This window comes from Streptomyces sp. NPDC048275, assembly GCF_040652275.1.
Classification (GTDB): domain Bacteria; phylum Actinomycetota; class Actinomycetes; order Streptomycetales; family Streptomycetaceae; genus Streptomyces.
In genome coordinates, this window is the sequence record NZ_JBEZLR010000054.1 from 1 (window position 1) to 57,671 (window position 57,671).

Sequence of the window (57,671 nt, forward strand, 5' to 3'; positions counted from 1 at the left end):
TGGCGACGCCGCCACCAGGCCCGATCCCAGGACAGCCACTACCAGCGACAAGCCACTCAGGCATGAAGATCGCGATCTACAACTGGAGTACTAGCAGAACGGATTCAGCACACATGAGGCCGGGAAACGCCGTGAACACGTGAGAAGTACGGAGGGGAGTTTTCCCAGGCCAGATACCCAACAGGCGACGTTTACGCAGGTCACAGCCCCGCCCAAGGAAAACTCCTAAAGCGGGTGTCGCAGGTTCGAATCCTGCCGGGGGCACAAGGGAAAGGGCACCTACCAATCTTGGTAGGTGCCCTTTGACATCCACGTCTGACATCAACGAGCGGGCAGTGGGGGCGGAGTGGGGCGGGTGAAGATGGCGTTCTCCTTCTGGCTGGCCTCCTGACCGGTCAGGAGGGATGAGCCCCGGAGCCGCCGGAGGTGTCACCGGCCACGGCCAGGCCGGGCCGTTCGGGAGCGATGGCGCACGCGGCGGAGACGGCTTCGGGGGCGATGTCGCCCAGCGCCATCTTGGCGGAGACTTCGTCGTTCACGCGGTGGCAGACACGGCCGGTCAACTGGGCCCGCAGCATGGTCGCTCCCTTGCCCAGTTCGGCGCCGAAGCGCGACGCGGGCGTTGTCATGTGCGTCGGATGACCAGCAAGGCCACGTCGTCGAGGTGGTCGACCGCGATCGCGGCGTCGAGGATGCGGTCGGCGGTCTCCTCGGCGTTCAGTCCGTCGTGGACGGCTTGGGCAGCCACTGTTCCGGCTCGTTCCAGTCCGGCGTCCAGCGTCAGGCCTGGTCCTTCGACCACGCCGTCGGTGACCATGACCAGCGCGCTGTCCTCGTCCAGGGTGAAGGGCTCCTCGCGGTATTTGATGCCGGGCACGACGCCCAGGACCGGCCCGCCCGGCAGCTCACGGACATCGTGGCTGCCGTCCCTGTGTGCGCACAGCAACGGCACATGGCCGGCGCTGGTGCCGGTGACCTGTCCATCGCGCGACTCGAGACACAACATGGTGCAGCTGGCGAATCGAGCGGTATCCATTGTGGTCAGCAGCTCGTTGGTGCGGGTCAGCACGATTCCGGGATCCGGTTCCTGGGCGGCGATCGCGCGCATGGACAAGCGGACCTGTCCCATGAAGGCGGCAGCGTCCACGTCGTGCCCCTGAACGTCGCCGATCTCCAGGGCGATCGCGCCGTCGGGCATCACGAAGGCGTCGTACCAGTCTCCGCCGATGTCCAGCCCGTCCCGGCTGGGCCGGTAGCGGGCGGCGACCTCCAGACCCGGGAGGTGCTCGGGCAGCGTGGGGAGCATGGTCTGCTGCAGCGCCGTGGCCAGCTCGACTCGCGCCTGCTGCAACCTGATGCGCCGCAGCGCCTGGCCTGCCAGGTCGGCCAGCGTGCCCATGAGGGTCCGCTCGTCCAAGGACGGCTGGTATCCGCGGTGGTAGGTCATCACCCACGCCCCGAGCGGTTGATCGCCGGTCTCGCTGAGGGGGGTGATCGAGAAGGCATAGTCGGAGCCGAGCCGGTCGAGCCGCGGAAATGGGCCGTGCGGCCAGCGGCGGATGTGGTCCTTCCGGTCGGGGATGAACTGCGGCCGGCCGGTGCGGATCGCCTCAGGCAGCGGACTCGGATGGCCCAGCCGCAGGCCGTGCAGGGCCTGGACCTCGCGCATGGCTATCCCAGCATCGGTGGCGCAGCCCAGGCGGCTGTCATCGACGAGTGCGAGCAAGGCGCCGCTGGCGCCAAAGGTCGCGGCGAGCCTGGTCAGGACGACCTGCTGCAACTCCTGCTCCGAGGCTGCGATGATCAAGGCGGAGGAGAAGTCGGCGATGTCCTTGGCGCGCTGTCGCTCGGCAGCCAGTGCGGCCTGCGCCTTCTGCTTGCGCTTCTCCTGTTTGGTGTCGTCGCGGACCACCCCGAAGATCCGTTCGGGGCCGCCATACCCCAGCTGGAGCCGACGGGTCTGAGCGGCCAGTTGGTGCCAGCCGTCGTGCTGGGTGAGGTATCGCAACCTCATCCAGGAGGACTGCTGGATGGGGGCCGAGCGCAGGAGCTGCCGGAAGGCCTCCCGGTCGTCCGGGTGCACTGCCGAGATCACTCTGGAAAGCGGCGCAGTGGAATCCGGGAAAAGCGCGGCCACGACGGGTGCGCCACCGAGCCACTCCAGCTGGTCCCGATGGGGTGCATACATCCACAGGCCGAGGTCGGCGGCCTCGGTGGCCAGCCGGAAGGGAATCAGCAGGCTGGCCAGGTCGTTTCGCGCATCCAGCGCGTGCACCCAGACCAGCTGCTCGCCACCGGCGGAATCCTTCACCTGCCGCGCCTCGATCAAGCAGGCAACGGGTACTCCGCCTTGCCCGGGGAACTCCAGCACCCGCATCGCGGTCGTGCTCGTCCCGGCGGCGTGGATCAGACTATCGGCACAGAGATGTCGGCTTGCAGGCCACAGATCACAGAAGTCATGCCCCAGGCACTGCTCCGCCGGCCTGCCCAGCGCCGTGGCCATCGCGGCGTTGAGGCCGCGCATGACACCGTCCAGCGTCAGAAGAGCCGACGGGCCAGCCCTTCGAAGAAGTTCGTCCGAGGCGTCCACCTGTGGCTCCTTGGCATATACCAAAACAGCCTTTTCAGCTATCCTCGCGCATTTTGCCGCGATGTCTCTACGGACGGGGCAGGAAGAGCATGGACGCCGATGCACGGCCGACCTGGGCTGCGGGCGTTCGACTCACACAGAGTGACCTCAGGCTCGATCCGGTAAGGAAGAGCCACAGATTCAAGACTGCGCGAACCGGCGACGACACAGGCGCGCGGCCGGGCCGTCTCTGGGCCGTCCCTGGGCCGTCCCTGGGCCGTCCGGGGCCGCACAACGGCGACCAACGCTGACAACCACTGACCGCTCGACCGCAGGTCACGGCGTTGATCGCCTAGGCAGGCCCAGGTCAGCGAACCTGCGAATCACTTCTTGAACCTGCGAATCACTTCTTCGGGTACTGAGATAGCCGCAGTTCAGAAGCCTAGTCCCGTTTCTGGGCCGTCTCCCGTCAAAGCCCGCGCGAGGCGCGGTTCTCCGCCCTGCGCCGCCGCCGGACCAGCTCGTGTCCCGGCGGCGGTGTCATCTCCGAACGCGTTGCGGTCACAGCTCCCATACTTGATCCGGGTCGTCCAGTGCCGCCCGGACCTGAGAGAGGTTTCCGATGTCCGCGAGCGGTGAGCTCTTGGCGATGTCGACGATCCCACGCACGACGGTGTGCAGCACTTCGCCGTTGCCCTCGTCGAGTGCCCTGTCCAGCCGGGCGAACATCTCCTCGTAGATGTTGCGTCGTTCCGCGAATGCCTGTGCGAAGTAGTCCTTGAGGACGGCTTCAGCGGCCCGGATCCGAGCGACCTCCGTGGCTTCGTAGGTCTCCATCCGGGCTCTCTTGGTGCTCTCAACCTCGTGGATGTGGATGCACTCACGGGCGGCTTCGACAATCTGGTTCAGCGCAGCGAAGCCGTCCATCGCCCGAATGGGGCCCTTAGCCGCGTTGACGACCTTGCCTGCATGCACCTTGGGTTGGTCAGGCATCTTGAGCCTCCTCAATCAAGGGTCTGTACCGGATGGTGAGGTTTGCGCTGCGCTCGTCCAACTTGCCTTCGGTGTCGACAATCGGAGTCGCCGCCACGTCGCGGACCGCCATGACCAGTGTCATGGCCCGCTGGAAGCGCGCGGCGTGCCTCGGCGGATCGAACGGCTCGGACTCCAGGAGCTCCAGCGCCTCGAGCGCTCGGAAGGTGAGCTCCGTGAGAAGCTCGCGCAGCTCCGCGGCGCGGGCGTCGACGCCCTTCAGGCGGGCGTCCGTCTCGTCAAGCTCAGCGATTGCCACGGCGATCTTCGCCTCGAACTCCCTCGCCCGGGTCATCGCCTTCGCGCCCTGGCCCTTGACCACCAGTCCACCGACGAGCAGCGCGGGACCGATGGTGACGAAGTTGAGCGCCGTAGCTCCCAGGGCCATCCCGCCGCCACCCGATGCAAGCGACCCACCGCCCAGGAAGGCGAGGGTCGCACTCTCGGCCGCGGCGCCCGTCAAGCCGGAGATCGCCACTCCGGTGCTCGCGACTCCGAAGCTGCTCGCTGCCGCCGTGATCCCAGCGCCCGCGCCCGCTCCCGCCGCCGCGGATCCGAGAGCCCCGCCGATCCATGCCACCGCGTCGACGTCGAGGCCGCGAAGCCCGGAGATCTTGGTCATGGTGGCGTCGACGCCCTCCACCAGCAGCCGCTCGCTCTCGCGCACCTGTCGCTCGTGGCGACGCAGGAAGTCGCCCATGCGTACGACGACATCGACGAGCGCTTGCCTCTGCTGCTCCCCCAGTGCCTTGAGGGCCGTGTTCGTCGCTGCCAGTGCGTCCTCGGCCTGGGCCAGGCGTCGCTCGTAGCCCTGGCCCGCCTCCTTGAGCCGATCCTTCGAACGCTTGAGGTCGTGGGCGCCTTTGCCGCCGAGGGCGACCCCGCTGCCGCCGGTCGCCACACCGACACCGATGAGAATGACTGGTATGAAGAATGGCACGATCCCCCCTTGGTGCCCCATGACCCTGCGCGAACCAGCAGGTTCAACCGTTCACATTGTGCCCTTGGTCAACGATCGACAGAATGGCGCCCCAGTCCGGGACGCCTTTCTGTCGATCGATCCTTCATGGGCCGATGGCATCGATGGTCACGGCGCTCGACGGCCCAGACCGCAATCACGGGAGTGACGAACGGTTCCCGCTGAACCAGGTGGTTCCAGGGCCGAGTTGGCCATGGGGGGACCTTGGCCAGGGTGGTGCTGTGCTGTGTGATGATGCACGGAAAATGACCGGCCCTGGAGGGACCGGGTGCGTGAGAAGGGGCGGGAGCGCATCGTGGGCAAGGGCGAGGCGTCCATACCGGACGAGGAGTGGGAGCGCTTCCTACGGGAAGCCGAGGCCGGAACCCAGGGAGCGCCTGAGGAGCCGTCGGCGCGGGCCCGGATGGTGGCGCGGCGGCTGCGGGAGGAGCCCGGCCGGCCAGAGGGGTGGCGGACTCATCAGCCGGCCCGGCGGCGACGGGGCAAGGGCTGGTACGCGGTCGGTCTGCTGGTTGCGCTCGGCCTGCTGGTCGTGGCACTGGATCCGGGCCGGGTGGCCGGGTGGTTCGGAGGCGGAGGCGGCGAGAGCACACCGCTCGCCACGGAGTCCGAACGCCCGGATCAACCGCCGGCGACCGAGGCGGCAGCCCAACTCCCCACAGTGGCACAGCCGTTCAAGGGGTCGCCTGCGGCGCGGTGGGGCGACGGGACGGCAGGGATCGGCCTGCCTGCGGCACGGGCGACGGGCTGGATGAGCAAGGAGCAGGTCGCGCAGGCACTCGATCGGACCCGGGACTTCCTTGCCGCGTCCAGTCTGGATCCTGGTGTGCTGCGCGGGGAGCGGCCGAAGAAGGCGATCGCGCTGATCAATCCGCATCAGCAGGATGTCCAGGACTACCTGGCGACCGCGTTCCGCGCGCCCAGTCGGGAGAACGATCCTCTGCTGCTGTTCAGCCGGTTCGAGACCTCGAAGGTGCGGCTCGTCGGGAACGTGGTCAAGACACGAGGGCGGATCACGTACCGGGAAGGCAAGCGCGGTGCCCTCGAGGTGACCACCGACCTCACGTACGTCTACCCGGTCGTACGCGCTGCCGGGGAAAGCGACGAAGTCGCGCGCACCATCGTGCGCCGCGAGGTCGTGATGAGCTGGGACGACCCGGCGAAGGTGGTCATCGAGCCGGGGACGTTCTCCCTCGTCTCCTACAAGGTGGACACCACCAACGGCGGCTGCGACACCTTCACCGGATATTTCACGCCCGAGTTCAACGCCGAGCGCGCGGCCACGGGTTCGGGAGACGGCCCCGAGGTCGACCCGTACGACCGGAGCAAGTCGATGGACTCGCGCATGCGGGAGGCCGGCGAAGCGGGGTGCGGGACCGCCACTCGGTCGTGAGTGGCAGTGACTTGTGGGTTCCACAGGAACTCGGGGCGGCGCTCAGACGCATCTCTCCGAACCCGACGTGGCCCCGCTGCGCACCGGAGTTCGGTAGCGAGCGCAGGGCCACGGTGCTGTGGCGACGTCGGCCTTCTCCGCATCGTCGGGCTCGGGCTCCGCTTCGGGGGTGGTGTTCTCGGGGGTGGCGCGTGCACGCGGTACGAGCCGGGGTGCGGCCTCGGCGACCAAGCACTCACTCCGGCCTGAAGCGCCGAGCGGAATATCCTCTCAACCTGATCAAGGCTATTCGGTGCCGGTTTCGGCCCTGTGCAGCATCTGGGCCACCAACAGGGCGCCTCCGGCCGCTGCCCCTACCGCTCCCGCGGCCAGGAAACCGCGAGAGGAACGCCAGGACAGCACCGACCACCGCGACTGCGCGGAAAACAACGATCCTGTACTCAGCCACGACCCGGTTGAAATCAGCGACAGGGCGGAACCGATCGAGCCGACCGACAGGGCACTTCCGATCGAGCCGACCGACAAGGCCGAACCGACGGACCCCACGGACAGCACCAATCCCACTGAGCCGATCGACAACACAGAGTCCTGTGACCACAACGACAGCACCGAACCAGAGGAGGCACGCCGGACCGACCGCACGGACAGCTTTGTCATGAGGCCATCATGCCCGCTGCTCGCTCCGTCTCGGGAGGTTGTGGTGTGTCCAACTGCGTGACGACGCCGACGAACACCGGCGGACGCCCACGCACACCACGGACCCATCCCAGCAGCTCGGAGCCACAAAAGCGTGCGCCGTGAGTCATCAAGTGCGGGCACCGGAAAGCCACGTGCGCCAGACATGTCGCGTGTTCGGTATCTCGGGACGGTCAAGGAGCCAGAGTACGTACTCTGCGTGCAGCTGTGCCGCAGGGCTCTCCGAGCGATGAGCCCTGCGGAGCCTGTCTCGCAGCTCATCTCCGTCCACGGATCGGGCAACACGCACGTATTCACGGTCCTTGCACCGGTAGGTCCGCCGGACAGCGAGGTCGACCAGATCGACAAGTTTCGCACTCAGATGTTGATCGTGGTCGGTGGCGGCCAGGTCACGGATCAGAGCTTGTTTCGTGCCCCAGCCCTTGGCGTGCTCTGTCCACTCCTGTGGATAGCGTGCCTCCCACTCCAGGAAGAGCAGCGCGAGGGGCAACCGCGGCCAACTGCTGATCCTCCCGTGGGCGTACCTGCTCCCGCTCCACAGCACTCCCGGCAGGCACCGGCCGCAGGCCTTGCCATAAGCCCGGTACCTGGCTCCGAACCGCAACCACTTGATGGGGAACCGGCCTTCGTTCAACCGGCCAAACGCAGCCTCGGCCTCCCTGCGGGCTCTGGCGTGACGGTCAAGGGCAGCCGCGCGCACAGCGGGGTCCGGCGCTATCAGGCCCTGAGCCCACGCCAAAACCTCAATCCACTCATGGTCGTCGTCGATATCTGACCCTGCCGCCTCTGTCACAGGACAGATCATCTCGTGAGCGGTACGCAGCCACTACTCAATATGCTCGGCACCGGTCACGAGGGTGTTGCTACAGCAGCAACAGCAGGAGCCGGCACGCAATTTCATTCGCCCGGCCTGTTCTCACACGGTGGGTGTCTGGGGGATTCACCATCCCTGGTGACCGTGATGATCCGCGCCGACCGCTGACCAGCACCAGGCACCGAACAGGCGGTGCGGCACGGGCGCTCGTCACGGTGGCTGGACGCGGCGTGCCAACCTGCGGCCCCAGGTCTGGCTCGGCGCTTCGATGTAACGGTGGGTCAGCAGGCACAGGGGCAGCAGCACGGTGAAGAACGCGACTTCGAGCGCAAGATTGTCCTGCCGCCGTCGACCGATCGTATGGTCGATCACCGCCAGCAGCACCGGATGCACCAAATAGACCGAGTAGCTGATCGTTCCCCATCCGGTCAGCATCCGCGGTACGCGCCGACGGCGCGACAACAGTCCGACGCCGAAGGTGAGCACAGCCAGCAGGAATGCGACGATCCAGCCGCGCCGTGTGAAGTGGTCACCGTCGCCGTACCAGTACGCACTCCCCACAGCACAAGCGACCACCATGACGGCAGTGCCGGCCGCACAGCGCCAGGTGCTCTGACCGTTTTCGGCACGGTGGACGGCCGTGCCGAGGAACATCACGGCGAGGATCACCAGGCACTCCCACAGCGGGACCGTGCCGTTGAACGGGACCAGGACGAGCGCCAGCACCCCGCCCAACACGCCCCCGAACCCGCGAAGCGCGGGTGACCTGGCGCTCGCACAGCAGATGGCGACCCCCATGGCGATCGAGGCAAACGCGATCAGCGGGCCGGTGCCGACCAGGCCGGACAGGGCAGAGGCCGGCAGTACTACCCCTGCCGTCACGCTCACAGCGGCAAGCACGGTCAAGATGACGGCGACCGCCGCAGACCGCTGGTGAAGGCGGACCGTGAAAAGAGCGACGACCAGCAAGTAGAAGGACATCTCGTAGGAGAGCGTCCACAGGACGAGCAGGAGATTGGGTGTCCCCAGTAACTCCTGGAGCATGGTGGCGTGGGCGACAGCCACGGTGACAGCGCTCTGCCGACCGAAGTCACGCATCTCCGCAATGCCCAAGAGGTTGAAGGCAAGAAGCACAGTGACGACAGCCGCCCACAGCGGGTACACACGGAAGATCCGTCCGATCCAGAACGTCCGAACGCAGCCCCGGCGCTCCAGCGACGAGGGGATGATGTAGCCGCTCACCAGGAAGAACACCATGATGCCGTAGCGGCTGGTGTTGAACTGCGGCATCAACTCCCGCCGGAAGTCCGCCATGAAGGTGTACGACGAGTGGTCGAACACCACAACGAGTGCGGCGATGCCGCGCAACGCGTCCAGCCAGCCCAGCCGCGACGGACCGGCCGTCGTGATGACGGCCAGTAATCGCGAAGTAATGGACAGTGAACAATCGGGAGAAGCAGGGACGAGGGGTGGGGATCCCATGCGTAGACAGAGTCCTCTTCGGTGAGGTGTTCGATGCGGCCGACGGAGGCGCGGCCAGGGCGGCGGAAGACAAGACGCGCCTGATGGGGTGGCTTACGCCGCGATCACCCTTGTGTCGGTGAATCCGTCGGCTGGTCGTCCGGCAGGGCGGCTTTCCCCCACGACACGGCCGACACGGCCGACACGGCCGACCGGTGTCCGGCGCTCAGCCGGCGTCTGGCCCGGCTGCTCGGCTCCTGTGCACTGATCCATTCCTTCCGGGGCCTTGACTTGAAGGGACGCAGGCGGCTTCCCACGGGCGACGTGAACCTGCTGGGTGCGCTTGCCGGCCGCCCCCTGCTGGTCGCCAACGACCAGCAGGGGGTTTCCCGCAGAGCGGTCCCCCGCGCTGCTCGCATCACCGAGTTCAGCGGCTGGAGCATTGTTCGGCAGTACCGTTCCGGCGGCCGAACAATGAAACGAGGTGCGAGCCTTTCGGGTGTCATGGAGGCGCAGGGACTGGCTGTCCGCTCTGATGCAGGGGCGGCTGGAGGGGGTGAAGGTGTGGCGGGGCGTCGTGAGGTGCCGGTGGATCCGGCGGCAGGTCCGGTGCAGCGGTTCGCGTTCGAGTTACGCAAGCTGAGGGCGGAGGCGGACGGGATCACCTACCGGTCGCTGGCCCAGCGGGCGGGCTACTCGGTGACCACGCTGTCGCAGGCGGCGGCCGGCGAGCAGTTGCCGACGCTGCCGGTGACCCTGGCCTATGTGGGGGCGTGCGGTGGAGACCTGGCCGAATGGGAGGCCCGGTGGAAGGAGGCGGTGGAGGAGTCCGCCGGTGACGGCTCCCGGGACGACGACGGATCACTCACGCCGTACCGGGGTCTGGCCCGGTTCGAGACCGGGGACAGCGGCCTGTTCTTCGGCCGGGAACAGCTCACCGCCGACCTGGTCGACCTGCTGCGCCGTCGGCGGTTCGCCGCGGTCTTCGGCCCCTCCGGCAGCGGCAAGTCCTCCCTGCTGCGGGCCGGCCTGATACCCGTCCTCCGGCGCGCTCAGGAGCCGGGCCTGCGGCCGGCCGCGATCCGCATCCTGACACCCGGCGATCGCCCCGCCCGCAGCCACGCGCCCCTCCTCACACCCGCGACTCCCCACGACGGCAGCGCCGCAGCGGACACCTTCGTGATCGTCGACCAGTTCGAGGAGGTCTTCACCCTCTGCCACGATGCGGCCGAGCGCGCCCGCTTCATCGATCTGCTGCTGACAGCCCGGCAGCCCGAGAGCCGCCTGCGGGTGCTGTTGGCGGTGCGCGGCGACTTCTACGGCCGCTGCGCCGAGCACCGCGACCTGGCCGACGCACTGCGCGACGCCAACCTCCTGGCCGGAGCGATGAGCCAGGCGGAACTGCGCGACGCCGTCGTCAAGCCGGCCACGGCCGCCGGTCTGACCATGGAACGCGCCCTCACCGCCCGGCTGGTCGAGGAGGTCGCCGAAGCGCCGGGCGGGCTGCCGCTGCTGTCCCACGCGTTGCTGGAGACCTGGCGCCGCCGCCGCGGCAAGACACTGACCATGGCGGGGTACGAGGCGGCCGGATGCCTGGACGGCGCGATCGCCAAGACCGCCGAGCAGGTCTACGGCCGGTTCACCGAGGGCCAGGCCGCTGCCGCCCGCCGGGTGTTGCTGCGCATGGTCGCCCCCGGTGACGGCACCCCCGACACCCGCCGTCCCGTCGAGCGCGCGGAGCTGCCCGGCACCGGCCGGGACGACACCGCCCAGGTGGTGGAGGCGCTCGCGGGGGCGCGGCTGCTCACCCTGGACGGCGACACGGTTGAGCTGGCCCACGAGGCCCTGATCACGGCCTGGCCCCGGCTGCGCGGGTGGATCGAGGAAGACCGCGAACGCCTGCGTGTGCACCGGAACCTGACCGACGCGGCCCACGCCTGGCAGGAACTGGGCCGTGAACAGGGCGCCTTGTACCGGGGAAGCCGGCTCGCCGCCGCCCAGGAACACTTCGGCGGCGCACCGCAAACGGACCTGACCGACCTGGAGCACGCCTTCCTCGACGCCGGCCGCGACCACGAGCAGAAGGGCCGTCGCCGGTACCGGCTGGTGCTCACCGCGGTCACCGGCGCCCTCTGCCTCGCCCTCGTCGCGGCCGGCCTCGCTGTGGGGCAGTGGCAGAGCGCGGTCACCGCCCAGCACCTGGCCCAGTCCCGGCAACTGGCCGCCCAGTCCGGTGCGCTGCTGGACTCCGACCCTGACCTCGCCTCACTGCTCGCTGTCCATGCCTATCGGACCAGCCCGACCCGCGAAGCCACCGCCGCCCTGTATGCCGCCGCGGCGCTACCGCTGCGCAAGCGCCTGACCGGCGGCACCGAACCCGTGGATTCCATCGCCCTCAGCCCGGACGGCCACACCCTCGCCGCCCAAAGCAGGGACGGCAAAGTGCGGATCTGGAATCTGCCCGCAGGCGACATCCGGCATACGTTCACCGGCCAGGACCCCGGCGACGTCACGGCGTTCAGCCCCGACGGACGCACCCTCGCTGTCGCCACCGGCGGGGTGATACGCATGTGGGATCCGGTCACCGGCAGGAAACGCGGAACCCTCACCATCCCCGGCGGCGCGGTACGCGGGATCGCCTTCAGCCCTGACGGTCGTACCGTGGCCGCCGCCTCCGCGACGGCTGTACGGGTGTGGGACGTGGCCACCGGCCGCAAGCGGCACGGCTTCACCGGCCACCCCGACCCGCAGGCGGTCGCCTTCGGCCCTGACGGACGGACCGTCGCCGCGGTGAGCCTCGGCGGACTGGTGCGGGTGTGGGACGTTGCCACCGGCCGCACCCGGACCGCTCACGACGGCCGAATTGACGGCAAGGTGGTGGCTCTCAGCCCTGACGGCCGGACCTACGCGACTGTCCGCACCGACGGTTCGGTGCAACTGCGGGAGGCGGCCACCGGCATCGTCCGGCTCAGCATCAGGGACGGTTTCATCGGGTCGAACGAGGTGGCCTTCGCCCCCGACGGGCGGACCCTCGCCATCCCGGGCCCAGGGAACACGGTGCGGCTGTGGGACACCGCCTCCGGCACGGCGCGGGCCACCGTGACCGCCGGTCACCACGGAGGGGGCATGAAAGTGGCCCTGAACTCTGACGGCCGCACCCTGGTGACCAGCAGCAACTCGGGCCCCACCATCCGGGTCAACCGCCTGCCCGCCGATCCCCCGCAGACCACTCTGCCCGGCCCTGCCGGCACGTACATCGGCGACCTGGCCTTCAGTCCGGACGGACACACGGTGGCCGCGGTCCGCGGAGGGCCGCCCGGCCGTGGCTCGGTAGAGCTCTGGGATGCCGGGACCGGCGATGGCGAAGCCGCCCTGGCGCTCGACACCGACCCGGCACTCGAAGGAGAGCAACTGCCCTTCACGGTTCTCCGCCTCGGAGCCGTGGGGTTCGACCCGACCGGGCGCGCCCTGGCTGCCAGGGCCATCGGGAACTCGGCCACCATGAACAGGGTGATCGAGGTCCGGGAGGTCGCCACGGGCCGCCTTCGCCGAAGCCGTGCCCTGGGCGCCGTCGGCACGGAGGCCGTCTTCAGTCCCGACGGAACACGGCTCGCCCTCGTCGGCAGCAAGGGATCGGTGCGGATGTGGAACCTTTCGACCGGCGCCCTGCACACCGCCCACACCGGCCACGACCGACCCGTCAGGGCGGTGGCGTTCACCCCTGACGGCCGCACACTCGCCGTCGGCGGCGATCAGGTCAGACTGCTCGACGCCACGACCGGCCGCACACAGCGCACCGTCAAGCCGAGGACCGGGAATCTGCTGTCCCTAGCGTTCAGCCCGGACGGGCACACCCTGGCCACCGCAAGCAGCAGTAACGGATTCGTGGAGACGTGGGACGCGCGCACCGGTCAGCTCCAAGACAGCTTCAGTGTCAGCGGTGAGGTGGCGTCGCTGGCTTTCAGCCCCGATGCGCGCACCCTGGCCGCGAGCAGCGTGAGAGGAGTCCAGCTGTGGGACCTCGCCACCAGCCAGACCAGACTCACCCTGCCGACCCGCTCGCCCGGAGCAGTGGCGTTCAGCCCGGACGGACGGACCCTGGCCCTCGGCACGGGCAGCTCCGCCGAGTTGTGGAACGTCGACCTGCCCGACCCGGCCCGCGCGATCCGCAACATCTGCGAGGCCGTCGACACCGCTCTCACCCCTCTGGAACAGTCCCGCTACCTGCACGACCAGTCCACTGAAACCGGCTGCCGGCCGACCGCGCGATAGGACCTCACTGCGACCTCACTGCATCACCACGCAATTCGAGCACCGGGCCCAGGAACCAACCCTGATGGAGACGCCGGCCAGCGCCGGCCGGGTCGAGAGCGAGCCCTGCACGCCTGGCTACGGACCGCCCGTGCCTGCTCCGCCTCAGGTGGTGGCGGTCAGGGGGCAGTGGTTTCCCAGACGAACCCGTCGAGGTCGCTGAACGGGCCGGCGGCGCTGGAGAGCACGAGCCGGTGCGATCCGGTGCCGTCGGCGGGGACACCCGCGTCCTTGGCGAGAGCACTGCGCTTGTACAGAGCCAGTTTGACGGGACCCGACCCGGTGGCGAACTCAACGTACTTGCCGCCGAAGCTCTTACCCACAGTGAGGCCCTGCTCGACGTAGAACTGCTTGCTGGCCTTCACGTCCTCGACGCCCAGCAGGAGCACGAGCTCGTCGAAGTCCCGGGTGACCGGGCCCGTGTCCTTCCTCGCCGACGTCGCGATCTTCCAGATCGTGCCCTCCGGGTCCTGAACGACGCCGCCGTAGCCCCACAGCGACTTCGAGGTGGGCTTGAGGGCGGTGGCGCCGGCGTCGAGGGCGGCGTCGACCAGGGCGTCGACGTTGCCCGGCTGGGACACCACGAGCGACAGCGTGAAACCGCGGAAGCCGGTCGTGGAAACTTCGGAGGCACGCAGGCGCACTTGCGACGAGCCCAGTCCGAAGGCGGTGGAGCAGAAGCGGGCGGCGGCCGTGGTGTCGGCCACCTCAAGGGTGACGGAGTCGATGGAGTTCATGGCTTCGACGGTAGGGGCGGCCGGGTCACCGATGCTTCTCGAAAACTGACCGGTCTGGCCGCGGCCCGGGGCCACGGGCCCGAGCGGCCCTCCGACCGCCGCCCCGCCCCGCCCACCCGAGCCGTGGTCGGCGGCGTAGTGGTGCCGAGCCCGGCCGCGAGCTGGGCACAGGTATGGCCGTTCCACAGATTGGCCAGCACCAGCAGGGCCTGTTGGTCCACCGGGAGCCGGCGTCACCGCGTGCCAGGCGCCGGACCCTCAGCAGACCGGAGCTTTCCAGACGTCCTCTAGAACCCTCTAGAACGTGATCACCGACACCGAGTTCGAGGCGCCGTTGGTCACGTAGGCCCGGCGCCCATCCGGCGAGAGCGCCACCCACAGCGGTTCCTTGCCGACCGGGATGGGGCGGCCCACCGTGCGGTTCTCCGCGGTGTCGATCACCGACACCGAAGCCGAGAAATTGTTGGCCACGTAGACCCAGCGCCCATCCGGCGACACCGCCACCCCCTCGGGCCCCTTGTCGATGGGGATGGGGCTGCCCACCGTACGGTTCGTCGCGGTGTCGATCACCGACACCGAATCCGAGGTGATGTTGGCCACGTAGGCCCGCCGCCCGTCCGGCGACACCGCCACAACATCCGGCTTCTTGCCGACCGAGATGGGGCTGCCCACCGTACGGCTCGTCGCGGTGTCGATCACCGACACCGAATCCGAGCCGATGTTGGTCACGTAGGCCCGCCGCCCATCCGGCAACACGGCCACCCCCGCCGGATTCTTGCCGACCGAGATGGGGCTGCCCACCGTACGATTCGTCGCGGTGTCGATCACCGACACCGAATCCGAGCCGCTGTTGGTCACGTAGGCCCGGCGCCCATCCGGTGACACCTCCACCCCCAACGGACCGGAGCCGACGGGGATGGGGCTGCCCACCGTACGATTCGCGGCGGTGTCGATCACCGACACCGAATCCGAGGCGCTGTTGGCCACGTAGGCCCGCCGCCCATCCGGCGACACCGCCACCCCCAACGGCTGCTTGCCGACCGAGATGGGGCTGCCCACCGTACGATTCGCGGCGGTGTCGATCACCGACACCGAGCCCGAGTCGAAGTTGGCCACGTAGGCCCGCCGCCCATCCGGCAACACCGCCACCCCCCACGGACGAGAGCCGACGGGGATCGAGGACACGGATGTCGGCGCGGTGGGAAGAGCAGTGGTGGGTTCAGGACTCGGGGGGCGGAACTGCGCCAGGTAGATGCCGCCGGCCGCGGCCAGCGCCACCAGCACCACCCCCACAACGAGCCAGGCTCGCCGGCGTCTGAGCCTGGACAAGCCGGGCCGCAGCCGAGCCGCGCCACCTTCGTGCGGCAGCGGCCCCGGGGAGGGGCCGAGTTCCTCCGGCTCGGGGGTCGGCTGCGGCGGCGGCTCCAGCTGGACGGCAGTCGGCTCCTCCGCCGGCGTCTCCCGCGCCGAGACGGGCGGCACCTCTGACGGCGGCTCCAGCGAGAAGGCGGTCGGCTCCTCCTGCGCCGGGGGCCCGGGCCGTGGCGCGGTGGTGAGCTCGGTGAGCCTGCGCGCCGCCTCCTCGGCGTCCATCCGATCCCCAGGATCCTTGGCCAGCAGTCCGAGGAGTACCGGCGTCAGGTCCGTCACCCCATGCGGGCGGGCGGGGCCCTCGAAGAGCAAGGCGGTCATTGTGGCGTAGTCGGAGTCGCGGTCGAAGGGGCCGGTCCCCTCGAGCGCGAAATAAAGGGTGCAGCCGAGCGCGAACAGGTCGGAGGCCGGCGTGGGCGGTTCACCGCGGGCCCGTTCCGGGGCCATGAAGCGCGGGGTCCCGAGGATCTCAGAGGTGGCGGTGAGGCGCGGCTCGCCGGAACTCAGCTCCAGCGAGATGCCGTAGTCGGTCAGCAGCACCTGCCCGCCCTCGGTACGGTACCTCGGCCGAGAGTCCGGGCTGGTCAGCAGAACGTTGGCCGGTTTGACGTCCCGGTGCAGGACGCCGAGCCGGTGCCCCTCCAGCAGTGCGTCGAGGACCGCCAGCCCGATCCGCGCCACCTCGGCGGGCGGCAGCGGCCCGCGCTCGCGCACCACCGCCTCCAGGTCCGTGGCGCCGGGGAGGAACGCCATGACGATCCACGGCAGGCCGCCGTCCTCCACGATGTCGTGCACGGTGGCGACATGGGGGTGCTCGCGCAGCCGGGCGGCGTGCCGCGCCTCGCCGCGGGCCCGGGCGATCCGGGCGCTCACCTCGCGGTCCGAGACGCCCGGCGGCAGGGCGATCTCTTTGAGCGCGGCCTCACACGCGAGTTCCTGATCGTAGGCGAGCCACACGCGCCCCATGCCCCCGGCACCGAGCCGGCGCAGGAGCCGGTAGCGCCCGGCGATCACACGCCCGACGGCTTCGTCTACTCCTGTCACGGCGCTCCCTCTTCCAGAACGGCCAGCAGGGTGCCAGGCGATCATTGAAAGCCCCCTCGTCTGGTATCGCACACGCCCGAAGAGCGGGCAAATCGAGGGGTTTCACGTACGGCGGCGCCTGGATCATGAGCGGGAAGTGAGAGTTCCTGCCGGTCTGCCAAGCTGGCGAGGGAGGCTTTTGTGCAGGCAGAGTCGGATGCCGGGCCGCTTTGAGAGGGTACGGAAGTGACCGGGCGCGCAACGGCCACCGCGCAGGCGAGGAAAGTGATCACCGACCGAAACTTCACGGGTGCTGCCGTGGTCACCCGAGACCGCGTGGTCCTGTCCATGAAGCCCGGCCAACCGCATGGGGAGCGCGACGCCGTTGCGCGAGCGCTGCTGGGCCAGGTGCTGAACGTGCCGTTGTCGCCGTTGCCTGGGCCGTATCGCACGACGGAGGTGTGAGGTGGCCCGTTGTCCGGGACGTCCTTGGGCCGTCCGAGGTTGCCCAATGGCGGCCGACAACGACCAAGGACGACCACCCGGTCGCACGCAACTGTCGGCGCTTTCGGAGAGTCGTACCCGCCGTGACCGAAACACGTACACAGCACTGCGTGAGGTTGTCGCCCGCCGTCTCCACGGCAGCAGGCATCGGGAGTCTGGCCCTCGCCGCCGTGGCGAGCTGGAGCAGCCTCCTGCTGGTCGTGCAGGGGTGGGTGGTCCCCGGCTGGGGGGTGAGTGCAGCTCTCCTTGTCATGTCGCTCGTTCTCCGATGGGCCCTCACCCGAGTGGGCCGCCCGGCGGATGCTTCGGGGCTCCCGCGGAAGCGAGCCACAGGGGCACGGCTGGGGAGCAGTCTGCTGATCGTCGCGGCGGTGCTTGGCACTGCATGGGGAGCGGTGGACGACCTGATCTCGGAGGCGGAGTACCACGTGCTGCGCCCTGCGGGGCCGGGTGGCTGCACGGCCGTGGTGCGGGAGACGTCCTTTCTCGTGATCGGCAAGGGCGAGGCGTACGCGGTGGGGCGCACCGGCCTGGCCCTGGGCGAGTCGGGATCCTGGACGGTCGACGATGGTTACCGGCCCGTCGACTCAGGCACGTACGAGTTGGACTGGGGGCAGGACGGCGGTCTTCTGCGGATCAGCGGTACGAGCACCGATCCGGTCGTTCATGGCGGATCGGCCGACATCGACTGCGGGTGGTGAGGCCGGACACGCTCACCGGCATGTCCGGCGCGAGGCCCTCGCCGGGCAACGCCTCGCCCGTTCGGCCCGTTCCGCTCCCCGGTTCAAGGGAGTACCGACCGTTCATACGTTTCCCTCTGGTAGCGGGTGGCGCTCGTTCGTACGATCACCGCATGCGGCTTCGGCACGCCTTCAGGCTGGGCGGAACCGGCCCAACGCACCGCGCCGGCCAGGGCGTTCGGGTGCGCCCGCGTCGTGTACAACGATGCCGTGCGCGCCCGTGAGAACGCCCGGAGGGCGGGCGCAGCCTTCCCCACGGCGGGTGTGCTGTCCCAGAAGCTGATCACCCAGGCCAAACAGACACCCGAGCGGTCCTGGCTGGGCGAGGTCTCCTCAGTGGTGCTCCAGCAGTCCCTGCGCGACGCGGAATCCGCGTACCGGAAGCCACGGATCCCCGCCCGAACCCTGTGCCGCGTAGCGGCACAGGGTTCGGGCGGGGAGGCCAGAATCCTCGGGCTTCAGCCCGAGGAGCGAGTCAAGAGGTGAAGTCGCCTATCACTTCGCTCATGTTGTAGCTGTACAACTCGCGCTTGCAGGCGGAGCAGTTGCTGCCCGGTGCGTGCTCGCTCAGCGACCACAGCTGCGGTGCGATACCGTCGCCGCGGCCGTGCACCACGTACAGGTCTTCGGGACCGAAGGAGCTCTGCAGCACCTTCGCGTTGCCGACGAGCTGCGTGGTGCCGTCGACGGCGGTCGGCGTGGCCTGGAGCAGGCGGCCGTTGTCGTAGCCGTTGCTGCGGTGGAAGTACCACTTGCCCTCGTAGCGCGTGACGCCCTGGATCTTGTGCCAGAGGGCTTCGCCGTTGAAGGTCGCGTCTGTGGGCAGACCGTAGGCCGCGTCCGCGTTGGCGATCGCGCCGGGTGAGCCCTCGACGGCGGCGGTGAGGGCGGTCATCGGGTACGTGCCGACCCGGCCGGGGCTGGTACCGCCGTTGTTGGTGTTGCAGTACTCGCCGAGAACCATGTGGTCCGTGTCGGTGCGGTCCAGGGAGATGTAGGACGCCTTCGGGCGGGCGGTGGCGTAGCACTGGTTGCCGCTGGTGTCGCCGCTGGTCCTGGAAGCGGTGAACTTGAGCGTGGCGACCTGCGGCATGACATAGCGGTAGCCGTAGCTGTACCAGACGTTGCTCTGGCGGCCGACGCGCTTCTTGTCGAGGACGTCGCTGACGAGGCCGTCGGGCGTCGGGTCGTTGACGTCGGCGTCGTTGTCCGGGTTGAGGTCCATGATCTTGCGGAGGTCGAAGACCCGCATGCCGTTGGCGGTGTCGGCGACGTACAGGTAGTTGCCGTACCAGACCATGCCGCCGGCGTGGATGCCGTTCTGGGCCTTGCAACTGCTCGTCACGGAGCTGGTGCACTTGCCCTCGCGCGCGTGGAGCGCGTCGAAGGAGATGTTGTCCTTGGAGTTGATGTAAGGCCAGACCAGGAGCACGTGGCGGTACTTCTGGGTGGCCTGGTTGAAGAAGCTGATCCGGACGCCCTTCTCGTTGCAGGCGTCGGAGGCGGAGGTCTGGACGCAGTTCTCGCGTCCTGCCTCGTAGTCGCTGCGGCCCGGGTTCTGCCCGTCGTACGAGCCGATGACGATGGGCTCGGCGTTGGACGAGCCCCAGTCCTCGTCCTCCTGCGCGTCCGAGACGCCGGAGATGGCCTGCGGGATCCACTCGGTGGACGTGGCGTCGTCGCTCTTCCAGCACACGCGGTGGTTCACGGCGAGGTCGGGGCCGTAGATGCCGGCCGTGCCGCAGCCGCCGTCCCAGCCGGCCTCCCGGTTGGCCTGTTCCATCAGCTCGGTGAGGCCCTGCTTGGGAAGCGCGGCGTCCAGCTGGTTCACCAGGCCGGTGAGTGACGAGCCGGCTTCCAGCTGGAAGTCGCCGGGGCGCCCGGGGACGGGGGCCGCGCGAAGCCCGGCGTTGCCGGACGCGGGCAGGGCCTCGGCGGTGCTCCCCGCGAAGTCGTCTTGTTCGCCCACGGGTTCGTCGCCGAAGCCGTCGTCCGGCATGTCCTCGGTCGGCTCGTCCGCCGTCACCGCCGCGCGCGGCGCGCTGCCGGGAGCGGCGGACGCACCGGCGGGCGTGAACCCGGATACCAGCGCTCCGGCTAAGGCCGCTGCGGCGGCGGCAAAGCGCATACGACCGGACAGTTGTTTCATGCGAAGGCCTCCCGTGGTGGAAACACGCAGATCACAGCTTCATCGACGACTCATCGGTCAGTCTGAGCACTCAGTCAACAAGCCAACTCGCAGCCATTTGCGAACATTTGAACGAAGAACACAAGATCCACACGAACGTCGCGGTGGATTCCGCCGACGACCGGCCCGCATCAGCGCCGCCGGCGAGCGCTGTTGAGCAACGAGCCGTGCCGCCCGCCCCCAGGAACAGCGGCGACGAGGGCCGCTCGGACAGTGCCCCCTGTTTGACATCACTGCCACGCTTGAACCATGCTTGTATTAATTCATTAATGGAAGTACGCTGAATCGTGGAAGGTGACGTGGTCGAGTACCGGATCGACCGTGGCAGTGGCGTACCGGCCTACGTGCAGATCATCGAGCAGACCGAACGGGCGCTCCGGATGGGCACGTTGAAGGTCGGGGACAAGTTGCCGACGGCCAGGGAAGTGGTGGCGGCGACCGCCATCAACCCCAACACCGTGCTGCGGGCCTACCGCGACATGGAGCAGGTCGGCCTGGTCCAACTGCGCCGCGGACTGGGGACCTTCGTGACGCGGTCGCTCGCCCGGCCCGGCGCGGAGGACGACTCGCCGCTACGTCAAGAGGTCACCGACTGGACGGGACGCGCGCGGGCGTCGGGGTGGGAACGGGCCGACATCCTCGCCCTGGTCACAGCGGCCCTGGACGCCTACGACAACAAGCAACACGAGCACACCCCGGGCGACCGGGAGCGGAAAGAGGAGGACGCATGACCGGGGCTGACGCGCCGGCCGCGCTGCGCGCCGCGGGACTCGGATTCCGGTACCGGGCGCGGGGCGACTGGAGCCTGCGGGACTGCGAGTTCACCGTGCCCAGCGGCCGCATCACCGCCCTCGTCGGACGTAACGGCGCGGGCAAGAGCACCCTGCTGCACCTGGCCGGCGGCCTGCTGCGGGCCGGCTCCGGGGAGATACGCGTGCTGGACGCCGTACCGGGCGCGCCCGAGGCCCGCGCCCGGGTCGCTCTGCTCACCCAGGACAAGCCGCTCTACCCCCGCTTCACCGTGGCGGACACGCTGCTGATGGGCGAGAAGCTGAACTCCTCGTGGGACCGGCCGACCGCCGAGCGGACCGTCCTCGAGGGCGGCATCCCGATCACCGCCCGCGTCGGCGAACTGTCCCCCGGTCAGCGCACCCGCGTCGCACTCGCCCTGGCGCTCGGCAAGCGGCCCGAACTGCTGCTGCTCGACGAGCCGATGGCCGACCTCGACCCCGTGGCGCGCGGCGAGATCATGGCGGCGCTGATGACCGAGGCCGCCGAGCGCGGCATGAGCATCGTGCTGTCCTCGCACGTCCTGCCCGAACTGGAGCAGACCTGCGACTGGGTGCTGGTGCTGCGGGACGGCCGCGTCGAGCTGAGCGAGGACGCCGACGCGCTGCGCGAGAGCCACGTGGTGCTGACCGGACACACCGACCAGGCCGACATCCTGGCCGGATCACACACCGTCGTACACCGCCGGGCCGCCGGCAGACAGATGACTGCCCTGGTACGGCAGCGCGGACCGCTGCGCGGCGACTGGCACGTCGAGCGGCCCAGGCTGGAGGACATCCTGGTCGGCTACCTCGAGACCGGTGAGCCGGCGCGTCCCGCGGCCGCCGAGCGGACGGAGGCGGCGGCGTGAAAAGCTCCCTCTGGAACGGCTCCCTCTGGCTCGCGTGGCGCCAGCAGCGGGTGCTGGTCGGCATCGGCGCGGTCCTCATGGCCGCCGCTGCGGCGATCGCCGCGTACTCCCGGTCGGGCATGCTGGACGACCTGCGCAGCGGGCAGTTCGACCACTGCGGCCCCGGGCCCATTTTCTGCGCGCGACCCGACACCGGTACGCCCCTGATGCTGGACATCGAGCCGCTGAATTACCTCGGGGCGCTGAACATCGCCCTGCCCGTCATCATCGGCGTCTTCTGGGGCGTCCCGCTGCTGGGCCGCGACCGTGAACTGGGCACGCACCGCATGGTCCTCGCCCAGGGCGTGAGCCGCGGCCAGTGGTTCGCCTCCCGGTTCGCCCTCGCCGCGGTGACCACGGTGGCCCTCTCCAGCCTGCTCGCGGGAGTGTTCTCGTGGTGGTGGCGACCGGCCGCCGACCGGAGCTACGGCCTGTTCTGGTACGAGACCACGGCCCTGAGCGGCTCGGGCCCGCGTGTCGTCGCAGCCGCCCTGTTCGGCCTGGCGGCCGGCGCACTGCTGGGTCTGCTGGCCCGACGGGTCCTGGAGGCGATGAGCCTGACCCTCCTGGTGACCGGGGCGACGACCCTCCTGCTGGAGTGGACGCACAAGACGCGTCTACTGGTCCCGCCGCACACCTACAGCAGCGCCGGCAGCATCCCCAAACTACCCATGGACGAGAAGTGGTCGGCCGGCCACTACGGCCTGATCACCGCCTCCGGCCGCCACGACTCCGTGACGAACTGCCCCTACCCCTCGGGCGCCGAGCTCAGGGAGTGCATGGCCGAGCGCGGGTACGTCGCCCGCTTCTACGAGGCCAACCCGGCCGGTGACTACTGGGCCTTCCAGTGGACCGACACCGCGGTCCTCGGCGGCCTGGCCGTCCTGCTCACGGTCGTCACGGTGCTGCTCCTGCGCCGCCGCGTCTGACCGCGCCGCACCACCGCAACTGTCACCCTTCATCCCCTTCATCCCCTTCATCCCCTCATCCGGGGTCCCTTTGTACGGAGGTCGCTTCGCCATGCCCGCTGACGCCAAGTCGCCGAAGAAACTGCGCAACAACCGCGCCGCCCTCGCCCACAAGGTCGGCTACGCCCTGCGTCACCCCGAGCGCGTCACCCCCTACCTCCGCCGGGCCGGCCGGGACGCCTGGCTGCGCCTGAAGCACCCCGACCACGTCGGCTACTACCGGGCCGTGATGGCCTCGGACACCCGCCGCAACCCGGAGGCCGCGGTCGGCAGTCAGACCCACGACCGCTGGCTGGCGCTCGGGCAGATGCAGTTCGACTACCTCATCGAGCACGGGCTGCGCCCCGAACACCGCATGCTCGACATCGGCTGCGGCAACCTGCGCGGCGGCTGGCGCTTCATCGACCACCTCGACGCCGGCAACTACTACGGCATCGACATCTCGCCCGACATCCTGATCGCCGCCAAGAAGACCCTCACCGAGCGCCACCTCCAGGACAAGCTGCCGCACCTGACCATCACCGGCGACCTCACCCTGGACTTCCTGCCCAGCAACCACTTCGACGTCATCCACGCGCACAGCGTCTTCTCCCACTCGCCGCTGAACGTCATCGAGGAATGCCTCGTCCACGTCGGCCGCGTGCTGACCGACACCGGGTTCTTCGACTTCACCTTCGACCGCACCGAGGGCACCGAACACCAGGTACTGCGCGAGGACTTCTACTACCGCACCGAGACCCTGCTGGCCCTGGCCCGCAAGCACGGCCTGCACGCCCGCTTCATGGAGGACTGGGAGGAGCGCCCGCACGGTCAGTCGAAGATCCGTGTCAGCCGCTCGCCCCTGCCCACCAACTGAGATTGTCAGGTATCTGACATGTTGTCTCCCATAGCGCCCCCGGGCACCCTGCTCGCCCTGGGCCTATGGGGGACCACCCGCCAGAACAGCCTGTGGAGAGGTGACCCCCGGAATGTGGACACTCCCTCGTCGTGCGCGACGGCCGATCCCGGGACATGGGGTGCGTCGCATGAGTCTGCGCCATGGAAATGGAACAGGAATACAGGTCCAGGAACACAGTGAGTCGAGTGGGTCCATCGATGCGAGTGGACCGCAGAGCGGGCAGGCGCGCCTGGCCGCGATAGACGGGCTCCGCCTGGTGGCAGCCGTGATGGTGGCTGCGTATCACTTTCTGGGGACGCCCACCCCGCGCTTCTGGGGAAAGGCCGAGCTCAGGGATTTCGCCCCGTTCCTGCATGAGATCAGCCGCTACGGCTGGCTCGGCGTCGAGTTCTTCTTCATCATCAGCGGATTCGTCATCTGCATGAGCTGCTGGGGGCGGACTCCCGCACAGTTCACCGTCTCCCGCATATCACGGCTCTTCCCGGCCTACTGGTGCACGGTGCTCCTGGTCGTCGCGCTCGTCCTGGTCGCACGGATGGGACATTGGCCTGCCGAAACGCGCATCGACCCCCGTACCGTCCTGGGGAATCTGACGATGGCTCCGGGGCCCATGGGGCTCGACCTGGTCAGCGGAGTCAGCTGGACACTCTGGGTGGAGGCTCGCTTCTACCTGCTGATGGCCGTGCTGCTCATCTCCGGCCTGTCCTATCGGCGGACGGTGGCTTTCTGCGGAGCCTGGCTCCTGGCCGGTGTCATCGCCCTTGAACTTCACTTGCCGGCGCTCGACGAATTCGTACTGACCCGATACACCGGCCTGTTCGTCGCCGGGATCGTGCTCTACCTCATGCGCAGGTTCGGACAGAACCTCCTGCTGTGGCTTCTGCTGGGTTTCGCCTGGTGCTACGAACTCACCGTGCTCCAAATCCGGGTGGCCGAGCATGTCACCACGATCCCCGGCGAGAGCCGGCCCTCCTGGGCCGTGTGCGCGGCCATACTCACACTCTGTCTCGGACTGCTGGCACTGGCCGGTGTCGGACCGTTGGCGGGACTGCAATGGCGTTGGCTGGTCACTGCCGGGGGGCTCACCTACCCCTTCTACCTCGTGCACCAAAGCATCGGAATTCCCGTGGCCAAGGGATTGATCAAGGCATTTCCGGGGCTGGGGCTGTTGCCTTCGATGGCAGTGTCCGTCGTCTGCATGCTGGGTCTGTCCGCGCTTGTCTACACATGGGTGGAGCGTCGGCTCGGACGCCTCCTGAGGAATCGCCTGACGCTCGACGTGCATCTGGAAGACCTCGCGGCGAGGCCGGCTCTCGCCCGCGCGCAGTAGCTCAAGGTGAGACCACTCAGAAATTCGCTGGGAAATTCACGAAGGCGCTCCCGGAACTGAGAAAGAGCCCTCGGTGCCCACGGGTTGAGAGCAACCTGAGCGCCGTGAAGGTCATCAATACCAATTGCAGCAACAACCCGACCCGGTGAAAGGTCTCGCATGCCCCTCAATGCGCGAATACGACGGCCTCACATACTCATCGCCATCGCGACAGCCGTGGCCACCGTCCTGGCTGTCGCGCTGATCCTGGCCCTGACAGTCACGACCTACGATCACACCTCGCCGCGCGCCGCCCGCGGCAAGGCATCGGGATCGGTGGCCGGGAACGTCGACTGCCGCAAGGCGAAGTGTGTGGCCCTCACCTTCGACGGCGGCCCCAGCCTGACGACCCCCGGGCTGCTGGACATCCTGAAACAGGAGGATCTGCACGCGACGTTCTTCGTGCAGGGCAAGGGCCACATCGCGAAGTACCCCGAGATCCTCCGCCGCATCTCGGATGAGGGGCACGAAATCGGCAACCACACATGGACCCATGAGGTTTTGACGGAAATCGACGTGGACGACGCCCGTCAGGAGCTGACCCGGACACAGGACGCCATCGAGAAGGTCACCGGCACCAGGCCCGACCTGATGCGTCCGCCGCAGGGCCGCACCGACGACGAGGTGGTCAAGATCTGCCGGGACTTGGGGCTGGCGCAGGTGCTGTGGAGTGTCACGGCCAAGGACTACGAGACGACCGACTCGGCCCTGATCACCAAGCGGGTGCTCGACCAGACTCAGCGCGACGGCATCATCCTGCTGCACGACCTGCACAAGGGGACCGTGCCCGCCGTCCCGGGAATCATCAAGGCTCTCAAGCAGCGCGGCTACACCATCGTCACGGTGTCGCAGCTGCTCGCCCCTGCCAAGCCCCAGCCGGGGATGGTCTACCGGCCCTGACCTGGCCCCCTCCACGAGGTGCCCAGCGGCGGCAGACATACTTGCTGTGGGCACCTCTTACCCGCGCGCCAGGGCCCTCCATCACTGCCGGTCGTCATGGCCGCGTAGATCAGGGCAACGAGCAGCGGCGAGGGTCGGACTTCGGCACGCGCACGGAAGCGATCCGAGCGCCTGAGGCATGCACGGAGCGCCAGGCGTACGGGCATATCGGCAACACCGGCGACCCCGCCACCCCGTACGAGGGAACCCGGCACATGGCCGACGAGCTCGGCGAGGACGTCGGCGTCGAGCTCACCTACAAGGGGCAGGGGCACGGGGCCTACGGCACCAGCGCCTGCGTGACGAACGCGGTGAACACCTACCTGCTCGACGGCAAGATGCCGGAGGACGGCACGGTCTGCGATGAGCGGCGCGGACCGGCGAGGCTGCCGGCACCGCATGTGGTGCCTCCTCAGGGCGTTCGTCCGTCCCCGTGCTGGTCGCGGGGGAGCCTGATGGTGAACACGCACCCCTTGCCGGGTTCACTGTCGACGGTGACGGTTCCCTCGTGTGCCTCGACGAACTGGCGGACGATGGACAGGCCCAGGCCACTGCCGCCGGTGCGTCTGCTGCGGGACTTCTCGGCCCGCCAGAAACGTTCGAAGACGTGGGGAAGGTCCTCGGCAGCGATGCCGCTGCCCGTGTCCTCAACGGTGAGGACGGCCAGGTCGCCGGCTTGTCGGGCGGTGAGTGTGACCGTGCCGCCCGCCGGGGTGTGCCGGAGTGCGTTGGAGGTCAGGTTGCCCAGGACCTGCCGCATCCTCACCGGGTCGGCGTCCAGGTTGAGGCCGTGCTCGGTGTGGGTGCACAGGCGGATGTCCGAGGATTCCGCCCGGGTACGGTGGGCCGACACCGTCTGGGCGACGAGGTCGTCCGCGCGTACGGGTTCGCGGTGCAGTGCCAGGGTGCCGGCGTCGGCGGCGGCGAGGTCCTGCAGATCGTCGATGATGTGCTGCAGGAGCAGTGCCTCGTCGTGCAGGGAGGCGATGAGGTCCGGGTCCGGCTCGAGCAGCCCGTCGCGGGTGACCTCGAGCCAGCCGCGGATATTGGTCAGCGGGGTCCGCAGCTCGTGGGCGATGTCGCTGACCATGGCTTTGCGCTGTGTCTCCAGCTGTTCGCGGCGTGCGGTGAGGTCGTTGAAGGCGGCGGCCAGGTAGCCGGTCTCGTCCTTGGTGGTGACGGCGACGCGTGCGTGCCGCTGCGGCGGCTGTTGGGCAGCGGCCGTGAGGGCTCGCAGGGGACGGACGAGGCGGATCGCGACCACTGTGGTCGTGGCGACGGTGACTACGAGGACCAGCCCCGCGACGCCGACGATCTTGGCCTTGTTGGCGGGAGAGAGGTCGAAGCCCACGGTCTGTTGGCCGAGGGCTCCCAGGTAGAGCCTCGCCCTGGGGGCGACGTACGGGTCGAGTTGGGTGCGGCGCGCGTCGTTGATACAGCTCTGCGTCTGCCGACTGCCACCGAGCCGGCGGCCGAGGTCGTCGGTTGCGGTGATGGCGCCGGGTGTGAAATCGACTCCGATTTTTCCGGCCGTCGGGGCGGCTTCCCGCCCCTTCTCGCCGTCCGGGTCGAGGCAGGGGGCGGTCAGAGACCTGAGTTCGTCCAGTGCCTTCTGCTCGGTGCGGGTGGGGGTGTTGAGCTGTCCGTCCGCGCAGTCCAGGGGCACGGATGCCTCTCCGCCGTCGGCGATGACTACCGTGCGGCCGCTGGGAAGCTGCCGCACGCTGCCGTCGCTCATGAACGTGCGCATGCATGCCAGCCGCTTCTCAGCGAGCTTCTTCACCCCGGCCCGTTCTGCCGTGGGAAGCCGATACGGCCCCACCGCCCGCGGGTCGATCCCGGCGAGCTGGGCCCCCGGTTCGGTGTAGGTGTCGGTGTTCAGCGGGTCGACGGTGGCCGAGGCGCGGGCGGGCAGGGCGGTGCCGCGGGCGGCGGAGTCGGCGATGGTGTGCCCGGCTTCTGTCGTCAGGGCGATGCGCCGTCCCATGGTGCGGGAGAGGGTGTACACCGAGGACCGCACGCCGTCCCAGTCGGCGTGGGTCGCGGCGAAGCCACTGAGCTGCCGCAGGATGTCGGTGTCGTCGGAGAGCACCTGACCGTGCTCCTCCTGGATGGCCCGCGTGGTGGTCTGCACGGCCAGCCAGGCGGTGGCGCCCACGGAGACCACGGCGATGGCGATGGAAGTGAGGAGCAGCCGCATCAGCAGACTCTTGCGCCAGGGTATGCGTGGACCAGGCGTCATGACGGCTGCCCCGTGAGCTTGTAGCCGATACCGAAGACGGTCAGCAGCCGGACGGGGCTGCGCGGGTCGGCCTCGATCTTCTTGCGCAGGTTCATGATGTGTACGTCGATGGCGCGTTCGGTGGAGGCACGGTCGTGGCCCCGCGTGTGCTGCAGCAGTTGACGACGTGAGAAGACCTGGTCGGGTGCCTCGGTCATGGCATGCAGGATGGCGAACTCGCCGGGAGTGCACCGGACGGGGACGCCGTCGCAGGTGACCTCGTGCCGTGCGGGATCGACGGTGATGCCGCCCGCGCGGAGCACAGGGGAGTCGTCGGCGGGGCGCAGGGTGCGGCGCAGCACGGTGCGTATGCGGGCCATCAGTTCCCGTGGGCTGTACGGCTTGGTCATGTAGTCGTCCGCGCCGACCTCGAGGCCGAGCAGTACGTCGTCCTCGGTGGAGCGGGCGGTCAGCATGAGAACGGGTATGTCCCCGTTCTGCCGCAGCACCCGGCACACGCCGAGACCGTCGACCTTGGGCAGCATCAGGTCCAGGACGACCAGGTCGGGTCGGCGGCTCGCGGCCTCGTCGATCGCGGCCCGCCCGTCGGCGACCACGACGCAGGTGTGACCCTCCCGAAGCAGCAGCCGTCGTATGAGCTCGGCCTGCATGGTGTCGTCTTCCGCGACCAGAATATGTGCGCACACGCAGGCGACTCTAAGCGTGTGTGTTCGGTGTCCAGGGTCAGTTGCGGGGCTTCCCACACCCTCACAACTTCCTGATATTCGCGCGTCAGGGTGGTTTCTACGCCCCTGGCCGCGGTCCCCCACCGGCATCCCGTCGGGCGGCCGCCGAGTGTGACGGCGGAGACGAGCCGAACGGATGCGCCCCGGCCACGGTCACGCCGAACGCCGAACGCCGGAGACCTCATACACCGCAGACCCCCTGGCTGCCCTCGCCGCACCGCCGATCCCGGCATGCCTGTCGGCTGGTCGCAGCTCCGGACCGGGGGTCTGGAGCTGACGAGTTCCTCATACGTCTCCTCCAGTCTGACGATCATGACTTCATCACCTCGCCGTCCGTCCGGACGCTGGCGGCTTCGTGCCTCGGCCGGGAAGCGACAAGCGACCGCCTCTCCAACTCGCCGAGCGAGTCGTCTCGGGATACCGGCCGCCGGCCTGGCCCTGCTCGTCACGCTCACCGGATGTGGCGGAACGGGGACGGGTGTCAGGACGGACCACGACGGCCGGTCGGCGGCCGTCGGAGCGCATGACGGATCGGCCACCGTGTCCGCCGCCCCCGGCACGACCCAGGGCAGGCCCGGGCAGGCGTCCTCGAACAGCAACAGCCCCGCGCCGCTGCCGGGTCTGGGGCCCCGGACACTGGCCGAGATCCCCGACAACGCACGCCAGGTCGTCCTGGTCACCGGCCGAGGCAAGAACTCCTCGACGTCGCAGGCGGTGCTGTACCGGCGCACCGGCACGGGCTGGGAGCCGGGAGCCACCTGGCCGGCCCACAACGCTCTCAAAGGCTGGACGGACGACCATCACGTCGGCGATCTCCGCTCGCCCATCGGCGTGTTCGCCCTCACCGACGCCGGCGGGCTGCTCGCCGATCCCGGCACCGAGCTGCCGTACGACCAAGGGCACGGATTCACCATCAACGGCACGGGCTTCGAAGGCGAGCCGCTCGCGGGCTCCTTCGACTACGTCATAGCGATCAACTACAACCGCAAGCCCGGCGTCTCGCCCCTCGACTGGACCCGCCCGCTCGGCGCGGACAAGGGCGGCGGCATCTGGCTGCACGTCGACCACGGCGGGCCCACGCAGGCCTGCGTGAGCGTGGCGAAGCAGCACATGCAGGAGCTGTTGCGCACCCTCGACCCCGCTCAGCACCCGGTGGTCGTCATGGGGGACGCCGCGTCTCTCGAACGCTGATGCCGGCGGTGAGAGATGACGGAGAGAAACGCCCCGGCCAGACCCTGCGCACCTTCCCTGCCCGGCGCCGTCCCGTTCTCCGCGAACTCATCCTCTCCACCACCACCTAGAGCCTGCGGTTCAGCAAGGCGATCAGGCAGGAACGGCGCCCGGGCACCGCTGTGTCGTCGTCACCAACAACTTCCACGTCTTCCGCGCCGCCATCACCGCTCGCCGTGCCGCCGTCGACGGGCACGCCATCGGTTCCCCCACCGCCGCCTACGGGGCATGCGCACACCACCATGCCTCGATACCGTCCACATGCTGGGAATGGGCCGCTCCGGCCATCCGTCGCACCGGGCGAGGACTACGCTGCTGTACAGGCGTCCCAGACCCCGGCGGCATGTCGTTGCTGAGCACAGATCGCCGCGCGGAGCGGGCCCTTTGCCCGTCGTCCGGCGCATCCCTGGAGGGTACCGGGTGGGTTCTCAGTCCTGCCGCGCAGGCCGGCCAGTCGGCCGCTGCTCGACCTCCGCCGAATGTACTCCGCTGCCGGAAGTGAGCCGATGGTGCCGGGATCCCGGCACCACCGCGTCCGCTGCCGGATGGTCTTCCGAACCGAGGCGTCATGCCCCTTCCGCCGCTCAACGTCTACCGTCACGATCGCAAGAAACGTGCACTGATCACGCTGGCCGGTGAGATCGACCTGGAGACGGTGCCCCTGGTGCGTGCATCACTGGAACGGTGCCTGCGTGACGGCATCCGCACCATCGACGTCGACCTCACCCCCGTCACCTTCTGCGACTGCAGCGGCCTCAACGCCTTCCTCCACGCCTCACGGCGCATCACCGCGGCCGGAGGGACGCTGCGACTGCACCGTCCGCCGCCGACTCTGGTCCTGATGGTCGACGTGGCCGGCTGCGAATTCCTGCTCCTGGGACTTCCGTTCGGGCATCTGCCGCCTCCTCCCGGGAACACCCCGGCCACGACCGCTCCAGTCCCGCCGCATCGGCCTGTTCAGCCTGTACGTGTTCCGCCTGTACCTGTTCTCTCGGGCGGTGCGGTGTGACGGCCCGGCCGTATCAGGGACCGTCACGGCAGCCCCGCGAACACGGATCAGACCGACGATGAAGCCTGACACCTTTGCCGGGCCAAGGAGCCGAGCCCAGAAGCCGAGCCAACAATCCAAACCCGCACACCGAACCCGAGAATCGCGCCCAAGAACCAGACCAAGAAACCGAACCTTGAGGTGAGTTGCGCTTCCCGTCCCTTCATTCGGGCCGGGATCAGTCTCGACGGAGGGTGTGCACGATGAATCAGCGACTCCTGGCCAAGACCTTCGTCGAGCTGGCGGACAGCCTGGTCGCCGACTTCGACCTGATCGATTTCCTGCGCCTGCTGACCGACCGCTGTGTGGGCATGCTCGGCGCGAGTGCCGCAGGCGTGCTGCTCGCGGACCGCGACGGCGAACTCCGCGTCATGGCCGCCTCCGACGAACAGGTGCGCCTGCTGGAGCTCTTCCAGCTGCAGAACGACGAAGGGCCCTGCCTGGACTGCTTCCGTACCGGCGCACCGGTGATCGTCGCCAACCTGAGCGGGGAGGCCGACCGCTGGCCACGCTTTGTCGCGGCGGCCCACCGCAGCGGGTTCGGGTCGGTCCAGGCCCTGCCGATGCGGCTACGGGACGAGGTCGTCGGGGCCCTGAACCTCTTCCACGCCACCCCGGGCCCCTTCGACCCGGACGCCACGCCGCTCGCCCAGGCCCTGGCCGACGTCGCCACCATCAGTCTGCTGCAACAGCGCACCACGCACCGCAGCACCGCCCTCAACGAGCAACTGCAGAGCGCGCTGAACAGCCGCGTCCTGATCGAACAGGCCAAGGGAAAACTCGCCGAACGCCGGGGCATCGACATGGAACAAGCCTTCACCGCACTGCGCGGCTACGCCCGTGCTCACAACCGGCGCCTGTCCGACCTGGCCCGCGCGTTCATCGACGACTCCGAACCCCTCCCCGGCCTGAGGTCCTGACCAAAGGACACGGCCTGTCAGCAGCAGTTCCCGGGTGTTGTCCACAGACTCTGGTTCACGGGCCGGACGGCCGCCGCCACTGCTGCGCGGCGGCGGCCGTGGTCGCGAGGACGCGAGCCCCCCGGCCATCGTGTCCTCGCGCGCTGTCCTCCGCGGCGGCGGGGTTGCGGGAGCACCCCGAGTAGAAATCGCCAGGAGGACGGAAGCTGGAGCCACTGTCTCCGGCGATGCGGCTCCGGCCGGCCTCGATTGCGACTCGGGGGCTGGGAGCCTGGGTGGGGGACTTGCCGGTTCCGTCGGTTCCTGACACGGACGAAGTCCCGCCTGCCTTGCTCGGAGCGTAGAGGAGATGCACGACGAGCGGAACAGGGCATGAGGTACGCGTTTCTCGCCTCGATGCGGCTTCGGAGCGGGACACGGGCCCCTTCCCAGCCCCCAGAACTCCCCTATGTCGACATCACGTTGACACTGGAGGGCGCCGGGCGTTGACTGACAGCACGGCGTAGGGTCATGCAACTCCGGATCATTCGGGCGAAGCATTACCCCTTCCCGCTCCGCCCGGCCCCCACGGAACCAGGAAATCCCCGCGATCCGGAAGTCCGGCGATGTACGGATACCTCTCCTTCCGCCGATCCGTTTCCGACCGCGGCCACAGGTAATCCACCTTCAACCCACGAGGCCGACCATGAAAGGTCGAACGGGTCTCCGGAAATCTGAAACAGGCGGGCGAGAAAGCCAGGCACGCCTTCAAGCGGTGACCAGGAAATCCCCGGGTGGTGCGCCCGTACGACCCTGCCGCCGCCCATGATGACGACACGACATGGCCGATCCGGAACCCGGCCGGCGCTGAAGCCGCACGGCTCCCTCCGGAACGATCACTGAAGAGCGTCCCGGCCCGCACCACGCACAGGGAAGTGGCACACGATGATGTACGACCAGACTCGCGCCCAGCAGCCCCCGGATCATCGGCCCGGTTCCGCTGCGCGCCGGCCCCCGGGCCCGGAGCCTCTGCTCCCGTCGGACGAAGCGAATGAGCTCACCCTGCGCCTCCAACACGCGCTCAACACCTTCGCCGACAGCCCACGTCAGGCATTGGAAGAGGCCGAGGGCGCATTCGACGAGGCCGTCGCTCATCTCGTGAGCGCCCTCACGGAACGGCGGCATGCCCTCCACGCGGGCTGGCAGGACCAGGACCCCGAATCACCGTCGGCCGAACTCAGGCTCGCGCTGAGGCAGTACAGGGAGATCACTCAACGGCTGCTGCGCATGTAGGTGATCGCCGCCGCGCAGCAGGTCAGAGCACGTTTCCCCTCCATCCCCGAGCGGGCAAAACCCTCGAGGGGCCACCAATTCCTTGGGTTGATTATCTTGGCGGTCGGATCACGGCGGTCGGATCACGATTCATTCGAGTGATACTGCCGGAGCGGGAATCCGACGAATGGATCGGGAAATACCCAGAAATCTTCTGACGGCGAGAAGTCGATCGCGGTCGGCCGGAAGCATGTCCCAGCCGCGCTGACCGCAGTATCGTTAATAGCGGGTTGGTTCACTCTCACGTGCAACCGCCCGGAAGGGCGGCTCCGGCGTGTTTGCGCCGGAGCCGTTGGCCCAGGCCTCATGGCATTCGGTGGGACGGCTTGCAGCGATGGGTGCGCGTCCGGAAGGGAGAGGTCATGATCCAGGCGGCCGATATCCGTGAGTGGCGCGACCATCATGTCGTGGACGCGAAGGGGCGCAAGATCGGCGTGCTCGAAGCGATCTATGTGGACACCACGACCGACGAACCGGCCGTGGCCACCGTGCGGACCGGGCTGCCCACCCGCCAGCACCTGGTTTTCGTCCCCCTCGACGAGGCAATCCTCGGGCCGGACTACCTCAAGGTCTCCTACGCCAAGAGCCTGGTGAGAAAGGCTCCGTCGATCGGCACGGACGACATCCTGCCCGCCGAGCAGGAGGAGGGGATCTTCCGGCACTACGGCATGACCTACCAGCCCGGCGTGAAGGGCGAGCGCCAACTCGCGCGCCGCTGAGCGACCGCGCCCCGTCCGACCCGGTCCGGTCCGGTCCGGTCCAGCCCAAGGGAGGCGTTCAGGCGATGGCGCTCTTCCTTTTCCTCGTCCTCGTGGCCGTTGTCCTGGGAATCATCGGCGTGGCAGTCGAGGGCCTGGGCTATCTGCTGATCATCGGCATCTTGCTCCTCGCGGCCGATGTGGCGATCGCCTCCGTCCGATGGTCCCGACGCGTCGGCCATCGTCCCCTCCGCTGACGGCGCGCAGCGGGCGACCGTGCGTCCGGCATGCCGTGAAACTCGCGCCACGGTAACGGTCCGTCGGACTCCGGCCACGAGTATCCTGGAGATACCGAGGGCACTTCGTACACCGGCTTCGATGCCCGTGCCGTCCCCGGCGATTCACGACACCGGGCCGATCTTGGTCGGCCCGGGGCGAGGTCCGTGTGATGACCGCAACCACGTTCGACAAGCCCGCGGTCGAAGACCGGACCTTCTCTTCTTCACCGCCACCTCTCCGGCTGCAACTGGCGCCGCCCGGCTCTGCCCCCGCCCTGATCGACGGCGCATGGTGGCCGCGCTCTCGCGACCTGATGGCCGAACTTCCCGCGCTGACCGCGGTTTTGGACCCGCTGTGGGGGCGGATCACCCACGTCACCGTGAACCCCACGTTCTGGCCGGTCATCCCCCGCAAGGTTCCCGTCCAGGGCCATGTGGTGAAGGTCGGCTGGTTCAAGGCCGAGCAGGACCCGCACAAACTGCTGCTGCTCTCTTACACCGCGGGCCGCTGGGACCTGCTGGTGATCCCGCCCGAGACCGGCGCCGCCACAGCCACCCGGCTGATGACCGCAGCCACGGACCCCGCGCGGCAACTCACCGCGAGCGGCCTGATCCAGGAGGCCGAGCTCTTCCGCCTCGCCGCCGAGGCCGAGGCCGCATGGGATTCGGCCCGAGAGAAGGCATGGGACTCCGAGGGCGGACACGATGCCCGCCGCACCTCCTCACACGACCCCGCGGAGGCCGCCATCGGCCACGTGCCGATTCCGGCGGAAGGCATGTGACAGGCATGCCGTCGTCCCGGCCGTCCCAGGCCGGGCATGGGTGAGCGGACGGCCTTGACGCTGCGTGGCGTCAGGGCCGTCGCGCTGCCGACGCGCTGCCCCGGTACCGTTTCGAAACCATGGCCGCGAGCTCGCCGCTCGATGGGTGCGCCCTCGCTGCTTCGCCTCCACCGAGCAGCGCAGCTACCCCGCGCGGGCCGCGATGGCGGGACCCGCCTGCACCTCACCGTGGACACCACCCGCACGGCAGAGCCGGCACGGTCCTGGCTGGAGACCAGTCAGTCCTCTCAGCCCTCAAGGAATGACAGCGAGGAATGACGGTCGCCAGACGGACGAGGTCTGAAGCGACCCGGGCGGACCGGCGCGGTGTGTGATGGCGCGGTGTGTGATGGCGCGCTGCCTGATGGGCGGTGTTCGGAACCGGTACCTCGCCGGGGCCCGTCCGACGTGCCGCGGGAGTAGCGTGGAGGCATCGAGAGTATTTCGCACACCGGCCGCCATGCCGGTGTCGTTCTCGGCGAGTGACGACACCGGGCCGCCGCACACAAGCAGCGGCCGGAGACAGGTGCGCGCGATGTCCGCGACCACCGACCAACCCCCGCTGCGGATCGTGCCCTTCAGGGCTCCGACCGCTCGACTCGCGCTGAAAACCGTGAGCACGTCCCGAGGGCCGCTCGACGGTGCCTGGTGGCCCCGCTCCCGGGACCTCACAGACGAACTCTCCGCTCTGGCCGACGTACTGGACCCCCTCTCCGGACGGATCACCCGAATCGCCGTCAACCCGACGTACTGGCCTGCCATCCCGAGCAGAGTGCCCGTCAACGGTCGCATGGTGAAGGTCGGTTGGTTCACAACAGAGCTGGACCCCCACAAGATCCTGCTGCTGTCCCACACCACGGGCAGCTGGAACCTGCTGGTGGTACCACCGGAGACCAGCACCCCGGCAGCCGCCCGCCTGATGGCCGCCGCGAGCGACAGCTCCGGGACTCCGACGACCGCGAGCGCACTCATGGCAGCGGAACACGCCCTCCACGGCCGTTCCATGGCTGACCGGGACCAGGATTCCGAGGAAACCTGGGCGAACGGGGACGACGCCTCCTCCTACCAGGCAGCCGGCGCCCGGCCGAGCCGCCTGATCACGGCGAAGTGAGCGTCATGGTCACCGCCATGGCCTTCAGCGCCCTGCTGATCCTGACCGTTGCGGCCACACGTGCGATCACCCGGCTCAGCTCACAGCACGCGGAAAGCATCGGCCCCCATTCGTACGGCACCCCACCGACCAGGAGAATCATGCCGGGCAAGCCGCCGGACAACCACCTTCCGGACTCGCCGCCAAACCTCCCACGGTCCGCCCCCGGCGCGACACCCGGGACGGCGGCCGAGGCCGACTGAACCCCCGGCGCCGGAACATTCGCAGCTGGGTCCTGTCGCTGAACCCGCGTCGTCGGCCGCCCCGAAGCCGGCCCGCGTACTCCGGGGTCTCAGATCAAGATCCCGGCCGCCGGGCCGATCGCGCCCGCGACCCGGCCACGGCAATCGGCAACGGGTCGGTGTCGGCTTCACTCGGATCAAGGGGTCAAGGGGGTCAACGGGCCGTCCAGCATCCGCCGACCGACTTGTCGGCCGCCCTCCCAGCGCGGCGATCCGGCCGGGAAGCTCGGCGCCGATGTCACGGGACAGCCGCCACCACGCATCATCGAGGATTCCCCGGCTAAGGGCTGTCCCGTCTCCAGCCGCAGATGGGAATCAGATGCGCTGCGACAGAAAGCCCTGGGGGCGAGGAAGTCGCTGGTCACACGCAGGTTCTCCGGACAAGGCCCGGAGTAGAGTGAGGGGACAGGGAATCCTTCACACACCGGCTTCCACGCTGGTGCCGTTCTCGCCGGGCCATTGCAACGGACGGTGAAGACCCACCGTAAGACGGGTTCGGGCCATGCGAAGCCCGGCATGAGTGGCGGCAATCATGGCAACACTGCACGAGCGGAAGAACTACCGCGAAGCGATCATGAAAACCCTGTACGAGGCCACGGAAGGCAACCGCCTCCTTGGCGTCACCGGGGCGACGCTGCGTGACGACCTCCAGGTCCCCGAGCAGGATCTGGCCGCGGCCTGCGCATATCTGGTGGGCGAAGAGCTCATTACCGTCGACTGGGCGCAAGGAAACACACCCGCGATGGTGATGTTGACGCATCGGGGGATCCGGCTCATGGAGGCCGAGGAGGAGGAACGCGGTTGACGCGCCCCGGGGGCCGCCACGGAACACCACGGGCAGTACCGCCCGAAGCATCCGTGGTGCGGCTGTCGGCTCACTCCAGGACGGTGAGGTGGTCGGCTGCGCCTCCGCGCCATTCGATCAGGAAGAGGGTCGCGTCGTCGCTGGTGCGGCCGCCCCGTTGCTGCTTCAGGGTGTGGGAGAGTGAGCGCACCACCGCTCGTACCCCCTTGTCCTCGCGTTCGATGCGGTTGACCCAGTGGATGAGCTGTTCCTCGCCGAACTGTTCTTCGCCGACTTCGTGCTCCTCGATCAGGCCGTCGGTGAAGCACAGCACTCGGTCGCCGCGTTGGAGCGTCTGCTGGCTGATCTGGGGGTCTTCACCGCCGAATCCGACCGGCAAGGTGGTCGGGCCTCCCAGCTGCCGGACGACCCGGTGGTTGCGGATCAGCAACGGTGCGGGGTGGCCGGCGTTGACCCACTGCAGGTGGCCCGTTGCGATGTTCAGACGCATCATCTGCGCGGTGACGAAGTGATCGGGCCCGAACTGCTCGGCGATGGCCCGGTCCATGAAAGCGTAGATCTCGGACAGGCCGATACCGGCGCGTCGGGCGTGCCGGTAGGCGCCGACGGCGACGGTCGCCATCGTGGCGGCGTCCAGGCCGTGGCCCATCGCATCGACCATGGCCACGTGCAGGATGTCTTCGTTGAGGGCGTAGTCGAAGCTGTCGCCCGCGACGTCGTAGGCGGGCTCCAGGATTCCGGCCACCGCGACCTGCGGGACGGACATCGCCAGCGGCGGCAGCAAGGCCCACTGGATCTCCGCGGCCACGCTCATCGGTTCGCGGCGCCGGACGAGGAAGAACTGGTCGGTGTAGCTGTGCTTGGTGACCAGCATGTCAGCGACCAGGCCGGCGAGCCTGCGCAGCAGCCGCCGGTCGTGGTCATCGATGGTGTCCAGGGTGAGGGCCATCACGCCCACCTGGTCGCTGCCGTCCAGCAACGGCAGGTACATCCGGACGCCGTCCGCCTGCGGCACCTCGGCAATGGTCGCGTACAGGAACGCCGTGCCGGCGGGAGAGTCATCGATCGGCTCAGGCTCGCCGACCATCAACCGCCGGCCCGGTAGCGGCACCAGCACCAACTGGCCATAGTCCTGCAGCAGGATCGAGACGTCGCGGCCACCGACCCTGGCCACCTCTTCCGCGATCAGCGGGGCGATCAGCTGCGGCGGCATCTCGTGTGCCCGGTCCAACAGCACCCCCAGCAGCCGCTCACCGAACCCTTCCGACCGGTCCACCATGCCCTTGTCGGGCCGCCGCTCACCTTCCGCCATAACCGCACCCCTGCACCAGCGTCTTCAAAGCCTCGCCCCCTGTGTCCCTGCTCATCTCGTGCCGCGGATCCAGGGCCCGCTCCGACGCGCGCGGGTCCATCCGGCGGTCATGGCGGATGCGCTCGACCCGCTCACGTGATGTGTACACACGAGCTCCTGACCCGGCCGTGATCAACCCGCACAGAGTGACGCGGTCGAGCAACCCAAAGAGCCCATTACGCCACACGCGGCATGTCACACACGGGCAGGACAGATGGCTCCCCATCTCGTTGTGACCGGTGGTCGGGCTTTCGAGGAGAGCTGCCCACGGGCATCGAGGAACTCACCGCCTCGGGCCGTACGTTCCTGCCGGCCGAGCTGATGGTGCTCCCGGCCACCGCCGCGGTGGCATCGCAACACGCCTGGGTGAGTGGCTGCCGACCCGCCTCGACACCGATCTGGTCGTCGCAGCCGTGGACCCGTCCGGCGACGACGGCCGCGAGAACGCGGCGGCGGAGACGTTGCACGCCTGGGGCTGGTCGAAGCTCGGCAAACTCGACCCCCACGCCCCTTCGCACTCCGGATCCGGTGCCGGTCCCGGCCGGACAACGGCCGCTCGGGAGGTGTGGATCCGTAGGCCGCCGCGGTGATCCCGCGCCGCCCCCAGAAGCGAGGTGGCGCCCAGCAGTGCAGTGCAGTGCAGTGCAGTGCAGTGCAGTGATCGTGCCGCCCGTGTGGTGCGGGCGGCGGGAACCGGAGCTCGTCAGCGGGTGCCGACCGCCGCGGCCGCCATCAGCGGCTCGGCGTCCGCCGCGTCGACCTCCGGCGGCACGACCAACAGGTCCCAACGGCCCCGGCCCTGGCTGAGCAGACAGATGGTGTGTCGGCCGTGCGACCCGGCTGACCTGTGCAGCCGTACAACCTGGTTGGCGACGAGAATGCGTCCGGGCGACATCGGCCACATCGCCGTGTTGACAGTGACGGCGGTGACCTGTCCCCAAGTACGAGGCAACGCGCCGATCAGCAGCGGGAGTTCCACCAGGAGATCGCGCGAGCGGGGCCACCATGCCCCGTCGATACGCCGCGGAAGGGCGCTGTGCGGCGCCAGCCGCACGCGGGCGAGAGGTAGGGAGGGCAGGGGTTCGAGGACGGTGGCCATGGAAGCTCTCCTGTCTGGGGGCACACCTTCGGCGTGCCGATGGCTCGCGCGTGTTGATCCGGCGGCGAGCGGGACGGCTCGGTCGAGCCGAGTGACGGGCAGGACTCCTTGAACTCGGGGGCCTCGGTGGCCTCGGTGGCCTCGGTGGCCTCGGTGCGAACGGTGCGGCCGGGGGCTCGGGCCGCCTTCGTATGTGGGTGCGCGGGCCCTCAGGCGATGGCCCCGCTCCCCTTGCCGCTCTGCTCAGCGCGGACAAGGAACCGGCGGAGTGCGCGGGCCGCTCGACGCTCCGCCTCGGAGTGGCCGCCGGCGGTTCGGTCCGTGCGTCGGCCCGTATTCCGCGGCTGGACCGGCCGAGTGGGTTCGGCCGCCGCACAGCCGAGCGGAGAGCGAACGCCTTCGGCCGTCATAGGGCGGAACCTGCCCCGGGAAATGAGCCGCCCGGCGTCGTCCTGCGCCGAGGACGAGACCGGCCCGATCACCGGCGTACGACGTGCCCTCGGTTCCCCCACCGTACCCCGCCCGCCGGAAAACGGGACTCCGAAGACCGCAAGCCGTCCGGAACCGCTGCCCACATCCCTCCCTTGCAACTTTCGTCCCTGAACCACCAGGAACCGACCAGGAACGGCTCCTTCGACGAGCCCCTCCACAGATACCGGAAGCAGGGCAACCGGCCGACCCTGCACGGCAGTACGCTGACCGTGCGGCAGCCCCTGCCCCCGGCCCTCTCCGTGCAGTCCCTTTCCGCGCAACAGAGGCCCTGCGCAAGGCGAAAGCCACCCCGAAGACAGAGGAGATGGGGCGTATGGGCCCGCATCCCGACCTGTTCGACGAGTGCCGCGTGTTCCGATCCGGCGGCGAACTGGACCTGGTGACCGCTCCAGCCTTCGCGCGCGGCCTGGAGGACGTCCGCCACGGCACCGGACGCCTCTTCCTCATCGTCGACCTGAGCGACGTGACGTTCATGGACGGCAGCGTCCTGGCCGCGCTGTGCGCGGCGTGGGACGACTGCAGGGAGCGGCAAGGGTGGGCGCGCGTCGTCTACACCCGGTCCGGCATAGGTCTCGTGTTCCAGGCCGGCTCCCTCGATGAGCGGTTCCCCCGGTACGCGAGTGCCCAGGACGCCTGGCAGGGCGTGCTCGCCGACAGTGCGCAACGGCCGCCCGGCGGCAGACCGATCCGCGTAACGCACGACGGCAGTCGTTTGCCGCCTCGCCCCGAGGAGCCCCGGCCGCCACGGAACGGGAACCGCCGATCAGCAACGGCATGGCCGACGTCCTGCGGTCACTGACCCTCGGCGGGCGCGCCGTTCGCGAGGGCATGCGGCAGGGCAACGCGGGTGCGGTCATGCGCTGAGGCAGCGACTCGAGTCCGAGGCGAACCCGAGTCGACAGCCACTCAAGCTTCCAAGCTCATAGCCCTCAGGAAGCCGAGCTCCCCCGCGTCCCACCCCCGGGGTACGTATCGAGCTTGCGCTCATCCCACCGCGTAGCCATCGCCTGCCGGAACCTCGCGCGCTCGGCCAGACTCGCGGCGAAGAACGAGGTGACAGCGCCCAACAAGACGCCGACCAGGGTGACGATCCGACTCGCCATATCGGTCACGCTAGCGAACGTGACGGGCTTCTGAGTGTCGATCACGTCTCAACGGAGCCGCTCCGCGGTCCACCGCCCCCCATCTGCGGAGCGGCGTGCACCGGCCCTCTCCCGGGAGAGGAACGAGAGTTCTTGGGTCGAATGGGTGACCTTTACGTGTGGTGCTCGTTGCATGGCGTGACGGGATTTTTCGCCGGACGGAGGTGAATGGGTGGGCGGGCTGCGGGAGTTGGTGGCGTCATTTGTGGTGCCCGGTCCCGCCGGCGTGGCCATCCGGGACCGGCTGCGGGTGTCGGCTGCGGATGCGGCGGTGCTGACCGAAGTCGGGACGTTTCTGGGCTCGCTGGCGACCGGTGATCTCGCGGAACGGTCCCGGCAGGGTTTGTCGCACGATGCCGCTTCGTGGGCGGTGTGCAAGAGGGAGCTGACCGGGCGTTCGTCGGCGCGGTGGGCGGGCAGTATCACCAAGGCCACCCATGACCAGTGGGCGCTGGCCCGGCGCGGGCAGGCGGCCCATGTGGGCTGGCTGCGCGGGCAGATCGCCTCGATCGAGGCCCGACTGGCCCGGCCGCTGGGTGCCAAGGCGAACAAACGGGACGGGCTGCCCCGCGGCTACACCTCGCGCGGTGAGTGGCATGCCAAGTCCCGCCGCCTGCACGCGCTGAAGGTCCGCCTCGTGGCGGTCGAGGCGGACCGGGCGGCGGGCCGGGTGCACGTGGTGCGCGGTGGCAAGCAGCTGGCGCATGCCCGTCACCACCTGGCGGCTGCCGGGCTGAGCGAGCGGACGTGGCGACAGCAGTGGCAGGCGGAACGGATGTTCCTGGCCGCCGACGGGGAGTCCGGCAAACGCTTCGGCAACGAGACCATCCGCGTCACCGACACCGGACAGCTCTCCCTCAAACTGCCGGCCCCGCTGGCTCACCTGGCCAACGCACCGCACGGCCGGTATCTGCTGGATGCGGTCGTGCGGTTCCAGTACCGGGATGAGGAGTGGCGCGACCGGATCACCGCCCACCGGGCGGTGGCCTACCGCATCCACCACGACGTGGCACGCGGACGCTGGTACGTCACTGCCTCGTGGCAGCGCACCGCCACTCCCGCCCTGCCCCTAAAAGCGGCCCTGGCCCGGGGCGTGGTCGGAGTGGACATGAACGACGACCACCTCGCCGCCTGGCAACTCGACCTGCACGGCAACCCGGTCGGCGAACCACAGCGCTACTTCTACGACCTGACCGGCACCGCCGCGCATCGGGACGCGCAGATCCGGCACGCCCTGAGCCGATTGCTGCACTACACCCGCCGCTGCGGCGCGGCCGCGATCGCCATCGAGAACCTCGACTTCACCGACGGCACCAGCCGGGAGAAGCACGGCCGCAACAAACACTTCCGCCGCCTGCTCTCCCGCTTTCCCACCGCGAAACTCCGCGCCCGGCTGGTGTCGATGGCCGCCGAACAGGACATCGCCATCGTGGCGGTCGACCCGGCCTACACCTCCCGGTGGGGTGCCCAGCACTGGCAGAAACCACTGACCACCCCGGCCCGCACGGTTTCCCGGCACGATGCGGCAAGCATCGCGATCGGGCGACGCGCCCTCGGACACCCGATCAGGCGACGGACGACACCGCCCCACCGCGACCAGAGTGATCGCCGTGGGCATCGGACCGTCCAGGCCGCCTCGGGCACCCGAGGGCGTGAGGAAGCCCGCCCTCACGTTCCCGGACCGCGTACACGATGCGCGCCGCCGGACGGTGGAGCGAAAGCGGGTGACCAGTGTGCCCAACACCGTTCGGGGCACGCGGCTGAGCACGGGCTCTGGCAACAGGACTCGCTCCCGCTCAGTCTTTAGAAACGGTTCCTACCCATTCCCGTGGTGCGTCGTGGTGCTTCCGGTCGTGCTTCTTGTTGTTCTCACTGCGACTCCAGAAAGTGAGTGCCAAGAAACCTGAGCATCAGCAGAAACATGGGAGCGCTCCCATGAACCCACCGCACCAGGAACACGTCAAGGGGCGCGCCCCAGGCGACGGCCCGGGGCGCACCCTTCTGGACACGGTCAGTGGCGGCCGTGGTACCCGCCACGTCCGTCGTGGCCACGCTCGTGCCTGTCGCGGCCGTCGCGGTCGTGGCGGCCGCCCCACGAGGCGGTGTCGACGACGCGCCGGCGGTCATCGCTGAGCGTGGCGGTGTCGGAGTAGTCGTCCCACACCTGGTTGCGGCGGTCCTGGTAGAGGTCGGTGTCGGTGTCGCGGCCCCTGCCGGTGTGGACGCGGACGGTGGCACGGCCCTCCAGGCGGTAGTCGCGGAAGGTGTACCTGTTGCCGTCCTCGTCGGACAGCGTCCAGCCGTCGAGGTTCACCGTCCGGCGGGAGGTGTTGGTGACGTCGACCCACTCCCCGTTCAGGGAGTGGTTGCTGCGGCGCTCGCGGCCCGGGGAGTCGTACTGCACGTCGCTGATCTCCACGGACTGGCGGTGCGAGCGCCCACCGTTGTCGGCGGAGGCCGACACGGTGGCCGCACCGACCAGGGTGCCGGCCGCGAGGACGGCAGCGGCGACGCGACGGGCGGTGACAGACTTGGAACGGGACAAGATTGCCCCCTCATTTCGTACGGGCAGACCCGCATCCCGACACGTGAGTGCCGCGGGTCCGGCATGTGCGGATCCCGGCCCGGTGGCCGAGGGCTCACAATCTGCCGCCGCCCTCGGCCGGTTCAGGCGAGGCGCGGAGCCTGTTACGAATTGCCCATATTTCTGTCACTGTCAGATGTAGCGTCCATTTATGGATCGAATGCGCCAATTTGTTGCACCGGGCCCCGTCGCCCGCCTCCCCCTCACCCGAAAGTGCGTAACACCGCCAGAGCCGCACGCCTGCGGACGCCGTCGTTGGAGTCGAACTGGATAGGGGCGTCGCACGGCCACAGGGCACCCAATATCGCCACAACTCGCGCGGAGTATATTGTTGACGATTTTGTCTGGCCCTCCTACGGTCGGTAACCATCTCCCAAGGAGACCGAAAACCTAAGGAGTACGGACGTGCCCTCAGTCACCGGTAGTGCCAAAGGCAGCGGCGCCGCGGCCAAGGAAAAGGCCCTGATCGCGCTGCGCCGGGCCATCCTCGCCGGTGACATGGTGCCGGGACAGCGCCTGGTCGAAGCCGAACTGGCCGAACAGTTCGACGTCACCCGGGCCAGCCTGCGGGCCGCGCTGGTCGATCTCGCCGCCGAGGGCCTGGTCGAGCGGATCCGCAACCGCGGGGCCCGGGTCCGCACCGTCTCCGTCAGCGAGGCCGTCGAGATCTACGAGTGCCGCATGGTGCTGGAAGGGCTGTGCGCGGCCAAAGCCGCCGAGCGGGTCACCGACGCCGAGGCCGAACAGCTCCTCGCACTCGGCGAGCAGCTGCGCGCCGCCGTCCGGGCGGGCGAGCCCCTCAAATACTCCGAACTCAACCGCCAACTCCATGACTTCGTCCGCGACATCGCCCGCCAGGACAGCGCCGCCGAACTCCTCACCCGGCTCAACGCCCAGATCGTCCGCCACCAGTTCCGGCTGGCCCTCCAGTCCGGCCGCCCCCAGGTCTCCCTCGGCGAACACCTCGCCCTCATCGAGGCCATCGCCGCGCGTGATCCGCAGCGCGCCGAGGCCGCCGCCCGCGGTCACGTCGCCAGCGTCATCGACGCCCTCCGCGCCATCGAGGGGCCGCAGGGGGCCGGTCGCGCCTGACCACTCGCACAGACTTCTCGTGCGGGTTCTCCGCGGCGAACGGGGGGGCGTTTTCTCCGCGGCGAACGGGGGTCGTTGCGCTCATCGGTCAAGTCCTGCGCGTTGCTCTGTGCGCGGCAGGGCGTCTCGTTCGACCGGGTGTCGGCGGGTGGCGGACCGGGGCAGCGTCAACGCCAACGTCAGTGTCACGGTGATCGAGGCGACGGCCATGACTGTCATCGCCGTTGGCGGTGAGGTGAGTTGGGCGATCGCTCCCGCCAGTGCCGCGCTCACGCCCTGCATGGTGAGCATGCCCGCCGTGTGCAATCCGAGGGCGTGGCCGCTCAGTTCGTCCGGGATCAGGGACACCAGACGTTCCTGCTGGATCAGGCTCGAGCCGAAGCCGACGGATGCCACCGTGACCGCGATCGCCGCCACGGCCGGCCCCGGCCGGAACACGAACACCAGGTACGGAGTCGCCAGGAGCAGCAGGAACGGGATGCCCAGGCGGGCGCGCACCCGGGGCGGCAGGAGGCGGCCCGTCACCAGGTCCCCGACGAACATGCCGAACGCCGCGAAGGCGAACAGCACGCCCGCCCGGCTCGGCGCGTACGAGACGTACAGCGACTCGCAGCCGACGATCAGGCCGTTGGGGATCCAGAGGAGGAGGTAGAGGGTGCGGCGGTCGGGCGAGGACCACAGGCGGGCGTTCGTGCGCCAGGTCTGCGCGACGGACGGGCGGCCGGAGGCGCGCGGGGCGCGGCGGGTGAGGCCCACGCGGGCGGTCACCGCCGAGGCAAGATACAGCGCCGCCGCCATGAGGAGGGTGACCCGTGGGGACAGGAACGCCACCAGGACGCCACCCGTCGCGAACCCCGCGATCTGCGCGATGCCGCTCATCATGTTGAACACCGAACGCCCCAGCAGGTAGCCCTCCTTGGCGAGGATCTCGTTCACCAGGCCCCACAGGACTCCGCCGCCGAGCGACTGGATCAGGCCGAGGAGCAGGAGCAGGACGAAGATGGCCCAGACCGGGAGACCGGGGATCGCCATCACCGCCGTACCGGCCGCGAACGCGAGCGCGATGCCCGCCGTCGCCGCGCGCGGCGGCAGCCGGTCCGCGGCCGACAGCAGGGTGGTCGCGCCGACGACCTGCGCCAGTTGCGGGCCGAACATGCTCAGGGCGGACAGCAGCGGCGAGTCCGTCGCCCGGTACACGAGGGTGGCGAGGGCCAGACCGCCCACCGTCGAGGCCGCGTTCCTGAAGCAGGAGGACACGAACAGCGGGGTGAACTCCCGCGTGCGGAAGAGGTCCGAGTAGCTGCGCATGTGCGGAGTCTCGGGCGCGGTTCGGGGCGGTCGTTATTGTTTCGCGCGGAGGCGAAACCAATGACCAATGGGGGGCGGGCGCATGGGCTGGTGGCAGGTCAACGCCGACACCCTTGCCGGGAGCCGCTTCGTGCTGTCGCCGCTCGCCGAGACCTTCGCGAGTCTGGAAATCCTGCACACGGGGGCCGCCGCGCACCCCGGTGAGCGCGCCTGGCTGAACGCCCACCTGCCCGCGTACCGCAGACGGCTGGCCGCCGATCCCGTCACCGCGCTGCTCGTCCGTTCCGGGCTGGGGCGGGAGTGGATCGCCGACTTCCTCACCCCGACCCCGTACGGCGACGAGATCTTCGAGGACGAGGTCGCCCGGGTGCGGGACGCCTCGCCCGAGGACGCGCGCGCCCATCTGGCCGTCGCGTTGCGCGGACCGCTGCCCGACCGGCTGGCGGACCGCGACGACCTGCCCCGGCGCGCCGCCGACCTCCTCACCTGGGTGTGGGAGGAATCCGTACGCCCCTACTGGGACCGGCGTCGGCGCGTCCTGGAGGCGGATGTGGTCGCGCGGACCGCACAGTTGAGCCAGGGCGGCTGGGCAGCGGCGCTGGACGCGCTGCGGCCGGGGACGCGGTGGCTCGGCGGGAACCGGTTGCAGGTCAATCTGCACGAGTATCCGCCGCGTGAGATCTCCGGGGCCCAACTGCTCTTCGTGCCCGTCACGCCCACGGCCGGGTGGGTGTGCTGGGAGGAGGACAAGCGGTACGCCGTCGTCTACCCGTGCGCGGGCGCGCTGGCCGACGTACGCGCCGAAGCGGTGCCGGAGAGTCTCGGCGCGCTCCTCGGGACCGCCCGCGCGGGCATCCTCGTCCTCCTCGACTCCCCCATGTCCACGAGCCAGCTCGTCGCCGTGACCGGGCAGGGGCTGGGCTCGGTCGGACGGCATCTGAAGGTGCTGCTGGACGCGCGGCTGGTGGCGCGGCAGCGGGCGGGGCGGTCGGTGCTGTACTCGCGGACGGCGGCGGGTGAGGTGCTGGTCACAGCGCAGCGCGGCTGACGGTCGCGTCCGGTAGCGGAGTTAGCATCCGGTTATGACTACTGACAACTCTGTGCTTGACGTCGAAATCGGGGCCCTCCAGGGCGGTTCCGCGGATCTCGGGCAGTACCGCGGCAAGACCGTGCTCATCGTGAACGTGGCCTCCAAGTGCGGGCTGACCCCGCAGTACGCGGGTCTCGAGCGGCTGCAGGAGCGGTACGCCGCCCAGGGCTTCACCGTGCTCGGGGTGCCCTGCAACCAGTTCATGGGGCAGGAGCCCGGCACCTCCGAGGAGATCGCCGAGTTCTGCTCCGCGACGTACGGCGTGACCTTCCCGATGACCGAGAAGGTCGAGGTCAACGGGGACGGGCGGCACGGGCTGTACGAGCGGCTGGTGGGGAGCGCCGACGCCGAGGGCCACAGGGGGGACATCCGCTGGAACTTCGAGAAGTTCCTGATCGGGCCGGCCGGCGATGTCGTGGCCCGCTTCTCGCCGCAGGCCGAGCCGGAGTCGGCGGAGGTCGTGTCGGCGGTGGAGAAGTCGCTCGCCGGTTGACCTTGCCCCTGGGGCAGGGACCACCGTCCTCTGCACCGGGCGGAAGGCGCCCGGTGACGGAGGATGGGCTCGTGCATCAGGACTGGCCTGCGAAGGACTCGCCTACGAAGGACTCGCCTGCGGAAGGCTTGCTCACGATCGGCGCGTTCGCCGCCCGTGCGCGGCTCTCCGCGAAGGCCCTTCGGTTGTACGACCGGCTCGGACTGCTGACCCCGGCGTACGTCGACGAGGTCAGCGGCTACCGCTACTACCGCCCCGACCAGGTCGAACGCGCCCGTACGGTCGCGCTCCTGCGCCAGCTCGACATGCCGCTCGCGCGGATCGCCGAGGTGGTGGAGGCCGGGGGTGTCGAGGGCGCCGAGCGTCTTGCCGCCTACTGGGCGGACGCCGAGGCCCGGTTCGCTTCGCAGCGGACGCTGGCCGAGTACCTCCGTGGACGGCTGTCAGGGAGGAGTTCCGAGATGTACGGGAAGTTCGTGGTCGAGACGGTGGACGTGCCGGAGCAGGTGGTGCTCACGGAGACGCGGCACACGTTGGCGGACGAGTTGCCGGCGTGGATCGGGGCGTCGCTCGGGCGGCTGGAGGAGGGGGCGGCGGCCTGTGGTGGGGTGAGCGGGGCGCCGTTCGTCGTCTACCACGCCGAGGTCTCTCAGGAGAGTGACGGGCCTGCCGAGTCGTGTGTTCCGGTGGCGGACGAGGCGGCGGCTCGGGTGTGGGCGGCGGGGGTCGGGCGAGGGTGGGAGACCGGGGTGCGGGTCGAGCCCGCTCGGCGGCTGGCTTATACCCGGATCACCAAGGCGCAGGTTGCCCATCCGCAGATCCTTGCCGCGTTCGAGGCGGTCGAGGCGTGGATCGGTGAGCGGGGGCTCTCTTACGACGGGCCCTGCCGGGAGGTGTACTTCGCCGACTGGGATGCGGCGGGGCCGGAGGATGCGGTGTGTGATGTGGCGTTTCCGGTGAGGTGACCGGCCCTCCGGGGGTGGGGTGGGTTTTGCTCGCCCCCGCCGCCCCTACCCGTCCCGTCCCCCGGGGGCTCCGCCCCCGGACCCCCGGCGGTGGTTCTTTTGCTGCGGGGCGGTGGGGGCCGGGCGCGCCCACGCGGCGGAGCCGCACAATGTCACAGCCCCGCGCCCCTGGCCATCTCAGCCCGTCCGGCGATTGAGGACGAGGCCGTTCAGGCCGAACGGGGGTCTGGGGGCTGAGCCCCCAGGAACGGGATGGGACGGGTAGGGGCGGCGGGGGCGGAAAAAGTAGCCGGCCCCCCTACTCGCGTCACCTCACCTCAGTTCCTCCGGGCATGGGGTGCCTCTGGGGAGTTGGTACGGGGCCGCCAGGCGGTATGTGCCCGGGCCGGGGGCCAGCAGTTCCGTCCATTTGTCGCCGGCGGAGTTCTCCTCGGCCTCCATGAGGCAGCCGTTGAGGTTGTCGTACGTCTTCGGCGTGCCGTCGGCGCGGTCTTTGGACGCCTCGGTCTCCTGGGGCGCCTGCACGCTCTTGCCCTCGGCGTCGACAAGGCCGAGCCACGGCGAGTACGGAATGCGGATGAGCACGCGGCCCGCCTGCTTCACCTCGATGGTCAGCTCGCCCTGTTCCGCACGGTCGACGACAGCCGGCGGGTCGGCCAGCGGGGTGGGGTCCGTCACCGCGAAGAGCTGCCAGTTAGCGTCGCCCCAGATCTGGCGGAGGTAGGGCATCCCTCGCTGGACCAACTGGCGTTCGCGTTCGCCGCCGTCGCCGTCCGGTTCGCCCTTCGGGAGCACGACATAGTGGACGGCCCAGCGCTGCAGCCACTCGTGGTAGTTCGCGGAGTTGAGGGTGTCGTCGTAGAAGAGCTGGTTGCGCTCCATGTCGGCCTGGCGGTTCCAGCCGCGGGCGAGGTTCACGTACGGGGCGAGGGCGGACGCCTCACGGTGGGAGCGGGAGGGGACGACCTCGACGCGCCCCTTCTCGGCACCGACGACCTGGAGCTCGTTCACCAGGGGGGCGAGCTCCCGCGCCCAGGACGCCACCGGTGTCGTATGCACGACGTCGTCCACCGCCTTGAAGCCGATCCACCCGGTGAATCCGACGAACGCGAGCACGATCGCGTACCACTTGCGTGAGCGCGGCACGGAGAAGGGCAGGGCCGCCAGCAGCACCACGCCCGCGAACAGCATCGCCAGCCGGGTGATGTTGGAGCCGATCTGCGAGCTGATCAGCCAGACGAGGAGCACGCCGAGGCCGTACACGGCCGCCGTGATCCGTACCGTCTTCCACTCCTTCGGGACGAGCACGAAGACCAGCACGGCGGAGACGAACGGCAGCGAGGCCGAGCCGATCGACATCGGCTGCGTGCCGGAGAACGGGAACAGCCACGCCGACACCGCGACGACGATGGCCGGCGCGACCCCCAGGGCGTACGCGCCCGGGCGGCGCTTCTGCAGAAAGAGGGCGACGGCGACCAGACCCACGAACAGCCCCGCCACCGGCGACCCGGCGGTCGCGAGCGCGGCGAGCGGCGCCGCGCACAGGGCCTTCGCCCAGCGCTTGTAGCGCCAGCGGTACGGCCAGCAGAAGACCACGGCACACGCACCGAGCGCGAACACCAGACCCAGGCCGTACGTCACCCGCCCCGACGCGGCATTGCACAGCAGCGCGAACACTCCCGCGAGCGCGGGCCACAGGGGGTTCCGGACGACCCTGCTGCGCATGAGGATCATCGTGAGCAGACCCGCGGAGATCGTCCCCGCGATCATCATCGTCGTACGGACGCCGAGCACGGACATCAGATACGGCGACACCACGCTGTACGACACCGGGTGCATACCGCCGTACCAGGCGAGGTTGTACGCCGAGGCCGGGTGCCGTCCGACGAACTCCGCCCACGCGTCCTGCGCCGCAAGGTCTCCACCGCTGTTCGCGAAGGTGAAGAACCAGACGAGGTGCAGTACGCCGGACAGGGCGGTGGCGATGACGACGGGATGCCGGACGAAACGGCTCAGGCGGGTGCTGCGCGCCTTGCTTTCGGTAGCGGGTGCGGGCACTCGTATTCGCGCGCCCGGTCCAGGGCCCGGATCGGCGTCGTCGGCATGTGTCGGCTCCGCTGTCGCCACTGCAAGGCACTCCCCGTGTCCCGTCGTCCCGTTCTCGGCCGGGACCGGCGGCCCGCCACCTGACCCGATCTCGCGACGCTAGCACGCACCCCGCCGACGAGCCCCGGGGTGGGGCGTCATCGGCGGGGTGCGGGGCGTTCGGGGGGCGTTCACGCGGTGTTTGTGGTGTTCGTGGTATTCGCGGTGCCCTCCGGCGTGCGTCCGCGCCCGCTCAGCCGACCCGGGTCAGCTTGGCGCCGAAGCCCGGCTCGGCCAACGCCGACTGGAGCGCTACGGGGATCTTCACGGCGTGGCTGGAACCGTCGCCGACCGTCAACTCTCCGACAACCGTGCCTGCCTCGCCCGAGTGCGGAACCGTCTCGCCGCCCGCCGTACCGATCGACAGCTTCGTCTTCAGCCCGGGCCAGCCGACCGCCGTCATGTTCTTGGTGGCGACGACCGGGGTCTGACCGCCGAGCTGGTCGTCCACGTAACCGACGACGTCCCCCTTCTTCACCACCGTGGCGGAGGTCAGGCTCTTCTGGACCGTGTCGATCAGCTTCTGGCTGTTGGTGAGCGCCAGCTGGAGGCTGTCCCAGACCTTGCCGGTGCCGGCGTCCTGGTTCAGGACGGCTCCGTAGACCGTCTGGGTCTCGCCGTCCACGGTCTTGGTCGCGGCCCACACCAGGTTGCCGCCCGCGGGCGTCGACGAACCGGTCTTGAGACCGATCACACCGACCTGCTTCACCAGCAGGTCGTTGTTGTTGTAGATGGTCGAGTCGAGGCCGGGGATCTTGGCGCTGGCCATCCCGACGATGCTGCGGAACACCTCGTTCTGCATGACCGCCTTGGCCAGCTCGATCTGGTCGGCGGCGGTGCTCACCGTCGTCTTCTCCAGACCGCTCGGGTCCGTGTACGTCGTGTTCGTCATGCCGAGCTTCTTGGCGGCGGCGTTCATCTTGGCGACGAAGGCCTCGTTGCCGGAGTCCCAACGGGCCAGCAGCCGCGCCGCGTTGTTGCCCGACGGGATCATCAGCAACTGGAGCATCTGCCGCTGCGTGAACTGCTGCCCCTTCGTCATGGCCGCCGTCGACTCGTCCGCGTTCTTCGACTCGTCCTCGGCCTGCTGGTCGACGGTGATCTTCTCGCCGCCCTCGTTCCCCTTCAACGGGTGCTCCTGAAGGATCACGTACGCCGTCATGATCTTGGCGACGCTCGCGATGGGCGCGGCCGTCTGCTTGCCGTCCGTACCGAGGCTGCCGACTCCCTCGACCTCGATCGCCGACTGGCCCTGACCCGGCCAGGGCAGGTCGAGGGCGCCGCCCTCGAAGGTGTACGTCGCGTCGGCGGTGAGCGCGAGGCTCGCCGCCGGGAGCGGGCGTACGGCCTGTGCGATTGCGAAGATCACCGCGAGCAGCAGGACCAGCGGGGTCCAGATCTTGATCCGCCGCGCGATCGTCCGTACGGGGGTCTGCGCGGGCGGCGGCGTGTTCGTCAGCTCGGCCAGCAGGTCCAGCGGCGGCTTCGGGGGAAGGGGCTGCTGGGTGGTGCGCTCAGGGCCGACCTGAGGGAAAGCCGCGGTGGCATCGGCGGGAGTTGTCGCCGGCTTGGCGGAGGCCGGCGGGGCGGGGGGTGTCGCCCTCGGCTTCGCCGGTGCGCGTTCGTCGAGGGGCTTGAGGGCGACGAATTTGCTCGTGCGTTCGGATGCGGACTCGGGGGTCGGGGTGGACTTGGGCTTGGCCTCGGATTCGGGCTTGGCCTTGGGCTCGGTCTTCTTCTCGGGCTTGGGCTTGTCGGTGGCCGGCCTGGCGTCGCCCAACTTGAGCATGGTGGTGGGCTGGTCCACCGCCGGGCGGGGCGCCTTGAAGACGGCGGTGGGCTGGTCGACGACAGGCTCGCCGTCGTCCGCGTCCGAGGAATCCTTCGGGGAGTCCTTCGGGGAGTCCTTCGGGGAGTCCTTCGGGCTGGGCGTGCCGGACGGGCTGGGCGTGCCGGACGGGCTGGGCGTGCCGGACGGGCTGGACTTCGCGCCGGGGCTCGCGTCCTTCTCCGAGACGTCACCGGAGTCGGCCTTGTCCGTCTTGGGCTCGTCGTCCGCCTTCGGCTTGTCGTCCGCCTTGGGCTCGTCGTCCGCCTTGGGCTCGTCGTCCGCCTTGGGCTCGTCGTCCGCCTTGGGCTCGTCGTCCGCTTCGGGCTTGGCTTCCGTCTCGGGCTCGTCGTCCGACTCGGTCTCACCGTCCGCTACGGGCTTGGCGCCCAACTCAGGCTTGGCTTCCGCCTTCGGCTCACTGCCGGCGTCGGTGTCGTCGGCCGCCGCACTCTCGGAATCGGAGTCGGAGTCGACCTCGACCTCGGCATCGGCATCGGCATCGGCATCGGAGTCGGAGTCGTCGTCGACAGCGACCTGGCCGTCAGCCGTGAACTCGCCGTCGCTCGCAGCCTCATCCTCGCCATCGCCATCGACGTCGGCGTCGGCGTCGGCGTCGGCGTCGGCCACCACGGCCTCGGCCTCAGCATCGGCCTCCGGCGTGACCTCACCCTCGGCCTCGGCCTCCGCCTCGTCCCCGGCGTCAGCCACCACCTCCGCCTGGGCCGCCTCCCGCGCCGCCGAACCGGACTCCCGTGCTCCGTCGGCCTCCTCGGCCCTCTCAGCGCCCGCAGCGTCGGCCCCAGAGCCCTTCGGGCCCTCGGGCTTGTCCTCGTCCGCGCTCGCCACCCAGGCAGCCACCGCCGCCCGCAGACGGGCATCCCCCGCGGAGCCCTTGGTCCCGGACGCGGAGGAACCTTCCGCCACCGCGGAACCCTCCGCCGGCACGGAACTCTCCGCCGGCGCCGAACTCGCCTTCAGCCCCGCCGTCGAGAACACCGCCGTGGCCTGGTCCACCCGTACCGTGGCGGCCCTCTCGCGGGCCACCGCCAGACGGGGATCGGCCGACGGCAACCCGGCGGACTGGGCCGGCCCCGGAACCGCGGCCGGGCTCCCCGACGTCGCTTCTGCCGACGATGCCGACGACTCGTGCTGCTTCGACCTGTCGGGGGACTCGCCCGCCACCGATGCCTCCTCCGTGCGCCACTCACTGGGCGCCCAACCGAACCGTGAACCCTTGACCCGCCGCCCGGACATCGCTGTCCGAACCATGTACCAGTGTCCTGTGTGCGGGCTTAACCCCTCCGGTAGACGAGAACGACATACCTGCCGGTTCCACCACAAAGCAGTCACGCGCTCTCGACAGACCAATGTGAGAGGGGTCACCCTGTCATTCATCCACGCGGGGAGGCATGGATGGGCAGGAGCCGCAGAACAATTCCGGAGGAGCTTCTGCTGCTGGCGTTGGACCCGACCACGGGTACCACTGCACAGCCGCAGTCGCTCGACCTCGGTCTGGCCGGAGCACAGCTAGTAGAGCTGGCGCTGGCCGGACGGATAGCCCCAGACGGGGATCGTATCGCCGTGGTGCAGCCACGGCCGACTGGAGATCCAACACTGGACTGCGCGTTGGAACTGCTTCGCCGACGCGGAGCACCCGTACGCGCAGTGAACTGGATTGGCGGACCCCGACTGGGGCTGCGCCAGACCTACCTCTCGCATCTGGAGAGGTGCGGCATGGTCCATGCCGTGGCCGGCCAGATGTGCGGGGTGCTTCCGACGACTCGCTACCAAGCGACGGACACGGAGATCAGCCGGGAGATCAAGGCCCGGCTGGACAGCGCGATCCGCACCGGCGTCCCGCCGGACCCGCGGACCGCGGCGCTCGCCGCGCTGGCCCATGCGGTCGGTCTCGGCAAGCACCTGTATCCGGGTAATGAGGGACGCTCGTCCCGCTCCCGGCTACGGGACCTGATCAGGCACGACCCCATGGGCGGCCTCGTGGCACACGCGGTCATGGACGTCCAGAACGGTGTGGCCGCACAGCCACGCCGCAGCCCGGCACCGGCAGGCCGTCCGGCCACCGCCGGAGTCAGGTCCGCACCGGAACCCGCCCGCGGTGTTCCGATGCAACCGCACCACGGTTCCATGGCGCGCGCCGTGGCCCACTGAGCCGCAGTCCCACGGCACGCAGTACCAGCACGGCCGCACCAACACGCGGCACGCAGTACCCAGCACGACCCTCAGCGCCGCACCGCAGTCCCCAAGACCCGGTTCGGGAGCCGCTGGCCGCGCGGGGCGGTGGGACCGTACGTCCGGACGACGACACGGCCCCACCGCCCCGCGCGGCCGCATATGCGTGCGGTACGCGCCTGCGCACCGCACGCCTACGCGATCTGCGCGATATACACGCCGGATCACCGAACTTGCGTCTACCCAGCGCATATCCGCTGTTTCCCAGCGGTAGAAAGCACCTTGGTGGCAATCTGCTCAACAGCAGATACGCATAGTGGCAAGCAGAGGTCCGCAGCCGGAGGTGCACGTCCCGTGGCGTCCAATGTCAATCCCACCGTCCGACGGCGCCGGTTGGGCCAGGAGCTGCGCCGGCTCCGCGAACTCAAGGGCATGACGGCCGAAGAGGTCGCCGAGCGGCTACTCGTCTCACAGTCGAAGATCAGCCGGCTGGAGAACGGACGGCGCAGTATCAGCCAGCGCGACGTGCGCGACCTGTGCGGGGTCTACGAGGTCGAGGACGTCCGCATCGTCGACTCGCTGATGCAGATGGCCAAGGACTCCCGCCAGCAGGGCTGGTGGCACTCCTTCGGCGACATCCCGTACAGCGTGTACATCGGGCTGGAGACCGACGCGGCGTCCCTGCGCGTCTACGATCCCCAGGTCGTCCCGGGCCTGTTGCAGACCCGGCCGTACGCCGAGGCGCTCATCGCGGGCGCCCTGCCCGAGACCGCGTCCGGCGAGATCGACAAGCGCGTCCAGGTACGGCTGCGACGACAGGAACGTATCTCCGCCCCGGAGATCCCGCTGCGGCTGTGGACCGTCCTCGACGAGGCCGCGCTGCGCCGGGTCGTCGGGAACCGCTCGCTCATGCGCGACCAGTTGGAGCACCTCGTCGAGCAGTCCCAACTCCCGCATGTCACCGTGCAGGTGATCCCCTTCGAAATGGGCGCGCATCCAGGGCTCAACGGCCAGTACGCGATCCTGGAGTTCCCCGACGCGGCCGACTCCAGCGTCGTCTACATCGAGGGCGTCACCAGCGACCTTTACCTGGAGAAGGCGAACGACGTCCAGAAATACAGCGTGATGTACGAGCATCTGCGGGCGCAGGCCCTGAACGTGGAACAGTCGCGACAGTTCATCGCGGACATCGCGAAGGAGTACGCGCGCTGAGGCTCGCAAGAGCACCCCGGCGAGGAAAGGGACGCACCGTACACCTTCACCACGCCGGGGCGGAAGACCCGATGGAATATGCCATCCGGACGAGTGAATAGCCTCTTCGCCCGCCGATGTTGGCGAGTAGCGTCGATCACGCCATCGAGCAACATCGTTGGCGCAAACCGCACTGCGAGTTCCGCAACGAACCCGCAGTGCGGTGACAGCAACTCAACGACTGGCTACCGGAGCAAAAATGGCAATCCAGCAAGGCGCCACGGACACGTGGACCAAGTCCTCCTACTCCACCGGCAACGGCGCATGTGTCGAGGTCAAGTCCCCGGTTCCCGCGGCGATGGCCGTACGGGACTCCAAGGTCCCCGCGGGCCCCACGCTGGCGTTCCCCGCGAACTCGTGGAACACCTTTGTGGCAGAGGTGAGCCGGGGGGCTTTCGACCTCGTCTGATGCCTCGACGTCCAGCACCACAACTGCACCGACCAACCGCATACGCACAACCCGCACAACCCGCACAACCCGCGCTACTCGCATCATCTGCACCACCTGCACCACGGAAGAGCCCTCTCGACCGGCCCGCCGTCCTGGCCGAGGGGGCTCGGTGCTGTCCCGGCGGGCCGCGCCTACCGGAGCCGGTCCACGTACCGGTCGGTCCCCGGCACCGTGGGGATGAACGGCGCCACCAGCTCGACCCTCCCCAGCCCCGCCTCGCCCACGGCCCCCTCCAGCCCCGTGAAGTACCCCTCCCAGCAGTCCCGCGGATCCGCCTCCAGGAACCACAGCAGGGTCAGCCGCGTATCGACCCCCTCGACCTGCTTCACGTAGGTCATGCGGTCGCCGGGGAGGGGTGTCGGGCGGAACAGGGTGACCAGGGCGGCCGGTGAGCCCGCGAGACGACGGGGAAGGTGGCGGGAGCGGAGCCACTCCAGCAACTCGGCCCGCTGTTCGGACGATTCGGCGTCGATGACCTCCATCACCAGGCCCGCGTAGGGGTGATCGAGGGCGTGGAAATCGCGGGGACCCGCGGCGCCGTCCCGGTACACCGTCGCCTCGTGATCCTGAAAAGCCGTGAACACGTGCGTACGGTCCTGGTAGACCCGCCCGTCGCGGTTGAGGCGTCGGTTGATGCCGACGGTCCACTTCATGTGGTCGTCGTAGCGGCCCTCGGTGACCCAGTACGTGGAGAGGTAGCAGCCCGCCGTGACCGGCTGGGCGACGGCCGACTTCTCGGGGTAGCGCAGAAGTTGGAGGTCGCGGGTGGCGACCCAGCGGCGGCCCGCGTACATCCAGGGCATCGCCATCGCGCCGGCGTAGTAGTGATCATCTTCGTACCAGCGGTTGTACGCGTACTCGTGGCCCGGATGCGGCTCGACCATGGTGATCAGGGCATGGCCGGGACGCACTCCGTACGGGCCGACGGCGGCCAGCTCCGCGTACACCTCACTGCGGGTCTCCTCACTCATACCCTTCCCCTTCCTCCCTCTTCCTTCCTCCGACGGACACCCATACTCTGACGCTCCGTCAGGTCATGCGCCAGAG

The 57,671-nt window shown here is 69.3% G+C and carries 48 protein-coding genes and 4 pseudogenes; 32 read left to right on the forward strand and 20 right to left on the reverse strand.

Going from position 1 to position 57,671, the window contains the following annotated elements:
* Window positions 1–200: 200 nt before the first annotated feature.
* From AB0D57_RS27930 to AB0D57_RS27945, 4 genes and pseudogenes are all read right to left on the reverse strand, one after another.
* Window positions 201–611 (reverse strand): annotated as a pseudogene (locus AB0D57_RS27930) (hypothetical protein); the annotation flags it as partial.
* Window positions 612–625: 14 nt separating this feature from the next.
* The gene (locus tag AB0D57_RS27935; protein WP_362078640.1) at window positions 626–2,695 is read right to left on the reverse strand and encodes a SpoIIE family protein phosphatase; all 2,070 of its coding nucleotides are present in this window, start codon (window positions 2,693–2,695) and stop codon (window positions 626–628) included.
* A 435-nt stretch (window positions 2,696–3,130) separates the two neighbouring features.
* Window positions 3,131–3,562, reverse strand: coding sequence for a hypothetical protein (locus AB0D57_RS27940; protein ID WP_362078643.1), 432 nt, complete (start codon window positions 3,560–3,562; stop codon window positions 3,131–3,133).
* Window positions 3,555–4,541: a hypothetical protein gene (locus AB0D57_RS27945; RefSeq protein ID WP_362078646.1), complete on the reverse strand. Its 987-nt coding sequence runs from the start codon at window positions 4,539–4,541 to the stop codon at window positions 3,555–3,557. Before AB0D57_RS27945 ends, AB0D57_RS27940 begins: the two co-directional genes overlap by 8 nt.
* A 334-nt stretch (window positions 4,542–4,875) precedes the next feature.
* Between AB0D57_RS27945 and AB0D57_RS27950 the strand changes: the two genes are divergently transcribed.
* Window positions 4,876–5,973 carry a hypothetical protein gene (locus AB0D57_RS27950; RefSeq protein WP_362078789.1) on the forward strand — a complete coding sequence of 366 codons (1,098 nt, stop codon included), beginning with the start codon at window positions 4,876–4,878 and terminating at the stop codon, window positions 5,971–5,973.
* A 285-nt stretch (window positions 5,974–6,258) separates the two neighbouring features.
* Here the strand turns inward: AB0D57_RS27950 and AB0D57_RS27955 are convergent, their stop codons facing one another.
* The 3 genes from AB0D57_RS27955 to AB0D57_RS27965 form a co-directional block, all read right to left on the reverse strand.
* Window positions 6,259–6,630, reverse strand: a complete 372-nt coding sequence (locus AB0D57_RS27955) for a hypothetical protein (protein WP_362078649.1) — start codon at window positions 6,628–6,630, stop codon at window positions 6,259–6,261.
* Window positions 6,631–6,778: 148 nt separating this feature from the next.
* Window positions 6,779–7,462 (reverse strand): hypothetical protein, encoded by a 684-nt coding sequence (locus AB0D57_RS27960; RefSeq protein WP_362078652.1) that lies wholly within the window; start codon window positions 7,460–7,462, stop codon window positions 6,779–6,781.
* Between the two features lie 231 nt (window positions 7,463–7,693).
* On the reverse strand, window positions 7,694–8,965 hold the full coding sequence (locus tag AB0D57_RS27965) for an acyltransferase (RefSeq protein ID WP_362078655.1): 1,272 nt from the start codon (window positions 8,963–8,965) through the stop codon (window positions 7,694–7,696).
* 543 nt (window positions 8,966–9,508) lie between these two features.
* Between AB0D57_RS27965 and AB0D57_RS27970 the strand changes: the two genes are divergently transcribed.
* On the forward strand, window positions 9,509–13,216 hold the full coding sequence (locus tag AB0D57_RS27970; protein ID WP_362078658.1) for a helix-turn-helix domain-containing protein: 3,708 nt from the start codon (window positions 9,509–9,511) through the stop codon (window positions 13,214–13,216).
* Window positions 13,217–13,374: 158 nt separating this feature from the next.
* Here AB0D57_RS27970 and AB0D57_RS27975 read toward each other — a convergent pair whose 3' ends face one another.
* The 3 genes and pseudogenes from AB0D57_RS27975 to AB0D57_RS27985 all read right to left on the reverse strand — a co-directional run bounded on the left by AB0D57_RS27975 (window position 13,375) and on the right by AB0D57_RS27985 (window position 16,407).
* Entirely contained in the window at window positions 13,375–13,992 is a 618-nt protein-coding gene (locus AB0D57_RS27975) for a glyoxalase (protein WP_362078661.1), read from the reverse strand.
* A gap of 143 nt (window positions 13,993–14,135) precedes the next feature.
* A pseudogene (locus AB0D57_RS27980) lies at window positions 14,136–14,272 on the reverse strand (IS5/IS1182 family transposase); the annotation flags it as partial.
* Window positions 14,273–14,289: 17 nt separating this feature from the next.
* Window positions 14,290–16,407 carry a serine/threonine-protein kinase gene (locus AB0D57_RS27985; protein ID WP_362078664.1) on the reverse strand — a complete coding sequence of 706 codons (2,118 nt, stop codon included), beginning with the start codon at window positions 16,405–16,407 and terminating at the stop codon, window positions 14,290–14,292.
* A 225-nt stretch (window positions 16,408–16,632) separates the two neighbouring features.
* Between AB0D57_RS27985 and AB0D57_RS27990 the strand changes: the two genes are divergently transcribed.
* From AB0D57_RS27990 to AB0D57_RS28005, 4 genes and pseudogenes are all read left to right on the forward strand, one after another.
* Complete coding sequence (locus AB0D57_RS27990; protein ID WP_362078667.1) at window positions 16,633–16,851, forward strand: hypothetical protein; 219 nt, start codon at window positions 16,633–16,635, stop codon at window positions 16,849–16,851.
* A 149-nt stretch (window positions 16,852–17,000) separates the two neighbouring features.
* Window positions 17,001–17,591 (forward strand): hypothetical protein, encoded by a 591-nt coding sequence (locus AB0D57_RS27995; RefSeq protein ID WP_362078670.1) that lies wholly within the window; start codon window positions 17,001–17,003, stop codon window positions 17,589–17,591.
* Between the two features lie 126 nt (window positions 17,592–17,717).
* Window positions 17,718–17,828 (forward strand): annotated as a pseudogene (locus AB0D57_RS28000) (hypothetical protein); the annotation flags it as partial.
* Between the two features lie 12 nt (window positions 17,829–17,840).
* Window positions 17,841–18,116, forward strand: a complete 276-nt coding sequence (locus tag AB0D57_RS28005; RefSeq protein ID WP_362078792.1) for a hypothetical protein — start codon at window positions 17,841–17,843, stop codon at window positions 18,114–18,116.
* On the opposite strand, the gene AB0D57_RS28010 is transcribed toward AB0D57_RS28005, so the two are convergent.
* Window positions 18,106–19,779, reverse strand: a complete 1,674-nt coding sequence (locus AB0D57_RS28010; RefSeq protein WP_362078673.1) for a hypothetical protein — start codon at window positions 19,777–19,779, stop codon at window positions 18,106–18,108. The genes AB0D57_RS28005 and AB0D57_RS28010 overlap by 11 nt on opposite strands.
* A gap of 326 nt (window positions 19,780–20,105) precedes the next feature.
* On the opposite strand from AB0D57_RS28010, the gene AB0D57_RS28015 reads away from it, so the two are divergent.
* The 7 genes and pseudogenes from AB0D57_RS28015 to AB0D57_RS28045 form a co-directional block, all read left to right on the forward strand.
* On the forward strand, window positions 20,106–20,549 hold the full coding sequence (locus tag AB0D57_RS28015) for a GntR family transcriptional regulator (RefSeq protein ID WP_362078676.1): 444 nt from the start codon (window positions 20,106–20,108) through the stop codon (window positions 20,547–20,549).
* Window positions 20,546–21,457, forward strand: a complete 912-nt coding sequence (locus AB0D57_RS28020) for an ABC transporter ATP-binding protein (protein ID WP_362078679.1) — start codon at window positions 20,546–20,548, stop codon at window positions 21,455–21,457. The genes AB0D57_RS28015 and AB0D57_RS28020 overlap by 4 nt, the downstream gene beginning before the upstream one ends.
* Window positions 21,454–22,425, forward strand: coding sequence for a transporter (locus AB0D57_RS28025; protein ID WP_362078682.1), 972 nt, complete (start codon window positions 21,454–21,456; stop codon window positions 22,423–22,425). Before AB0D57_RS28020 ends, AB0D57_RS28025 begins: the two co-directional genes overlap by 4 nt.
* A gap of 91 nt (window positions 22,426–22,516) precedes the next feature.
* The gene (locus AB0D57_RS28030; protein ID WP_362078685.1) at window positions 22,517–23,320 is read left to right on the forward strand and encodes a class I SAM-dependent methyltransferase; all 804 of its coding nucleotides are present in this window, start codon (window positions 22,517–22,519) and stop codon (window positions 23,318–23,320) included.
* A gap of 169 nt (window positions 23,321–23,489) precedes the next feature.
* On the forward strand, window positions 23,490–24,692 hold the full coding sequence (locus AB0D57_RS28035; RefSeq protein WP_362078688.1) for an acyltransferase: 1,203 nt from the start codon (window positions 23,490–23,492) through the stop codon (window positions 24,690–24,692).
* Window positions 24,693–24,908: 216 nt separating this feature from the next.
* Window positions 24,909–25,631, forward strand: coding sequence for a polysaccharide deacetylase family protein (locus AB0D57_RS28040; protein WP_362078691.1), 723 nt, complete (start codon window positions 24,909–24,911; stop codon window positions 25,629–25,631).
* 206 nt (window positions 25,632–25,837) lie between these two features.
* A pseudogene (locus AB0D57_RS28045) lies at window positions 25,838–26,032 on the forward strand (alpha/beta hydrolase); the annotation flags it as partial.
* 50 nt (window positions 26,033–26,082) lie between these two features.
* Here the strand turns inward: AB0D57_RS28045 and AB0D57_RS28050 are convergent.
* Window positions 26,083–27,912: a HAMP domain-containing sensor histidine kinase gene (locus AB0D57_RS28050; RefSeq protein WP_362078694.1), complete on the reverse strand. Its 1,830-nt coding sequence runs from the start codon at window positions 27,910–27,912 to the stop codon at window positions 26,083–26,085.
* Entirely contained in the window at window positions 27,909–28,598 is a 690-nt protein-coding gene (locus AB0D57_RS28055; RefSeq protein WP_362078697.1) for a response regulator transcription factor, read from the reverse strand. The genes AB0D57_RS28050 and AB0D57_RS28055 overlap by 4 nt, the downstream gene beginning before the upstream one ends.
* 351 nt (window positions 28,599–28,949) lie before the next feature.
* On the opposite strand from AB0D57_RS28055, the gene AB0D57_RS28060 reads away from it, so the two are divergent.
* From AB0D57_RS28060 to AB0D57_RS28105, 10 genes are all read left to right on the forward strand, one after another.
* A complete protein-coding gene (locus AB0D57_RS28060; RefSeq protein WP_362078700.1) occupies window positions 28,950–29,828 on the forward strand; it encodes a hypothetical protein in 879 nt (292 codons plus the stop codon).
* A gap of 607 nt (window positions 29,829–30,435) precedes the next feature.
* Window positions 30,436–30,876, forward strand: a complete 441-nt coding sequence (locus tag AB0D57_RS28065) for an STAS domain-containing protein (RefSeq protein WP_362078703.1) — start codon at window positions 30,436–30,438, stop codon at window positions 30,874–30,876.
* 242 nt (window positions 30,877–31,118) lie between these two features.
* Window positions 31,119–31,835, forward strand: coding sequence for a GAF and ANTAR domain-containing protein (locus tag AB0D57_RS28070; protein ID WP_362078706.1), 717 nt, complete (start codon window positions 31,119–31,121; stop codon window positions 31,833–31,835).
* A 924-nt stretch (window positions 31,836–32,759) separates the two neighbouring features.
* On the forward strand, window positions 32,760–33,107 hold the full coding sequence (locus tag AB0D57_RS28075; RefSeq protein ID WP_362078709.1) for a hypothetical protein: 348 nt from the start codon (window positions 32,760–32,762) through the stop codon (window positions 33,105–33,107).
* A 401-nt stretch (window positions 33,108–33,508) separates the two neighbouring features.
* Window positions 33,509–33,865 (forward strand): PRC-barrel domain-containing protein, encoded by a 357-nt coding sequence (locus AB0D57_RS28080; protein ID WP_362078712.1) that lies wholly within the window; start codon window positions 33,509–33,511, stop codon window positions 33,863–33,865.
* 65 nt (window positions 33,866–33,930) lie between these two features.
* Complete coding sequence (locus tag AB0D57_RS28085; RefSeq protein WP_362078714.1) at window positions 33,931–34,101, forward strand: hypothetical protein; 171 nt, start codon at window positions 33,931–33,933, stop codon at window positions 34,099–34,101.
* A gap of 191 nt (window positions 34,102–34,292) precedes the next feature.
* Window positions 34,293–34,904: a DUF5994 family protein gene (locus AB0D57_RS28090; protein ID WP_362078717.1), complete on the forward strand. Its 612-nt coding sequence runs from the start codon at window positions 34,293–34,295 to the stop codon at window positions 34,902–34,904.
* A gap of 574 nt (window positions 34,905–35,478) precedes the next feature.
* Window positions 35,479–36,054 (forward strand): DUF5994 family protein, encoded by a 576-nt coding sequence (locus AB0D57_RS28095; RefSeq protein ID WP_362078720.1) that lies wholly within the window; start codon window positions 35,479–35,481, stop codon window positions 36,052–36,054.
* Window positions 36,051–36,296, forward strand: coding sequence for a hypothetical protein (locus AB0D57_RS28100; RefSeq protein WP_362078723.1), 246 nt, complete (start codon window positions 36,051–36,053; stop codon window positions 36,294–36,296). The genes AB0D57_RS28095 and AB0D57_RS28100 overlap by 4 nt, the downstream gene beginning before the upstream one ends.
* 571 nt (window positions 36,297–36,867) lie before the next feature.
* Window positions 36,868–37,140, forward strand: a complete 273-nt coding sequence (locus AB0D57_RS28105) for a hypothetical protein (RefSeq protein ID WP_362078726.1) — start codon at window positions 36,868–36,870, stop codon at window positions 37,138–37,140.
* A 70-nt stretch (window positions 37,141–37,210) separates the two neighbouring features.
* Here AB0D57_RS28105 and AB0D57_RS28110 read toward each other — a convergent pair whose 3' ends face one another.
* Both AB0D57_RS28110 and AB0D57_RS28115 read right to left on the reverse strand, forming a co-directional pair.
* A complete protein-coding gene (locus AB0D57_RS28110) occupies window positions 37,211–38,452 on the reverse strand; it encodes a PP2C family protein-serine/threonine phosphatase (protein WP_362078729.1) in 1,242 nt (413 codons plus the stop codon).
* 742 nt (window positions 38,453–39,194) lie between these two features.
* Window positions 39,195–39,590 (reverse strand): DUF5994 family protein, encoded by a 396-nt coding sequence (locus tag AB0D57_RS28115; RefSeq protein ID WP_362078732.1) that lies wholly within the window; start codon window positions 39,588–39,590, stop codon window positions 39,195–39,197.
* Between the two features lie 805 nt (window positions 39,591–40,395).
* On the opposite strand from AB0D57_RS28115, the gene AB0D57_RS28120 reads away from it, so the two are divergent.
* Together AB0D57_RS28120 and AB0D57_RS28125 are read left to right on the forward strand one after the other, a co-directional pair.
* On the forward strand, window positions 40,396–40,881 hold the full coding sequence (locus AB0D57_RS28120; RefSeq protein WP_362078735.1) for an STAS domain-containing protein: 486 nt from the start codon (window positions 40,396–40,398) through the stop codon (window positions 40,879–40,881).
* A 515-nt stretch (window positions 40,882–41,396) separates the two neighbouring features.
* Window positions 41,397–43,031 carry an IS200/IS605 family accessory protein TnpB-related protein gene (locus AB0D57_RS28125; RefSeq protein WP_362078738.1) on the forward strand — a complete coding sequence of 545 codons (1,635 nt, stop codon included), beginning with the start codon at window positions 41,397–41,399 and terminating at the stop codon, window positions 43,029–43,031.
* Window positions 43,032–43,235: 204 nt separating this feature from the next.
* Here the strand turns inward: AB0D57_RS28125 and AB0D57_RS28130 are convergent, their stop codons facing one another.
* Window positions 43,236–43,769 carry a lamin tail domain-containing protein gene (locus AB0D57_RS28130; RefSeq protein WP_362078741.1) on the reverse strand — a complete coding sequence of 178 codons (534 nt, stop codon included), beginning with the start codon at window positions 43,767–43,769 and terminating at the stop codon, window positions 43,236–43,238.
* Window positions 43,770–44,213: 444 nt separating this feature from the next.
* Here AB0D57_RS28130 and AB0D57_RS28135 point away from each other — a divergent pair, with 444 nt between their 5' ends.
* Window positions 44,214–44,900, forward strand: a complete 687-nt coding sequence (locus AB0D57_RS28135; RefSeq protein ID WP_362078744.1) for a GntR family transcriptional regulator — start codon at window positions 44,214–44,216, stop codon at window positions 44,898–44,900.
* Window positions 44,901–44,981: 81 nt separating this feature from the next.
* Here the strand turns inward: AB0D57_RS28135 and AB0D57_RS28140 are convergent, their stop codons facing one another.
* The gene (locus AB0D57_RS28140; protein WP_362078747.1) at window positions 44,982–46,208 is read right to left on the reverse strand and encodes an MFS transporter; all 1,227 of its coding nucleotides are present in this window, start codon (window positions 46,206–46,208) and stop codon (window positions 44,982–44,984) included.
* 82 nt (window positions 46,209–46,290) lie between these two features.
* Here AB0D57_RS28140 and AB0D57_RS28145 point away from each other — a divergent pair, with 82 nt between their 5' ends.
* From AB0D57_RS28145 to AB0D57_RS28155, 3 genes are all read left to right on the forward strand, one after another.
* Window positions 46,291–47,256, forward strand: coding sequence for a winged helix-turn-helix domain-containing protein (locus tag AB0D57_RS28145; protein ID WP_362078750.1), 966 nt, complete (start codon window positions 46,291–46,293; stop codon window positions 47,254–47,256).
* Between the two features lie 34 nt (window positions 47,257–47,290).
* A complete protein-coding gene (locus AB0D57_RS28150) occupies window positions 47,291–47,791 on the forward strand; it encodes a glutathione peroxidase (RefSeq protein WP_362078753.1) in 501 nt (166 codons plus the stop codon).
* Window positions 47,792–47,862: 71 nt separating this feature from the next.
* Window positions 47,863–48,756 carry a MerR family transcriptional regulator gene (locus tag AB0D57_RS28155; protein ID WP_362078756.1) on the forward strand — a complete coding sequence of 298 codons (894 nt, stop codon included), beginning with the start codon at window positions 47,863–47,865 and terminating at the stop codon, window positions 48,754–48,756.
* 312 nt (window positions 48,757–49,068) lie between these two features.
* On the opposite strand, the gene AB0D57_RS28160 is transcribed toward AB0D57_RS28155, so the two are convergent.
* Window positions 49,069–50,883, reverse strand: coding sequence for an MFS transporter (locus AB0D57_RS28160; RefSeq protein ID WP_362078759.1), 1,815 nt, complete (start codon window positions 50,881–50,883; stop codon window positions 49,069–49,071).
* 211 nt (window positions 50,884–51,094) lie between these two features.
* A complete protein-coding gene (locus AB0D57_RS28165) occupies window positions 51,095–53,914 on the reverse strand; it encodes a serine hydrolase (RefSeq protein ID WP_362078762.1) in 2,820 nt (939 codons plus the stop codon).
* 231 nt (window positions 53,915–54,145) lie between these two features.
* Here AB0D57_RS28165 and AB0D57_RS28170 point away from each other — a divergent pair, with 231 nt between their 5' ends.
* The 3 genes from AB0D57_RS28170 to AB0D57_RS28180 all read left to right on the forward strand — a co-directional run bounded on the left by AB0D57_RS28170 (window position 54,146) and on the right by AB0D57_RS28180 (window position 56,582).
* Entirely contained in the window at window positions 54,146–54,901 is a 756-nt protein-coding gene (locus AB0D57_RS28170; protein ID WP_362078765.1) for a GPP34 family phosphoprotein, read from the forward strand.
* Between the two features lie 375 nt (window positions 54,902–55,276).
* Window positions 55,277–56,134 carry a helix-turn-helix transcriptional regulator gene (locus AB0D57_RS28175; RefSeq protein WP_362078768.1) on the forward strand — a complete coding sequence of 286 codons (858 nt, stop codon included), beginning with the start codon at window positions 55,277–55,279 and terminating at the stop codon, window positions 56,132–56,134.
* A gap of 238 nt (window positions 56,135–56,372) precedes the next feature.
* Window positions 56,373–56,582, forward strand: a complete 210-nt coding sequence (locus AB0D57_RS28180) for a DUF397 domain-containing protein (RefSeq protein ID WP_362078771.1) — start codon at window positions 56,373–56,375, stop codon at window positions 56,580–56,582.
* Between the two features lie 173 nt (window positions 56,583–56,755).
* Here AB0D57_RS28180 and AB0D57_RS28185 read toward each other — a convergent pair whose 3' ends face one another.
* The gene (locus AB0D57_RS28185; RefSeq protein ID WP_362078774.1) at window positions 56,756–57,595 is read right to left on the reverse strand and encodes a hypothetical protein; all 840 of its coding nucleotides are present in this window, start codon (window positions 57,593–57,595) and stop codon (window positions 56,756–56,758) included.
* Between the last annotated feature and the right edge of the window lie 76 nt (window positions 57,596–57,671).

Excerpts from the sequence above, each read along its gene's own strand:
- AB0D57_RS28095 (WP_362078720.1), top strand. The coding sequence starts at position 35,479 with ATGTCCGCGACCACCGACCAACCCCCGCTGCGGATCGTGCCCTTCAGG.
- AB0D57_RS27965 (WP_362078655.1), bottom strand. The coding sequence starts at position 8,965 with ATGGGATCCCCACCCCTCGTCCCTGCTTCTCCCGATTGTTCACTGTCC.
- AB0D57_RS28065 (WP_362078703.1), top strand. The coding sequence starts at position 30,436 with ATGCCCCTTCCGCCGCTCAACGTCTACCGTCACGATCGCAAGAAACGT.
- AB0D57_RS28035 (WP_362078688.1), top strand. The coding sequence starts at position 23,490 with ATGAGTCTGCGCCATGGAAATGGAACAGGAATACAGGTCCAGGAACAC.
- AB0D57_RS28010 (WP_362078673.1), bottom strand. The coding sequence starts at position 19,779 with ATGAAACAACTGTCCGGTCGTATGCGCTTTGCCGCCGCCGCAGCGGCC.
- AB0D57_RS28105 (WP_362078726.1), top strand. The coding sequence starts at position 36,868 with ATGGCAACACTGCACGAGCGGAAGAACTACCGCGAAGCGATCATGAAA.
- AB0D57_RS27940 (WP_362078643.1), bottom strand. The coding sequence starts at position 3,562 with ATGCCTGACCAACCCAAGGTGCATGCAGGCAAGGTCGTCAACGCGGCT.
- AB0D57_RS28140 (WP_362078747.1), bottom strand. The coding sequence starts at position 46,208 with ATGCGCAGCTACTCGGACCTCTTCCGCACGCGGGAGTTCACCCCGCTG.
- AB0D57_RS28110 (WP_362078729.1), bottom strand. The coding sequence starts at position 38,452 with ATGGCGGAAGGTGAGCGGCGGCCCGACAAGGGCATGGTGGACCGGTCG.
- AB0D57_RS28080 (WP_362078712.1), top strand. The coding sequence starts at position 33,509 with ATGATCCAGGCGGCCGATATCCGTGAGTGGCGCGACCATCATGTCGTG.
- AB0D57_RS28090 (WP_362078717.1), top strand. The coding sequence starts at position 34,293 with ATGACCGCAACCACGTTCGACAAGCCCGCGGTCGAAGACCGGACCTTC.
- AB0D57_RS28020 (WP_362078679.1), top strand. The coding sequence starts at position 20,546 with ATGACCGGGGCTGACGCGCCGGCCGCGCTGCGCGCCGCGGGACTCGGA.
- AB0D57_RS28145 (WP_362078750.1), top strand. The coding sequence starts at position 46,291 with ATGGGCTGGTGGCAGGTCAACGCCGACACCCTTGCCGGGAGCCGCTTC.
- AB0D57_RS28120 (WP_362078735.1), top strand. The coding sequence starts at position 40,396 with ATGGGCCCGCATCCCGACCTGTTCGACGAGTGCCGCGTGTTCCGATCC.
- AB0D57_RS28030 (WP_362078685.1), top strand. The coding sequence starts at position 22,517 with ATGCCCGCTGACGCCAAGTCGCCGAAGAAACTGCGCAACAACCGCGCC.
- AB0D57_RS28050 (WP_362078694.1), bottom strand. The coding sequence starts at position 27,912 with ATGACGCCTGGTCCACGCATACCCTGGCGCAAGAGTCTGCTGATGCGG.
- AB0D57_RS28185 (WP_362078774.1), bottom strand. The coding sequence starts at position 57,595 with ATGAGTGAGGAGACCCGCAGTGAGGTGTACGCGGAGCTGGCCGCCGTC.
- AB0D57_RS27975 (WP_362078661.1), bottom strand. The coding sequence starts at position 13,992 with ATGAACTCCATCGACTCCGTCACCCTTGAGGTGGCCGACACCACGGCC.
- AB0D57_RS28070 (WP_362078706.1), top strand. The coding sequence starts at position 31,119 with ATGAATCAGCGACTCCTGGCCAAGACCTTCGTCGAGCTGGCGGACAGC.
- AB0D57_RS28150 (WP_362078753.1), top strand. The coding sequence starts at position 47,291 with ATGACTACTGACAACTCTGTGCTTGACGTCGAAATCGGGGCCCTCCAG.
- AB0D57_RS28180 (WP_362078771.1), top strand. The coding sequence starts at position 56,373 with ATGGCAATCCAGCAAGGCGCCACGGACACGTGGACCAAGTCCTCCTAC.
- AB0D57_RS28170 (WP_362078765.1), top strand. The coding sequence starts at position 54,146 with ATGGGCAGGAGCCGCAGAACAATTCCGGAGGAGCTTCTGCTGCTGGCG.
- AB0D57_RS28060 (WP_362078700.1), top strand. The coding sequence starts at position 28,950 with ATGACTTCATCACCTCGCCGTCCGTCCGGACGCTGGCGGCTTCGTGCC.
- AB0D57_RS28085 (WP_362078714.1), top strand. The coding sequence starts at position 33,931 with ATGGCGCTCTTCCTTTTCCTCGTCCTCGTGGCCGTTGTCCTGGGAATC.
- AB0D57_RS27955 (WP_362078649.1), bottom strand. The coding sequence starts at position 6,630 with ATGACAAAGCTGTCCGTGCGGTCGGTCCGGCGTGCCTCCTCTGGTTCG.
- AB0D57_RS28075 (WP_362078709.1), top strand. The coding sequence starts at position 32,760 with ATGATGTACGACCAGACTCGCGCCCAGCAGCCCCCGGATCATCGGCCC.
- AB0D57_RS28115 (WP_362078732.1), bottom strand. The coding sequence starts at position 39,590 with ATGGCCACCGTCCTCGAACCCCTGCCCTCCCTACCTCTCGCCCGCGTG.